The 53,897-nt window shown below is 72.1% G+C and carries 58 protein-coding genes (1 of these 58 only partly in view); 31 read left to right on the top strand and 27 right to left on the bottom strand.

Annotated elements, in window-relative coordinates; translation table 11 throughout:
* Positions 1-317: 317 nt before the first annotated feature.
* Both ACFYUV_RS47845 and ACFYUV_RS47840 read right to left on the bottom strand, forming a co-directional pair.
* Entirely contained in the window at positions 318-761 is a 444-nt protein-coding gene (locus ACFYUV_RS47845; protein WP_387682006.1) for a Zn-ribbon domain-containing OB-fold protein, read from the bottom strand.
* Between the two features lie 3 nt (positions 762-764).
* Positions 765-1,925 (bottom strand): acetyl-CoA acetyltransferase, encoded by a 1,161-nt coding sequence (locus ACFYUV_RS47840; RefSeq protein WP_358298636.1) that lies wholly within the window; start codon positions 1,923-1,925, stop codon positions 765-767.
* A gap of 283 nt (positions 1,926-2,208) precedes the next feature.
* Between ACFYUV_RS47840 and ACFYUV_RS47835 the strand changes: the two genes are divergently transcribed.
* The 6 genes from ACFYUV_RS47835 to ACFYUV_RS47810 all read left to right on the top strand — a co-directional run bounded on the left by ACFYUV_RS47835 (position 2,209) and on the right by ACFYUV_RS47810 (position 7,997).
* Positions 2,209-2,730, top strand: a complete 522-nt coding sequence (locus ACFYUV_RS47835) for a flavin reductase family protein (protein WP_387682130.1) — start codon at positions 2,209-2,211, stop codon at positions 2,728-2,730.
* On the top strand, positions 2,717-3,838 hold the full coding sequence (locus tag ACFYUV_RS47830) for an acyl-CoA dehydrogenase family protein (RefSeq protein ID WP_387682003.1): 1,122 nt from the start codon (positions 2,717-2,719) through the stop codon (positions 3,836-3,838). The genes ACFYUV_RS47835 and ACFYUV_RS47830 overlap by 14 nt, the downstream gene beginning before the upstream one ends.
* 11 nt (positions 3,839-3,849) lie before the next feature.
* Positions 3,850-4,623: an SDR family oxidoreductase gene (locus tag ACFYUV_RS47825; protein WP_352363141.1), complete on the top strand. Its 774-nt coding sequence runs from the start codon at positions 3,850-3,852 to the stop codon at positions 4,621-4,623.
* Positions 4,624-4,686: 63 nt separating this feature from the next.
* Positions 4,687-5,982 (top strand): DUF2252 domain-containing protein, encoded by a 1,296-nt coding sequence (locus ACFYUV_RS47820; RefSeq protein ID WP_387682001.1) that lies wholly within the window; start codon positions 4,687-4,689, stop codon positions 5,980-5,982.
* A gap of 28 nt (positions 5,983-6,010) precedes the next feature.
* On the top strand, positions 6,011-7,216 hold the full coding sequence (locus ACFYUV_RS47815) for a hypothetical protein (protein ID WP_387681999.1): 1,206 nt from the start codon (positions 6,011-6,013) through the stop codon (positions 7,214-7,216).
* A 34-nt stretch (positions 7,217-7,250) separates the two neighbouring features.
* Positions 7,251-7,997 (top strand): SDR family oxidoreductase, encoded by a 747-nt coding sequence (locus ACFYUV_RS47810; protein WP_387681996.1) that lies wholly within the window; start codon positions 7,251-7,253, stop codon positions 7,995-7,997.
* Here the strand turns inward: ACFYUV_RS47810 and ACFYUV_RS47805 are convergent, their stop codons facing one another.
* The 3 genes from ACFYUV_RS47805 to ACFYUV_RS47795 all read right to left on the bottom strand — a co-directional run bounded on the left by ACFYUV_RS47805 (position 7,998) and on the right by ACFYUV_RS47795 (position 9,451).
* On the bottom strand, positions 7,998-8,813 hold the full coding sequence (locus ACFYUV_RS47805; protein ID WP_358298475.1) for a hypothetical protein: 816 nt from the start codon (positions 8,811-8,813) through the stop codon (positions 7,998-8,000).
* Positions 8,814-8,903: 90 nt separating this feature from the next.
* Positions 8,904-9,161: a hypothetical protein gene (locus ACFYUV_RS47800; protein WP_352363132.1), complete on the bottom strand. Its 258-nt coding sequence runs from the start codon at positions 9,159-9,161 to the stop codon at positions 8,904-8,906.
* 32 nt (positions 9,162-9,193) lie between these two features.
* Entirely contained in the window at positions 9,194-9,451 is a 258-nt protein-coding gene (locus tag ACFYUV_RS47795; RefSeq protein WP_352319902.1) for a hypothetical protein, read from the bottom strand.
* A 215-nt stretch (positions 9,452-9,666) separates the two neighbouring features.
* Between ACFYUV_RS47795 and ACFYUV_RS47790 the strand changes: the two genes are divergently transcribed.
* The 3 genes from ACFYUV_RS47790 to ACFYUV_RS47780 are packed head-to-tail and all read left to right on the top strand — an operon-like array spanning position 9,667 to position 11,915.
* Positions 9,667-10,314 (top strand): NIPSNAP family protein, encoded by a 648-nt coding sequence (locus tag ACFYUV_RS47790; protein ID WP_387681992.1) that lies wholly within the window; start codon positions 9,667-9,669, stop codon positions 10,312-10,314.
* Between the two features lie 36 nt (positions 10,315-10,350).
* Complete coding sequence (locus tag ACFYUV_RS47785; protein ID WP_387681989.1) at positions 10,351-10,848, top strand: SigE family RNA polymerase sigma factor; 498 nt, start codon at positions 10,351-10,353, stop codon at positions 10,846-10,848.
* Complete coding sequence (locus ACFYUV_RS47780) at positions 10,845-11,915, top strand: hypothetical protein (RefSeq protein WP_387681986.1); 1,071 nt, start codon at positions 10,845-10,847, stop codon at positions 11,913-11,915. The genes ACFYUV_RS47785 and ACFYUV_RS47780 overlap by 4 nt, the downstream gene beginning before the upstream one ends.
* A 10-nt stretch (positions 11,916-11,925) precedes the next feature.
* Here ACFYUV_RS47780 and ACFYUV_RS47775 read toward each other — a convergent pair whose 3' ends face one another.
* Both ACFYUV_RS47775 and ACFYUV_RS47770 read right to left on the bottom strand, forming a co-directional pair.
* Complete coding sequence (locus ACFYUV_RS47775; RefSeq protein ID WP_387681983.1) at positions 11,926-12,855, bottom strand: SDR family oxidoreductase; 930 nt, start codon at positions 12,853-12,855, stop codon at positions 11,926-11,928.
* A 9-nt stretch (positions 12,856-12,864) separates the two neighbouring features.
* Positions 12,865-13,593: an SDR family oxidoreductase gene (locus ACFYUV_RS47770; RefSeq protein WP_387681980.1), complete on the bottom strand. Its 729-nt coding sequence runs from the start codon at positions 13,591-13,593 to the stop codon at positions 12,865-12,867.
* A 46-nt stretch (positions 13,594-13,639) separates the two neighbouring features.
* On the opposite strand from ACFYUV_RS47770, the gene ACFYUV_RS47765 reads away from it, so the two are divergent.
* The 4 genes from ACFYUV_RS47765 to ACFYUV_RS47750 are packed head-to-tail and all read left to right on the top strand — an operon-like array spanning position 13,640 to position 16,896.
* Positions 13,640-14,368: an enoyl-CoA hydratase family protein gene (locus ACFYUV_RS47765; RefSeq protein WP_387681977.1), complete on the top strand. Its 729-nt coding sequence runs from the start codon at positions 13,640-13,642 to the stop codon at positions 14,366-14,368.
* Positions 14,365-15,141 (top strand): CoA transferase subunit A, encoded by a 777-nt coding sequence (locus ACFYUV_RS47760; RefSeq protein WP_387681975.1) that lies wholly within the window; start codon positions 14,365-14,367, stop codon positions 15,139-15,141. The genes ACFYUV_RS47765 and ACFYUV_RS47760 overlap by 4 nt, the downstream gene beginning before the upstream one ends.
* Positions 15,128-15,877 (top strand): CoA-transferase subunit beta, encoded by a 750-nt coding sequence (locus ACFYUV_RS47755; protein WP_387681972.1) that lies wholly within the window; start codon positions 15,128-15,130, stop codon positions 15,875-15,877. Before ACFYUV_RS47760 ends, ACFYUV_RS47755 begins: the two co-directional genes overlap by 14 nt.
* A complete protein-coding gene (locus tag ACFYUV_RS47750) occupies positions 15,874-16,896 on the top strand; it encodes an NAD(P)H-dependent flavin oxidoreductase (RefSeq protein WP_387681970.1) in 1,023 nt (340 codons plus the stop codon). Before ACFYUV_RS47755 ends, ACFYUV_RS47750 begins: the two co-directional genes overlap by 4 nt.
* Positions 16,897-16,977: 81 nt before the next feature.
* Here the strand turns inward: ACFYUV_RS47750 and ACFYUV_RS47745 are convergent, their stop codons facing one another.
* The 3 genes from ACFYUV_RS47745 to ACFYUV_RS47735 all read right to left on the bottom strand — a co-directional run bounded on the left by ACFYUV_RS47745 (position 16,978) and on the right by ACFYUV_RS47735 (position 20,405).
* Positions 16,978-17,643, bottom strand: coding sequence for a pentapeptide repeat-containing protein (locus tag ACFYUV_RS47745; protein ID WP_387681967.1), 666 nt, complete (start codon positions 17,641-17,643; stop codon positions 16,978-16,980).
* Between the two features lie 4 nt (positions 17,644-17,647).
* Positions 17,648-19,126, bottom strand: coding sequence for a glycoside hydrolase family 3 protein (locus ACFYUV_RS47740; protein ID WP_387681964.1), 1,479 nt, complete (start codon positions 19,124-19,126; stop codon positions 17,648-17,650).
* Positions 19,127-19,250: 124 nt separating this feature from the next.
* On the bottom strand, positions 19,251-20,405 hold the full coding sequence (locus tag ACFYUV_RS47735) for an acetyl-CoA C-acetyltransferase (protein ID WP_387681961.1): 1,155 nt from the start codon (positions 20,403-20,405) through the stop codon (positions 19,251-19,253).
* A gap of 98 nt (positions 20,406-20,503) precedes the next feature.
* On the opposite strand from ACFYUV_RS47735, the gene ACFYUV_RS47730 reads away from it, so the two are divergent.
* Together ACFYUV_RS47730 and ACFYUV_RS47725 are read left to right on the top strand one after the other, a co-directional pair.
* Positions 20,504-21,175, top strand: coding sequence for a TetR family transcriptional regulator (locus ACFYUV_RS47730; protein ID WP_352363105.1), 672 nt, complete (start codon positions 20,504-20,506; stop codon positions 21,173-21,175).
* Entirely contained in the window at positions 21,172-21,852 is a 681-nt protein-coding gene (locus tag ACFYUV_RS47725) for a DNA alkylation repair protein (protein ID WP_387681957.1), read from the top strand. Before ACFYUV_RS47730 ends, ACFYUV_RS47725 begins: the two co-directional genes overlap by 4 nt.
* 6 nt (positions 21,853-21,858) lie before the next feature.
* On the opposite strand, the gene ACFYUV_RS47720 is transcribed toward ACFYUV_RS47725, so the two are convergent.
* Positions 21,859-22,698: a LysR family transcriptional regulator gene (locus ACFYUV_RS47720; protein ID WP_387682127.1), complete on the bottom strand. Its 840-nt coding sequence runs from the start codon at positions 22,696-22,698 to the stop codon at positions 21,859-21,861.
* A gap of 82 nt (positions 22,699-22,780) precedes the next feature.
* On the opposite strand from ACFYUV_RS47720, the gene metE reads away from it, so the two are divergent.
* Complete coding sequence (gene metE / locus ACFYUV_RS47715) at positions 22,781-24,940, top strand: 5-methyltetrahydropteroyltriglutamate--homocysteine S-methyltransferase (RefSeq protein WP_387681954.1); 2,160 nt, start codon at positions 22,781-22,783, stop codon at positions 24,938-24,940.
* Here metE and ACFYUV_RS47710 read toward each other — a convergent pair.
* From ACFYUV_RS47710 to ACFYUV_RS47700, 3 genes are all read right to left on the bottom strand, one after another.
* Positions 24,931-25,482, bottom strand: coding sequence for a GNAT family N-acetyltransferase (locus ACFYUV_RS47710; protein WP_387681951.1), 552 nt, complete (start codon positions 25,480-25,482; stop codon positions 24,931-24,933). The two genes, metE and ACFYUV_RS47710, sit on opposite strands and share 10 nt — an antisense overlap.
* A gap of 74 nt (positions 25,483-25,556) precedes the next feature.
* The gene (locus ACFYUV_RS47705; RefSeq protein WP_387681948.1) at positions 25,557-26,471 is read right to left on the bottom strand and encodes an ABC transporter permease; all 915 of its coding nucleotides are present in this window, start codon (positions 26,469-26,471) and stop codon (positions 25,557-25,559) included.
* A 99-nt stretch (positions 26,472-26,570) separates the two neighbouring features.
* Positions 26,571-27,413, bottom strand: coding sequence for an alpha/beta fold hydrolase (locus ACFYUV_RS47700; protein WP_387681945.1), 843 nt, complete (start codon positions 27,411-27,413; stop codon positions 26,571-26,573).
* Positions 27,414-27,480: 67 nt separating this feature from the next.
* Here ACFYUV_RS47700 and ACFYUV_RS47695 point away from each other — a divergent pair, with 67 nt between their 5' ends.
* Positions 27,481-27,960, top strand: coding sequence for a MarR family winged helix-turn-helix transcriptional regulator (locus tag ACFYUV_RS47695; RefSeq protein ID WP_387681942.1), 480 nt, complete (start codon positions 27,481-27,483; stop codon positions 27,958-27,960).
* Between the two features lie 160 nt (positions 27,961-28,120).
* On the top strand, positions 28,121-28,327 hold the full coding sequence (locus tag ACFYUV_RS47690; protein ID WP_387681940.1) for a hypothetical protein: 207 nt from the start codon (positions 28,121-28,123) through the stop codon (positions 28,325-28,327).
* Between the two features lie 222 nt (positions 28,328-28,549).
* On the opposite strand, the gene ACFYUV_RS47685 is transcribed toward ACFYUV_RS47690, so the two are convergent.
* On the bottom strand, positions 28,550-28,762 hold the full coding sequence (locus ACFYUV_RS47685; protein ID WP_387681937.1) for a hypothetical protein: 213 nt from the start codon (positions 28,760-28,762) through the stop codon (positions 28,550-28,552).
* The gene (locus ACFYUV_RS47680; protein ID WP_387681934.1) at positions 28,759-29,103 is read right to left on the bottom strand and encodes a hypothetical protein; all 345 of its coding nucleotides are present in this window, start codon (positions 29,101-29,103) and stop codon (positions 28,759-28,761) included. The genes ACFYUV_RS47685 and ACFYUV_RS47680 overlap by 4 nt, the downstream gene beginning before the upstream one ends.
* A 270-nt stretch (positions 29,104-29,373) precedes the next feature.
* Between ACFYUV_RS47680 and ACFYUV_RS47675 the strand changes: the two genes are divergently transcribed.
* The gene (locus ACFYUV_RS47675) at positions 29,374-30,105 is read left to right on the top strand and encodes a UTRA domain-containing protein (RefSeq protein WP_387681931.1); all 732 of its coding nucleotides are present in this window, start codon (positions 29,374-29,376) and stop codon (positions 30,103-30,105) included.
* Between the two features lie 257 nt (positions 30,106-30,362).
* On the opposite strand, the gene ACFYUV_RS47670 is transcribed toward ACFYUV_RS47675, so the two are convergent.
* From ACFYUV_RS47670 to ACFYUV_RS47650, 5 genes are read right to left on the bottom strand one after another with little or no spacing between them, the layout of a single operon-like run.
* Positions 30,363-31,280 (bottom strand): carbohydrate ABC transporter permease, encoded by a 918-nt coding sequence (locus ACFYUV_RS47670; protein ID WP_352363084.1) that lies wholly within the window; start codon positions 31,278-31,280, stop codon positions 30,363-30,365.
* Positions 31,281-32,192: a sugar ABC transporter permease gene (locus ACFYUV_RS47665; RefSeq protein WP_352319946.1), complete on the bottom strand. Its 912-nt coding sequence runs from the start codon at positions 32,190-32,192 to the stop codon at positions 31,281-31,283.
* Positions 32,192-33,604 carry an N-acetylglucosamine/diacetylchitobiose ABC transporter substrate-binding protein gene (gene ngcE, locus ACFYUV_RS47660; RefSeq protein WP_387681926.1) on the bottom strand — a complete coding sequence of 471 codons (1,413 nt, stop codon included), beginning with the start codon at positions 33,602-33,604 and terminating at the stop codon, positions 32,192-32,194. The genes ACFYUV_RS47665 and ngcE overlap by 1 nt, the downstream gene beginning before the upstream one ends.
* A 17-nt stretch (positions 33,605-33,621) precedes the next feature.
* Complete coding sequence (locus ACFYUV_RS47655; protein WP_352363078.1) at positions 33,622-34,356, bottom strand: SIS domain-containing protein; 735 nt, start codon at positions 34,354-34,356, stop codon at positions 33,622-33,624.
* Position 34,357: 1 nt separating this feature from the next.
* Entirely contained in the window at positions 34,358-35,227 is an 870-nt protein-coding gene (locus tag ACFYUV_RS47650) for a MurR/RpiR family transcriptional regulator (protein ID WP_387681922.1), read from the bottom strand.
* 79 nt (positions 35,228-35,306) lie between these two features.
* On the opposite strand from ACFYUV_RS47650, the gene ACFYUV_RS47645 reads away from it, so the two are divergent.
* On the top strand, positions 35,307-36,257 hold the full coding sequence (locus ACFYUV_RS47645; protein WP_387681919.1) for an N-acetylglucosamine kinase: 951 nt from the start codon (positions 35,307-35,309) through the stop codon (positions 36,255-36,257).
* Between the two features lie 17 nt (positions 36,258-36,274).
* Here the strand turns inward: ACFYUV_RS47645 and ACFYUV_RS47640 are convergent, their stop codons facing one another.
* The gene (locus tag ACFYUV_RS47640; protein ID WP_387681916.1) at positions 36,275-37,345 is read right to left on the bottom strand and encodes an acetyl-CoA acetyltransferase; all 1,071 of its coding nucleotides are present in this window, start codon (positions 37,343-37,345) and stop codon (positions 36,275-36,277) included.
* A gap of 257 nt (positions 37,346-37,602) precedes the next feature.
* Here ACFYUV_RS47640 and ACFYUV_RS47635 point away from each other — a divergent pair, with 257 nt between their 5' ends.
* Both ACFYUV_RS47635 and ACFYUV_RS47630 read left to right on the top strand, forming a co-directional pair.
* Positions 37,603-38,451 (top strand): LysR family transcriptional regulator, encoded by an 849-nt coding sequence (locus tag ACFYUV_RS47635; RefSeq protein ID WP_387681913.1) that lies wholly within the window; start codon positions 37,603-37,605, stop codon positions 38,449-38,451.
* 15 nt (positions 38,452-38,466) lie between these two features.
* Positions 38,467-39,096: a MerR family transcriptional regulator gene (locus ACFYUV_RS47630; RefSeq protein WP_387681910.1), complete on the top strand. Its 630-nt coding sequence runs from the start codon at positions 38,467-38,469 to the stop codon at positions 39,094-39,096.
* A gap of 27 nt (positions 39,097-39,123) precedes the next feature.
* Here ACFYUV_RS47630 and ACFYUV_RS47625 read toward each other — a convergent pair whose 3' ends face one another.
* The gene (locus ACFYUV_RS47625; RefSeq protein WP_387681907.1) at positions 39,124-40,011 is read right to left on the bottom strand and encodes a hypothetical protein; all 888 of its coding nucleotides are present in this window, start codon (positions 40,009-40,011) and stop codon (positions 39,124-39,126) included.
* A gap of 51 nt (positions 40,012-40,062) precedes the next feature.
* Positions 40,063-40,740: a ThuA domain-containing protein gene (locus tag ACFYUV_RS47620; RefSeq protein WP_387681904.1), complete on the bottom strand. Its 678-nt coding sequence runs from the start codon at positions 40,738-40,740 to the stop codon at positions 40,063-40,065.
* Between the two features lie 116 nt (positions 40,741-40,856).
* Between ACFYUV_RS47620 and ACFYUV_RS47615 the strand changes: the two genes are divergently transcribed.
* Both ACFYUV_RS47615 and ACFYUV_RS47610 read left to right on the top strand, forming a co-directional pair.
* Complete coding sequence (locus ACFYUV_RS47615; protein WP_387682124.1) at positions 40,857-41,711, top strand: RNA polymerase sigma-70 factor; 855 nt, start codon at positions 40,857-40,859, stop codon at positions 41,709-41,711.
* Positions 41,712-41,735: 24 nt separating this feature from the next.
* Positions 41,736-42,497 carry an SDR family oxidoreductase gene (locus ACFYUV_RS47610; RefSeq protein ID WP_387681901.1) on the top strand — a complete coding sequence of 254 codons (762 nt, stop codon included), beginning with the start codon at positions 41,736-41,738 and terminating at the stop codon, positions 42,495-42,497.
* Here ACFYUV_RS47610 and ACFYUV_RS47605 read toward each other — a convergent pair.
* A complete protein-coding gene (locus ACFYUV_RS47605; protein WP_387681898.1) occupies positions 42,487-43,059 on the bottom strand; it encodes a TetR/AcrR family transcriptional regulator in 573 nt (190 codons plus the stop codon). The two genes, ACFYUV_RS47610 and ACFYUV_RS47605, sit on opposite strands and share 11 nt — an antisense overlap.
* 84 nt (positions 43,060-43,143) lie before the next feature.
* On the opposite strand from ACFYUV_RS47605, the gene ACFYUV_RS47600 reads away from it, so the two are divergent.
* Positions 43,144-44,793: an FAD-dependent oxidoreductase gene (locus ACFYUV_RS47600; protein ID WP_352319969.1), complete on the top strand. Its 1,650-nt coding sequence runs from the start codon at positions 43,144-43,146 to the stop codon at positions 44,791-44,793.
* Complete coding sequence (locus ACFYUV_RS47595; RefSeq protein ID WP_387681895.1) at positions 44,790-46,220, top strand: ATP-binding protein; 1,431 nt, start codon at positions 44,790-44,792, stop codon at positions 46,218-46,220. Before ACFYUV_RS47600 ends, ACFYUV_RS47595 begins: the two co-directional genes overlap by 4 nt.
* A gap of 34 nt (positions 46,221-46,254) precedes the next feature.
* Here ACFYUV_RS47595 and ACFYUV_RS47590 read toward each other — a convergent pair whose 3' ends face one another.
* Positions 46,255-47,256: an ROK family protein gene (locus ACFYUV_RS47590; RefSeq protein WP_387681892.1), complete on the bottom strand. Its 1,002-nt coding sequence runs from the start codon at positions 47,254-47,256 to the stop codon at positions 46,255-46,257.
* Between the two features lie 74 nt (positions 47,257-47,330).
* Between ACFYUV_RS47590 and ACFYUV_RS47585 the strand changes: the two genes are divergently transcribed.
* The 4 genes from ACFYUV_RS47585 to ACFYUV_RS47570 all read left to right on the top strand — a co-directional run bounded on the left by ACFYUV_RS47585 (position 47,331) and on the right by ACFYUV_RS47570 (position 52,357).
* On the top strand, positions 47,331-48,494 hold the full coding sequence (locus ACFYUV_RS47585) for an MFS transporter (protein ID WP_387681890.1): 1,164 nt from the start codon (positions 47,331-47,333) through the stop codon (positions 48,492-48,494).
* Positions 48,495-48,540: 46 nt separating this feature from the next.
* Positions 48,541-49,608 carry an LLM class flavin-dependent oxidoreductase gene (locus ACFYUV_RS47580; protein WP_387681887.1) on the top strand — a complete coding sequence of 356 codons (1,068 nt, stop codon included), beginning with the start codon at positions 48,541-48,543 and terminating at the stop codon, positions 49,606-49,608.
* A 2-nt stretch (positions 49,609-49,610) separates the two neighbouring features.
* Positions 49,611-51,098, top strand: a complete 1,488-nt coding sequence (locus ACFYUV_RS47575; RefSeq protein WP_387681884.1) for an AMP-binding protein — start codon at positions 49,611-49,613, stop codon at positions 51,096-51,098.
* 125 nt (positions 51,099-51,223) lie between these two features.
* Complete coding sequence (locus ACFYUV_RS47570; protein ID WP_387681881.1) at positions 51,224-52,357, top strand: cytochrome P450; 1,134 nt, start codon at positions 51,224-51,226, stop codon at positions 52,355-52,357.
* A 10-nt stretch (positions 52,358-52,367) separates the two neighbouring features.
* On the opposite strand, the gene ACFYUV_RS47565 is transcribed toward ACFYUV_RS47570, so the two are convergent.
* Positions 52,368-53,276, bottom strand: a complete 909-nt coding sequence (locus ACFYUV_RS47565; RefSeq protein ID WP_387681878.1) for a cyclase family protein — start codon at positions 53,274-53,276, stop codon at positions 52,368-52,370.
* Positions 53,277-53,305: 29 nt separating this feature from the next.
* Here ACFYUV_RS47565 and ACFYUV_RS47560 point away from each other — a divergent pair, with 29 nt between their 5' ends.
* Positions 53,306-53,897: the start of a serine hydrolase domain-containing protein gene (locus ACFYUV_RS47560; protein ID WP_387681876.1), read on the top strand. 668 nt of this gene lie beyond the right edge of the window; 592 of the gene's 1,260 nt are visible here — the first part of the coding sequence; its start codon is at positions 53,306-53,308; its stop codon lies beyond the right edge, outside the window.

Here is a 53,897-nt window from a genome sequence, read left to right as displayed (position 1 = left end):
TGGCGGGTCCCCCACGCCCGCCAGGACGCGCCTTCCTCCGAGGGACCCTCTTGCGCCGCCGTACCGCCCCCGTGCCCGGAGGGCTGCGCGCCGTCCGAGCCAGGCCCGGGCCGGCGGCAGGAGTCAGCGGTCGTGACCTCGGTGTCACGTCTGTCGCCGAGTCGCTACCGCACACGTACGCCGCCACGTCCGGGTCGCCTCCATGGTTGACGCCTCAGCTTCATCATCAACCCTCACGGGCCAACCTGTAGGCACCTTCGCAATGGTGGGACTGGTGGGAATTTCCGGTACGAATCGAATGTCCGGTTCTGGACCGATCAGCGGGAGGATGTGCGCTCGGGCGAATGGGCATCCGCGTCCCCGTCCAGGGGCTCCCAGTCGAGCAGGGTCAGCCGGTCGTCGATGCGCGTGCGGACCCCTCGTACGCGCTGGCCGGGCAGCGGCTCGGGAGCGGCGCCGCGCCAGTTCCCGTGCACCAGGCAGCCGGGGACGGCGTCCAGCCGGACCATCACCACGACGTACGGCTCCTCCGAGCCCGGCAGGAAGGCCCGGCGGTTGACGATCCAGCTCTCGACCACGCCCTCGGCCGGCACCGGGAGCCACCGCCACGCCTCGCCCCGGCAGGACGGGCAGAAGGCCCGCGCAGGGAAGCGCGCGGTGCCGCAGCCGTCGCAGCGCTGCACCGCGAACCCCTCCCGCGCCAGGCGCTCCCACCACTCGGCGGAGTCGCGGTCGGGCTCGGGACGGGGACCGTGGGTCATGGGTCACGACCTCCTGAGGATCAGCGCGGAGGTGGCGGGCAGGATGTAGCCGGGCTGGGCCGTCGAGAGCGCCACCTCGGCGCCGGGCACCTGGCGGTCGCCGGCCTCGCCCCGGAGCTGGGCGACCGCCTCGGCGACGTGGTTGAGGCCGTGCACGTACCCCTCCGACAGGAAACCGCCGTGGGTGTTCACGGGCAGCTCGCCGTCCGGGGCCGTGGCGCCCGACTCCACGTACGGGCCGCCCTCGCCCTTGGCGCAGAAGCCGTAGTCCTCCAGCTGCACGATCACCGAGTACGTGAAGCAGTCGTAGATCTCGGCCACGTCCACGTCGCCGGGGCCGAGGCCGGCCTGCGCGTACAGGCGCGGGGCCAGGGCGGCGGCCGCGGTCACCGTGGGATCGGCCGGACCCGTGCCCGACAGGTGGGACGTGCCGCCGCCCCAGGCCGCCGCCGAGATCAGGACGGGGTGGCGGCGCAGGTCGCGGGCTCGTTCCGCGGTGGTGACGACGAGGGCGCAGGCGCCGTCGGTCTCCAGGCAGCAGTCCAGCAGGCGGAACGGCTCGGCGATCCACCTGCCGGCCAGGTAGTCCTCCAGCGTGATCGGGGTGCGCATGAGGGCCCGCGGGTTCTTGACCGCGTTGGCGCGCTGGGTGACGGCGACGCGGCCGAAGTGCTCGGGCCTGGTGCCGTACCGCAGCATGTGGGCGCGGGCGTACATGGCGTACTGCTGCGGCGGGGCGAAGTAGCCGTACGGGGCCTGGTACTGGACCTCGGGGCTGACCGGCACGCCGCGCCCGGTGCCGCCCATGCGGAACTCGGAACGGGCGTTGATCGCGCGGTAGCAGACGACGGTCTCGGCCATCCCCGTCGCCACGGCCAGGGCGGCCTGGCCGACGACGGCGTGCGAGACGCTGCCGCCGCCGAACTGGTCGAGGTGCCAGGCGAGGTCGGGCAGACCGAGGGCGGGGGCCACCAGGGAGGGCGCGGCCGAGTCGCCGACGCGGTGGGTGGCCAGGCCGTCCACGGCGTCCGGGGGCAGGCCGGCGTCGTCGAGGGCGGCCAGGACGGCGCGGCAGGCCAGGGTGAGGGTACTGACGCCCGAGTTCTTGGTGAAGGGGGTGTAGCCGATCCCCGCAATGGCGGTCACATCCCGGAAATCAAGCAAGCGCTTGGGCACAGAGAGCACGCTATGCCGTCCTTTTTCGCCATGTCAACCGGCGACGGGGCCACCGGACGGCGAGCGGCAACCGGGGCGGACTCCGGGCGGGTTGACAGGGTCTCCGGAACGAGCCTAGTGTCCAAGCAAGCGCTTGGTATGTATGATGGGCGCAGTCGGTGACGAGGAGGCGGACCCCATGAGCACACACGCTGCCCGGCTCATCGCGCCGGACGGCTGTCGCGGCCTTCCGACGCCCTACCAGCGCAGCAGGACTCGTAACGGAGCCGCCATGCCGCCCGGCCCTACACAGCACAACGGGAACGGCCACATCGACGGCCGCCGGTTCCGTCAGGTCCTCGGCAGGTTCGCGACCGGCGTGGTGGCGATCACCGCCCTCGACCCGGCGAACGACCAGCCGTGCGGCCTGGCGGCCAACTCCTTCACCTCCGTCTCGCTCGACCCGCCGCTGGTGGCCTTCTGCGTGGCCCACACCAGCACGAGCTGGCCCCGGGTGCGCGGCGCGAAGGTCGTCACCGTGAACGTGCTGGCCGAGCACCAGCAGCCGGTCTGCGCGCAGATGGCGGCCAAGGGCGGCGACAAGTTCGCCGGCCTGGCCTGGACCGGCTCCCCCGGCGGCAACCCGGTGCTCGAAGGCGCGCTGGCCTGGCTCGACTGCGTGATCGAGGCCGAGCACCCGGCCGGCGACCACATGATCGTGGTGGCCCGGGTGCTGCAGCTCGACACGCACGCCGACGGCGGCCCCCTGGTCTTCTTCCAGGGCGGCTACGGGGGATTTGTTGAGCCTTCGTGAGCAGGCCCGCGCCTGGCTGGAGGAGAGCCTGTCCGGCGAGTTCGCGCACGTCCGCGGTCTCGGCGGCCCCGGCAGGGAGCATGAGGGGCACGACCTGCGCCTGGCCTGGGAACGCCGGCTCGGCCAGGCGGGCTGGACCTGCCTGAGCTGGCCCGAGCGGTACGGCGGCCGGGCCGCCTCCCTCGACGACCAGGTCGCCTTCTACGAGGAGTACGCCAGGGCCGACGCCCCCGCCCGGGTCGGCCTGATCGGCGAGGGGCTGATCGGCCCGACCATCCTGGAGTTCGGCACCGACGAGCAGAAGGACCGGTTTCTCCCGCCGATCCAGCGCGGCGAGGAGCTGTGGTGCCAGGGCTACTCCGAGCCCGAGGCCGGGTCCGACCTGGCGAACGTCCGGACCAGGGCGCGGCTCGAAGGCGACGAGTGGGTGATCACCGGGCAGAAGGTGTGGACGTCGCTGGCCCACGTCGCCGACTGGTGTTTCGTCCTGTGCCGTACCGAGGAGGGCTCGCAGCGGCATCGCGGGCTGTCGTACCTGCTGGTGCCGATGGGCGGGCCGGGCGTCACCGTACGCCCGATCAGGCAGCTCACCGGCACCTCCGAGTTCAACGAGGTGTTCTTCGACGGCGCGCGCACGGCGGCGGGGAACCTGCTCGGGGCGCCGGGCGAGGGCTGGCGGGTGGCCATGGCCACGCTGGGCCACGAGCGCGGCGCGTCCACGCTGGGGCAGCAGATCGGGTTCCGGCGGGAGCTGGCCGAGGTGATCGCGACCGCCCGGCGGACCGGGGCGGCCGAGGACCCGGTGCTGCGCGACCGGCTCGTCCGGTCGTGGCTGGAGCTGGAGATCATGCGACTGAACGCCCTGCGGATGCTGGGCCCGGACCCGGGCCCGGAGGTGTCGATCGCCAAGCTCTACTGGTCGGAGTGGCATCGCCGGCTGGGCGAGCTGGCGCAGGAGGTGCAGGGCAAGGCCGGGCTCGTGGCGGCGGACGGCCTGAACGACCTGCAGCGCTTGTATTTGTTCAGCCGGGCGGACACGATCTATGCCGGGTCGAGTGAGATCCAGCGGAACATCATCGCCGAGCGCACTCTTGGTCTCCCCCGCTGATTGGAGCACGGATGGCACCGCCCTATCCGAAGTCGCACGGTCTGCTCGACGGCAAGGTCACGCTGGTGACCGCCGCCGCGGGCGCGGGCATCGGCTACGCCACCGCCAGGCGCTGCGCGGAGGAGGGGGCGACGATCGTCCTGTCCGACCGGCACGAGCGCCGCCTGGCCGCCGCCGCCGAGGCGCTGACCGAGCTGACCGGCGTCAAGCCGCTGGCGGTCCCCTGCGACGTGACGTCGGAGCCGCAGGTGCTGGCGCTGTTCGACGCGGTGGTGGAGGCGCACGGCCGGCTCGACGTGGTGATCAACAACGCCGGCCTCGGCGGTACGGCCCCGCTGGCCGAGATGACCGACGAGCAGTGGCACGCGGTGCTCGACGTCACCCTCAACGGCACCATGCGCTGCACGAGGGCGGCGGTCCGGCACATGATCGGCCAGGGCTCCGGCGTGATCGTGAACAACGCCTCGGTGGCCGGCTGGCGGGCGCAGCGCGGGCAGGCGCACTACGCGGCGGCCAAGGCCGGGGTGATGGCGCTGACGAGGTGCGTCGCGCTGGAGGTCGCCGAGCACGGCGTCCGGGTGAACGCGGTGGCGCCGTCACTGGCCGTGCATCCCTTCCTGGCGAAGGTGACGAGCGAGGAGCTGCTGGCGGAGCTGGCCGCCAAGGAGGCGTTCGGGCGGTCGGCCGAGCCGTGGGAGGTGGCCAACGTGATCGTCTTCCTGGCCAGCGACTACTCGTCGTACATGACGGGCGAGACCGTCTCGGTGTCCTCGCAACATCCCTGACCTGGCCCTGTCAGGGAGAATTCGGGGTAGGCGGCGGGCATCGGGCGGGCTACCGTCCGTTGCATGGGCACACGCTCCTCCTTCCTGCTCGACGTCCTGATCAGCGAGTTCGGCGAGTCGATCAAACGGGACCCGGCCGCCTTCCGGCGCAAGTTCCGCAAGATGGCGGCCTCCCCCTTCGCCTTCTACCGGGGCAGCGCCGGCCTGTTCTACGCCGACCTGACCGGCGACTTCGCCGACGGCTCCTACCTCGACGAGCCCACAAGCCGGGTGTGGATCCACGGCGACCTGCACGCCGAGAACTTCGGCACGTACATGAACGCCTCCGGGGTGCTGGTCTTCAACGTCAACGACTTCGACGAGGCCTACGTCGGCCCCTACGTCTGGGACCTCAAGCGTTTCGCCGCCAGCGTGGCGCTGATCGGCTACGCCAAGGCGCTGTCGGACGAGACGATCAGCGCGCTGGTGACCGAGTTCGCGCGGGCGTACCTGGCCGAGCTGCACGGCATCGCGACCGGCGGCGACGACGCCATCGGCTCGCTCACCCTGGAGACCACCGGCGGCGTGCTGCACCGGGTGCTGCAGACGGCGCGGCTCAGCACGCGGGTGGCGATGCTCGACGTGGAGACCGTGATCGAGGACTACGACCGGCGCTTCGCCCTCATGGACGGCCGGGAGGAGGTCGACGCGGCGACCCGGGAGCGGGTGCTGGCGGCGTTCGAGGGCTACCTGGGGACGTTGCCCACGCCGTCCAGCCCGGTCGAGCACGTCGTCAAGGACGTGGCGCTGCGCAAGGGCGTGGGCATCGGGTCGGCGGGGCTGCCGTCGTACAACCTGCTGCTGGAGGGGCGTTCGCAGGCGCTGGAGAACGACGTCATCCTCTACATGAAGCAGGCCCAGGCGCCGGCCGTGGCCCGGTACGTCGACAACGAGAAGGCGGCCTCCTACTTCCTGCACCAGGGCCACCGCACGGCCGAGTCGCAGCGGGCGCTGCAGGCCTACGCCGACCCCTGGCTCGGGTACGCCTCGCTAGACGGGGTGGGCCAGCTCGTGGCCGAGGTGTCGCCGTACTCGGCCGACCTCGACTGGGACGACGTCAACGAGCCCGACGAGCTGCGTTCCATCATGCGCGACCTGGGACGGGCGGTGGCGCGCATGCACTCGGTGGCCGACGACGAGTCCAGCCACGACCTGGTGGACTTCTCGACGGAGGAGGCGATCGTCGCGGTCATTAACGGCGATCAATCCGGATTCATCGGCATGTTGGTGGATTTCGCCCACCGATATGGGGCACAGGCTCGTGAAGACCATCAACGGTTCGTCGACCTGTTCAGGAACGGTCGCCTGCCCGGCCTGTGAGCCCTCGCGGCGGCCGCGGAGGAGCATCGTGCGTCATCTCATTGGGCTGCTGCTGGGGACCGAGGAGGACTGGCCGGCGGCGTTCGAGGCCGTGTTACGCCGGTTGGGGCCGATCAAGGGGGTGGGCGAGTTCGACGTCGAGCGCATCACGATCGAGCCGTTCGACCTGCGTGCCAAGCCACGCCACGAGCTGGTGATCGACCGGCTGGCGTACTGGTACTACCACCCCCGCGAGTGGCTGAAGAAGATCGCCATGATGGACGACGTCTATCTGCTGAACAGCCCGTTCACGTTCCAGTCGATGGAGAAGCACGCGGCCTACTGCGCGATGATGCGGCTCGGGCTCAAGGTGCCGGAGACGGTGCTGGTGCCGTACAAGAACCCGCTGGACAACTCCCGCTACGCCTACACCGCCGAGCGCTACAACCGGGCCTTCGACCTCGACGCGGTCGCCGAGCGCATCGGCTATCCGCTGTTCATGAAGCCGTACGACGGCGGCGCCTGGCGGGGCGTCTCCCGCGTCCGCGACCGCGACGAGCTGCACCGCGCCTACGACCAGAGCGGCGAGATGCTCATGCACCTCCAGCAGTCCGTCGAGGGGTACGACGCCTTCGCCAGGTCGTTGTCGATCGGCGCGGAGACCATGGTCATGCGCTTCCGCCCCGACGAGCCGATGCACGCCCGGTACGCCGTGGACCACGAGTTCCTCTCACCGTCCGTGGGCGAGGAGGTCGTCACCGTCGGGCGGCTGGTGAACGCGTTCTTCCGCTGGGAGTTCAACTCCTGCGAGACGCTGGTCAAGGGCGCCGACGTGCACCCGATCGACTACGCCAACGCCTGCCCCGACGTGGCCCTGACCAGCCTGCACTACTACTTCCCCTGGGCGATCAAGGCGCTGGTGAAGTGGAGCGTGTTCTGCGTGGCCACCCGCCGCCGCCCGCGCATCGACCTGGAGACGCACGACTACTTCGAGGTCACCGGCGACTACGGGGAACGGCTGGCCCAGTACCGCAAGCTGGCCGACCGGTACTTCGAGGTGGACCGGTACGAGGAGTTCTGCCGTACGCATCTGGGGCACATCGACGAGATCGTGCTGGACTGGGTGGCCGGGCCGGAGTTCGACCGGTTACTGGTCGACACGGTGGCGGCCACGTACCCGGCGGGCGAGCGCGAGCGGTTCACCGAGCACTTCCGGGGCCTGCTGCGACTCTGGGTGAAGGACGAGGGCAGCTAGTAACCGACCAGTCGGTATGGCATGCTTCCGGAACATGAGTCTGTTCTCGGTGGAAGGCAAGACGGTCGTCGTCACCGGCGGTTCGCGCGGCATCGGCCGCATGATCGCCGCCGGGTTCGTGGCGGCCGGCGCGACCGTCGTCATATCGGCACGCAAGGCGGCGGAGGTCGACAAGACCGCCGCCGAGCTGGGCTGCACGGCCGTCCAGGCCGACCTGTCCACGCCCGAGGGGGTGGACACGCTGGTCACGGCGGTGGGCGGCCCGCTGCACGTGCTGGTCAACAACGCCGGCGCCACCTGGGGCGCGCCTCTGGAGGAGTATCCGGAGCACGCCTTCGACAAGCTCTGGGACATCAACGTCAAGGGCGTCTTCTACCTGACCCAGAAGTTCCTGCCGAACCTGCGCCAGGCGGCCGACCCGGACGACCCGGCCCGGGTGATCAACGTGGGCTCGATCGACGGCATCCGGGTGCCCGCCCTGGAGAGCTACGCCTACTCCTCCACCAAGGCGGCCGTGCACATGCTGACCCGCCACCTTGCCAGGCAGCTGGCCAAGGAGCACATCACGGTCAACGCCATCGCCCCCGGCCCGTTCGACTCCAAGATGATGGCCTTCGCCCTGGACGACCCCTCCACCCGCGCCGCCATCGCCTCGACCGTGCCCCTGGGACGGATCGGCCGGCCCGACGACATGGCGGGCGCGGCCGTCTTCCTGTCCTCGCGGGCGGGGTCGTACCTGACGGGCACGGTCATCCCGGTGGACGGCGGGATCTCCTGCTGATCAGACCAGCTCCCCCAGAGCCCTGGCGAAGTTCGCCGGGGCGTCCGGCGCGTACCGCAGGAACAGGTACGGCTCGGTCAGCTCCAGCTCGATGACCACCGGCGTGCCGTCGGACAGCCGGACCAGGTCGATCCTGGCGTAGAGAAGGGCGTGGGGAATGGCTGCTAGCACCTTCTCGGCCAGGTCGACCTGGTCCGGGGCCGGGGTGCGGAGCTCGGCCCGCGCGTTGTAGTCGAGGGTGGTCCCCGCCGCCAGCATCGGATGGCGGCGGACGGCGTGGCTGAGGCGGCCGTTGAAGTACAGCAGGGAGGTCTCGCCCTCCGACTCCACCATGTCGAGGTAGGGCTGGACCATCGGCTGCCGCCCCGCGGCCTGGAGCGCGGCGGCCAGTTCCGCCGCCTTGTCGCGGTCGGTGGTCCTGGTCGTGTCGCGGGCTCCGGCGGAGATCGCGGGCTTGACGACGTACTCGGGCCAGTCGGGCAGGTCGTGGGCGGACCAATGGGTCGGCACGGTCGGCACGCCCAGGTCTCTCAGGTACGTCTTGTCGGTGTTGCCCTCCAGGACGACGGCCGGGTTGAGCAGCTTGGTGACGGACTCGACGCGGCGGGCCCAGGCCAGGAACTCCGCGCGCCGGTCGATGTAGTCCCAGGCCGATCGCACCACGACGGCGTCGTAGGCGCTCCAGTCGGCCGCGGGGTCGTCCCAGCGTTCGGCGCGGCCCTCGATGCCGTTGGCGTGCCAGTGGGAGAGCGCGAGGTCACGCTCGTCGTCCTGGCCGGTTGGGTCATCAAAGGTGACATATGCACAGTTCGTCATCCAGGGATGGTAGTGGGGGCGGGCCGGGCCGCCTCGACCCGGCCCGCACGGGGACGCCCTCTCCGCGCCGGAGGGCGCCCCCGGGCCTGGCTAGGAGTCGACGCTGGTGCCGGCGTGGCTGTCGTCGGTGGCGGTCGTGGCGTTGCCGTTGACGTTGTTGACGCTGGTGGCGTCGGTGCCGCTCACGTTGACGTTCACGACGTTGCCGAAGTTGTTGCCCGACTGGGAGGTGTCGTGGTTGGAGCTGGAGTTGCCCGCGGTGACGTCGGCGTGGGCCGGGGCGGACAGGAGCGTCAGGGCGGCGGCCGCGGCGACGGCGCCGGTGGTCACGCAGAGCTTCTTCATCATGTCGATGTCCCTTCCTCGGAGCTGTACGGAGGTCAGTAGAAGATGTAGGTCACCGCGATGCCGCCGTCGGTGGCGGTGGTCGCGACGCCGTTGATGTTGTTGACGTTGGTCGAGTCCCAGCCACCACGGTTGGCCGCGGAGACGTCGCCGAAGTTGTTGCCCGACTGCGACGAGTCGCTGTTGCTGCTCCAGTTGTCGGACCAGGTGTCAGCGTGGGCGGGAACCGCCGCCATGGCGACGCCGGCGGCCGCGGCCAGCACGGCACCTGCGGCGCACAGCCTTTTGATCACTTCTGCTCCTTCACCGGTGTGGACCCCTGCGAGGCGGCGGACGCCAGGGCCCTGGGCAGCCGCCGCCCTCTTTTTGACCTTCTGTGACCCATTGGGATCAAGGTCAATGCGACTATATAACTCTGCGTTGCCGTTCGGTAGCACACAGTTATCAGAACATTGTTCGCCGCCGACGCTGACATGAGGTGGCAGTGATCCAGACCTAACGTCCGGCCATGATCTACGAACTACGGCGGTACACCCTTCACCCAGGACGGCGCGACACCCTGATCACGCTGTTCGAGCGCGAGTTCGTCGAGCCGCAGGAGGCGCTCGGCATGCGCGTCGCGGGCACCTTCCGCGATCCCGACGCGCCCGACACCTTCACCTGGCTGCGCGCCTTCCCCGACATGGAGGCGCGCCGGACGGCGTTGGAGGGCTTCTACGACGGCCCCGTCTGGCGGGCGCACCGCGACGCCGCCAACGCCACGATGATCGACTCCGACGACGTGCTGCTGCTCCGTCCGTCCGGTCCGGAGCTGCCCTCCTGGGAACGGCCGCCCGCGGGCGCCGCCGAGCCGCCCGCCGCCCTGTACGTCGCGACGATCTGCCACGTCGGGGAGGGCTTCGCCGAGTTCTTCGCAGGTCAGGTCGCGCCCGCGCTGGCCGAGGCCGGGACGCCGCCGGTCGGCTGCCTGGAGAGCGAGCACGCCGAGAACACCTTCCCCCGCCTGCCGGTCCGGACCGGGGAGAACGTGTTCGTGTGGTTCACCCGGTTCGCCCGGCCCGAGGACGAGCGCCCGGCGGACCTGTCCATGCTGGACCTGACCGCGCCGCCGGTGCGGCTGCGCCTGCGTCCCACCGCCCGGTCGTCGATGCGCTGACGACTTCTTCCAACTTTCGGGCCCTCGGCGGAGTTGATGTCCTACATGGACCGCTACGAGGGGTTCCACGAGTTCGTACGCGCCCGTCAGCAGTCGCTGATGCGGACCGCGTATCTGCTCACCGGAGACCCCCATCTCGCCGAGGACCTGTTGCAGACGGTCCTCACCCGTGTCGCCTCGCATTGGGGCAAGCTCGCCGAGGACGGCAACCCCGAGGCGTACGCGCGCCGGGCCCTGGTGAACCAGACCATCTCCTGGCGCCGGCGCAGGCGGCCCGAGGTGCCCGCCGCCGAGCTGCCGGAGTCCGGCGGGCACGCGCACGACGAGGCGACCGTGCGCCGCCTGACCCTGCTCAAGGCGCTGGCCCGGCTCACCCCGAAACAGCGCGCGGTGATCGTGCTGCGCTTCTACGAGGACCGCACCGAGCACGAGACCGCCCGGCTCATGGGCGTCTCGCTCGGCACGGTCAAGAGCCAGACGCACTACGCGCTGTCCAAGCTGCGCGCCCTCACCCCCGCGGAGGTGTACCGATGAAGACGCTGCGCGAGGACCTGCACGCGCTGGCCGAGCAGGCGCCGGTCGTCGACCTGGGGGCGCGGGCCGTCCTGCGCGCCCGGCGCAGGCGCGCGACCCGCCTGGCCGTGAGCGTCGCGGCGGCGGTCTGCGTGATCGGGGGCGGCGGCGTCGTGCTCCTGCAGCAGGCGCGTCCGGCGCCGCCGATCGTGCTCACCCCGCCGGCGGCCACCGCCCTTCCGCTGCCCGCCAAGGGGGTCGCGCCGGTCGAGCAGTTCTACCGGCCGATGTGCCGCACCGGCGGCCCGGCGTGCCCGTGGCGGCTGGTGACCCGGGACGGCGCCACGTACGAGCTGACCGACGGGCCGCGGAACGGGCCGGTCGAGGCGACGGCCGACGGGCGCCGGATCGCCTACTACAGCCCCGGCAGGCACGCGATCGTCGTCCGGGACCTGGCCGGCGGCCAGATGTGGACGTCGCCGCTGCAGCAGGACGACCAGGACTTCGCCGCCGAGTACGCGCTGCGGCTCTCCCCCGGCGGCCTGCGGTTCGTGGTGTCGGCGACGGGCGCGCCCCTGCTCGTGGACGTGCTGGGCGGCACGTCGGCCTCCCTGCCGAAGGGCTCCTGGCCGGTGAGCGTGGCCGACGGGACGGGCCCGGTCGTGCTGGCCAGGGCCAAGGGGGACACCACGGCGTTGTGGGTGCTCGGCCGCGACCCGGTGACGGTCCCGGAGCACACCTACGACTTCAGCGCCCTGGCCCCGGACGGTCGCACGATCGCCCGCGTCGGCACGACCCTCGACCGGAACCGCGAGCCCATGGTGCAACGCGACGGCACGATCGTCGTCTTCGACGTCAAGGGAGGCGCGGAGCGCCGGGTCAGGCCGTCCGGGCTCGCCGAGGGGCTGCGGCCGGCCAAGCTGGGCGGCTGGACGTCCCCCCGCGAGGTGACGTTGCTGGCCTATCCGGACGACGACCCCCGCGCCGTCGCCGTGGTCTACGCGGTGGACGTGGACTCGGGGCGCGCCACCGAGCTGTTCGCGCTGCGGGGGGACGGCCAGACGTCCGTGCCCGGGCTGGTCCGCTAGCCGTCGGGGATCAGGGGGCCGCGCCGTAGACGGGCTCGGGGGCGGGCGCGGCCTCCAGGAGCGTGGCGACGGCCTCGCCCACCTCCTCCGGCGACCAGCGGGCGCCCCGGTCCGCGGCGGGGCCGTGGCGCCAGCCGGTGGCCAGCGCGATCGTGCCGCCCTCGACCTCGAAGACCCGGCCCGTCACGTGCGCGGAGGCCGCCGAGCCGAGCCAGACCACGAGCGGGGCGACGTTCGCCGGGTCCATGGGGTCGAACCCGGCCCGCGGCCTGGCCATGGTCGCCGCGAACACCTCCTCGGTCATCCGGGTGCGGGCGGCCGGCGCGATGGCGTTGACGGTGACGCCGTAGCGGGCCAGCTCGGCGGCGGCGACCTGGGTGAGCGCGGCGATCCCGGCCTTGGCCGCCGAATAGCCGGCCTGGCCGACGCTGCCCATCAGGCCCGCGCCCGAGGAGGTGTTGACCACCCTGCCGGACACCTCCTCGCCCGCCTTCGACCGCTCCCGCCAGTACGCGGCCGCGTGCCGCAGCGGCAGGAAGTGGCCTTTGAGGTGCACGCGGACGACGTCGTCCCAGTCCTGCTCGGTCATCGAGACCAGCATGCGGTCGCGCAGGAAGCCGGCGTTGTTGACCAGGACGTCCAGCCGGCCGTACGCGCTGACGGCGGTCTTCACCAGCCGGGCGGCGCCGGCCCAGTCGGACACGTCGTCGCAGTTGGCCACCGCCCGGCCGCCGAGGGCCTCGATCTCGGCGACGACCTCGTGGGCCGGGCCGGCGGACGCGCCGCCGCCGTCGCGGGCGGTGCCGAGGTCGTTCACCACGACGCGGGCGCCCTGCCGGGCGAACTCCAGGGCGTGCTGCCTGCCGATGCCGCGTCCGGCGCCTGTCACGATCACCACGCGGCCAGCGCAAATGCCCACAAGACCTCCCAAGGGGATCATGCACAGATATCAAGAAATATCGTCAGAAGCTAGGTGTTGCCAGGCGGGGATCTCGCCGCCGCCGTCCACCCGTACCTCGGCGCCGGTCACGTAGCCGGGGGCGGCCAGCCACAGGCAGGCCGCGGCCACGTCGGCGGGCGTGGCGGGGCGGCCCGCGGGGATGGCGGCGTCCGCCCGGCCCCGGCCGGTGTACCGCTCGGCCGCCGTGGTGTCGGCCAGGCCGACCACGACCGAGTTGACCCTCACCTCGGGGGCCCATTCGGCGGCCAGGCAGCGGGCCAGGTGGTGCAGGCCCGCCTTGGCGGCGCCGTACGCGGCGGTGCCGGGCGAGGGACGGGCGCCGCTGACGCTGCCGATCATCACGATCGCCCCGCGGGCGGCGGCCAGCAGCGGGTGGGCCCGCTGGGAGACCAGCAGAGGGGCGGTCAGGTTGAGCTCGATGACGCGGGCGTGCAGGCGCGGCGAGGTGCCCGACACGGGGGCGGGCGGCGAGCCGCCGGCGTTGTTGACCACCACGTCCAGCCGGTCGAACCCGGCGACCAGCCGTTCGACGTCCGCCGGGACGCGCACGTCGGCCTGGACGAAGCGCAGGCCGTCCAGGGGGCCGGGGTCCTTCCTGGCGCAGACCGTCACGTCGGCGCCGGCCGCGCGGAAGGCCCTGGCGATGCCCGCGCCGATGCCCTGGGTGCCGCCCGTCACCAGCACGGACCTGCCCGTGTAGTCGTAAGTGACCGTCACGGGTGCTACCGTACCAAGCAAGCGTTAGGTGCGACCAGGGAGCGCGATGGGGATCACACTGCGGGACGGGCCGGTCGCCGAGGTCGTGGTGGACGTGCCGCCGGTGAACGCGTTGACCGTCCAGGGCTGGGCCGACCTGGCGGCGGCGGTGCGCGCGGCCGGGCGCGACCCGGCGACCAGGGTGGTGGTGCTGCGGGCCGAGGGCCGCGGGTTCAACGCCGGCGTGGACATCAAGGAGATGCAAGCCGATCCCGGGCACACGGCGCTCGTCGGCGCCAACCGGCAGTGTTTCGAGGCGTTCGCGGCCGTCTACGAGTGCGAGGTGCCGGTGGTCGCCGCCGTGCACGGGCACTGCCTGGGCGGCGGCGTCGGCCTGGCCGGCAACGCGGACGTGGTGGTGGCCAGCGAGGACGCCTACTTCGGGCTGCCCGAGGTGGACCGCGGCGCGCTCGGGGCGGCCACGCACCTGGCCCGGCTGGTGCCCCAGCACCTGATGCGGGCCATGGTCTACACGTGCCGGAACGTCACGGCGGCCGAGCTGCACGCGTTCGGGTCGGTGCTGGAGGTGGTGCCGCGCGACAAGCTGCGCGCGGCGGCGATGGAGGTGGCCGGGCTGATCGCGGCCAAGGACCCGTACGTCATCCGCCGCGCCAAGGAGTCGCTGAACGGCATCGACCCGGTGGACGTGCGGCGCAGTTACCGCTTCGAGCAGGGCTTCACCTTCGAGCTGAACCTCATGGGCATGGGCGACGAGCACAGGGAGCGGTTCCGATGAGCAAGGTGATGTCCGTCGAGGAGGTCGCGGCCTCGGTGGAGAGCGGGATGACGGTCGGGATCGGCGGCTGGGGCTCGCGCCGCAAGCCCATGGCCCTGGTGGGCGGCCTGCTGCGGACGTCCGTCCGGGATCTGACGGTCGTCTCCTACGGCGGCCCGGACGTCGGCATGTTGTGCGCGGCGGGCAAGGTGCGCCGGGTGGTGGCGCCGTTCGTCACGCTCGACTCCATCCCCCTCGAACCGCACTTCCGGGCGGCCAGGCAGGCCGGCACGGTCGAGTTCACCGAGTACGACGAGGGCATGTTCATGTTCGGGCTGCTGGCGGCGGCGCACCGGCTGCCGTTCCTGCCGACGCGGGCGGGCCTTGGGTCCGGCGTGCTGCGGGTCAACCCGGAGCTGCGGACGGTGCGCTCGCCGTACGGGGACGGGGAGGAGCTGGTCGCGGTGCCCGCCCTGACCATGGACGTGGCGCTGGTGCACCTGAACCGGGCCGACGCCCGCGGGAACGCCCAGTATCTGGGCCCCGACCCGTACTTCGACGACCTGTACGCCAAGGCGGCCGGGCGCTGCTACGTGTCCTGCGAGCGGCTGGTGGACACCGCCGACCTGCTGAAGGAGGGGCCGGTGCAGTCGTTGCTGATCAGCCGGTCGATGGTGACCGGCGTGGTCGAGGCGCCCGGCGGGGCCGGGTTCACCTCGTGCGAGCCGGACTACGGGCGCGACGAGGAGCGGCAGCGGCGGTACGTGGAGGGCGGCGTCGATGACCAGAGCTGAGGCGAGCAGGACTGAGGTGAGCAGGGCTGACGTGTGCGTGCTGGCCTGCGCGGAGGCGTTCAGGGGAGACGGGGAGATCCTGGCGGCCGGGATCGGCGGGGCCATCACGGTGCTGGCCGCGCGGCTGGCCCGGCTGACGTTCGAGCCCGATCTGCTCACCTCCGACGGCGTCTGCCTGCTCACCGGCGACGTGCCCGCGCTGGGGGCGGCGCCCGGGGTGGTGGAGGGGTGGCTGCCGTTCCGGGAGCACCTGTGGCTGGTGCTGAACGGCCGCCGGCACGTGATGCTCGGCGCGAGCCAGATCGACCGGCACGGGAACAGCAACATCTCCTGCATCGGCGACTGGGCCCGTCCCAAGGCGCAGCTCCTCGGGGTGCGGGGGGCGCCGGGGAACACGCGGTGCGACCCGACGAGCTACTGGATCCCGCGGCACTCGCGGCGGGTGTTCGTGCCCGAGGTGGACATGGTGAGCGGGCTGGGCACCGACCGGGGGGCGTACGAGCTGCGGCGGGTGGTGACGGACCTGGCGGTGCTCGACTTCGGCACGCCCGACGGCTCGATGCGCCTGGTGTCCACGCATCCGGGGGTGAGCGTGGCCGACGTGCTGGCCGCCACCGGCTTCGACCTGGTCGTCCCGCCGGAGGTGCCCACGACGCGGGAGCCGGACGCGGCCGAGCTGGCCGTCCTGGACCGGCTGGATCCCGGCCGGGCGCGCGACCGCGAGGTGGCCCGGTGAGGACGGCGCTGACCGAGCTCACCGGCTGCCGCCATCCCGTCGTCCAGACCGGCATGGGGTACGTCGCGGGCGCCCGGCTGGCCGCGGCCGTCTCGGCGGCGGGCGGGCTGGGCGTGATCGGCGCCGCCACCATGTCGGTGCCCGAGATGACGGCGGCGGTCAGGCGGGTCAAGGAGCGGACCGACGCCCCCTTCGGGGTGAACATCCGCTCCGACGCCGACGACGCGGCCGAGCGGGTGGCGGTGATGATCAGGGAGGGCGTGCGGGTGGCGTCGTTCGCCCAGGCGCCCCGGCGCGAGCTGATCGCCCGGCTCAAGGACGCGGGGGTCGTCACGATCCCGTCGGTGGGGGCGCGCAGGCACGCCGAGAAGGTGGCCGCGTGGGGGGTGGACGCGGTGATCGTGCAGGGCGGCGAGGGCGGCGGGCACACCGGCCCGCTGGCCACCACGCTGCTGCTGCCGCAGGTCGTGGACGCGGTGGACATCCCGGTGATCGCGGCGGGCGGCTTCTTCGACGGCCGGGGCCTGGTCGCCGCGCTGGCCTACGGCGCGTGCGGGATCGCCATGGGCACCCGGTTCCTGCTCACCCGCGAGTCCCCGGTGCCCGGCGCGGTCAAGGACGTCTACCTGGCCGCCCGCGAGACCGTCGTGACGACCAGGGTGGACGGCGTGCCGCACCGCGTGCTCAGCACCCCGTTCGTGGCCTCGCTGGAACGGTCGCGGCTGCTGCGCGCGGTGCTGAACGGCGCCCGGTTCCGGCGGCTGTCCGGCCTGTCGTGGGGCGCGCTGGTCCGCGAGGGACGGCGGATGCGCCGCGGCCGGGAGCTGACCTGGGCGCAGGTGCTCCAGGCGGCCAACACGCCGATGCTGCTGCGCGCGGCGATGGTGGACGGCCGGGCCGATCTCGGGGTGATGGCCTCGGGTCAGGTGGTGGGCGTGATCGAGGATCTGCCGTCGTGCGCCGAGCTGATCGGCCGGGTGATGTCCGAGGCCGAGGAGGCACGCAAACGCCTGGCCTGACCCACGCGACGCCTGACCCGCACGACGCCTGACCCGCACGGAGCCTGACCCGCACGGAGCCTGGCTCGCGCGGAGCCTGGCTCACAGGACGGTGATGCCGCGGGCCAGCAGGATGGCGTTCGCCTGGGTCTGGTTGATGATCGCGCCGGCGAAGGCGCGCAGCTTGGCGTCGTCGGGCTGCCCGAGGTCGGCGCCGCGCAGGTCGGCCTTGGCGAACGTGGTGTTGAGCAGCCGCGTGCCGATGAGCCGGCAGTCGCTGAAGGTGGCCTCGGTGAAGTCGCAGCCCGACAGGTCGGCGTCGTCGAAGCGCACGCCCTCGATGAACTCGCCGCGCAGCGAGCAGCCGCCGAGGTTGGCCAGCGTCAGGTTGCACCGCGCGACCTTGAAGCCGGTGCCGCGCGAGGCGGTGAGCGCGGCTCCGATCATGCGGCAGCCCTGGAAGGAGGCGTCGGTGAGCAGGGCGCCGCCGAACTGGGCCGAGGACAGGTCGACGTCGGTGAACATGGCGTCGATCAGGTCGGCGTCGTTGAACCTCGGGCGCATGCCGCCGCCGCCCGCGAAGACCGCGCCGTCGAGGTCGGCCTTGCGCAGGTCGGCGCCGTCGAGCACGCAGGACTCGAAGCGGGCGCCGGCCAGCGCGGCTCCGGACAGGTCGGCCTCGGTGAGGTCGCAGCCGCGGAAGACGTGCGGGCCGTCGTCGGGGAGGGCGGGGCGGCTGTGGGAGAGGTCTTCGCCGTCGAGGATCACGGTGTCACAGCGTACCGGTGAGCACCTCCGCCGCCGCCTGGCCGCAGACCCGCGCCGACCCGTACGTGGCGATGTGCACGGCGCCGAGGTCGGAGCGGGCGGGCAGGCCCATCTCCACGACGACGGCGTCCGGCCGGGCGCTGAGCAGGTGCCGCAGCGCCTCGCCCTGCCAGGCGTAGCGGTGGGCGTCGCGGACCACGATCACCAGCGGGCGCTGCGCCGCCTCGCCGATCAGCCGCTCCAGCCTGGCCCCGGTGGTGTCCCCGGCCGCCAGCCGGGTGACGGCGGTGCCGGGCAGCAGCCGTCCGAGCGGCTCGCCGACGCCCCACGGGGTGCCCTTGTCGATGGCCAGGTTCATCTCGGGCGTCAGCTCGACCACGTGCGCCGCCCCGGTGAGCGGCAGCACGGGGGCCGTGGACCTGCGGGTGACGCGGACGGCCCGGCGGGCCGCGGAGAGCCCGAGGTAGCCGTCCTCCGGTACGGGGCTGCCCGAGGAGGTGGTCCAGGCGGCCAGCTCGCGGACCCTGCGTGCGGCGTCGGCCAGTCGCTCCTCGGGCAGCAGTCCTTCGGTCACGGCGGCGGCGATGGCGTCGCGGACCTCGACGGCGGTGGCCTCGTCGGCCCGCTCGCCGCCCACGCAGATCGCGTCGGCCCCCGCGGCTATGGCGCGGGCGGAGGCGCCCCCGATCCCGTACGCCCCCGACACCGCGGCCATCTCTATGCCGTCCGTGATGATCATTCCCTGGAAGCCCAGCTCCTCGCGCAGCAGGCCCGTGAGGACCTTGGGGCTGAGCGTGGCGGGCAGCTCGGCGTCGTAGGAGGGCACGAGCAGGTGGCCGGTCATGATCGACCTGACCCCCTCCTTGATCGCCTCCCGGAACGGGACGAGCGCCTCCTCGATGCCGGCGTCGGCCACCACGGGCACGCCGTGGTGGGAGTCGACGGTGGTGTCCCCGTGGCCGGGGAAGTGCTTGGCGCAGGCGGCCACCCCGGCCGACTGCATGCCGCGGACGAACGCCCTGGTGTGCCGGGCGACGAGCGCGGGGTCGGCCCCGAAGGAGCGCAGGCCGATGACCGGGTTGTCGGGGTTGGAGTTGACGTCGGCGGACGGGGCGAAGTCGATCGTGATGCCCGCGGCCGCCAGTTCGCCGCCCATGTCCCTGGCCAGCGCCTCGGTGAGGCCGACGTCGTCCACGACGCCGAGCGCGTACCCGCCGGGACGGCTGCTGCCGGTGCTCACCTCCAGCCGGGTGACCTCGCCGGACTCCTCGTCGGTGCCGACGAGCACCGCGGGGTTCTCCGCGCGCAGCGCGGCGGTGAGCCGGGCGACCTGCGCGGGGTCGGCGATGTTGCGGGAGAACAGCACCACGCCGGCCAGTCCCTCGCCGAGTCGGCGGCGGATCCAGTCCGGAGGCGTCTGTCCCGCGAAACCAGGGAGGAGGACGGCGTCGGCGAGGCGAAGAAGGTCACCGCTGAGGGGCATGACCCGAAATCTAATAGGAAAGTTTCCTATTTGCTAGAGGCATTTTCTGATGTCAGCCCGGTTCCTTCCGTGTCTTATTCAACCATTGCCGCAAATGCTCACTTCAGTTGCGCGGCGCAGCCTTTCAGCCGAGGCGTTCGATGACGGTGACGTTCGCCTGTCCCCCGCCTTCGCACATCGTCTGCAGGCCGTACCGGCCGCCGGTGCGTTCGAGTTCGTGCAGCAGCTTCACGGTCAGGACCGCGCCGGTCGCGCCGAGCGGATGGCCGAGCGCGATGGCGCCGCCGTTGGGGTTCACCCGGGCCGGGTCGGCGCCGGTCTCCTTGATCCAGGCCAGCACGACGGAGGCGAACGCCTCGTTGATCTCGATCGCGTCGAAGTCGTCGATGGCCAGGCCGGTCCGGCCCAGGGCGTGGGCCGTGGCGGGGATGGGCGCGGAGAGCATCATGATCGGGTCCGCGCCGCGCGCCGAGAGGTGGTGCACGCGGGCGCGCGGGGTCAGCCCGTGGTCGCGTACGGCCCGGGGCGAGGCGACCAGCAGCGCCGCCGCGCCGTCGGAGATCTGGGACGCCAGCGCCGCCGTGAGCCGCCCCCCTTCGGTCAGCGGCCGGAGCGCGGCCATCTTCTCCGGCGTGGTGTCCCGGCGGGGGGCCTCGTCGTCGGCGACGTCCTCATAAGGGACGATCTCGCGCCGGAAGCGCCCCTCGTCCACGGCCCGCAGCGCGCGGCGGTGGGACTCGTAGGCGTAGAGCTCCATGTCCTCGCGCGACAGGTCCCAGGCCACCGCCATCTGCTCGGCCCCGGCGAACTGGGAGACCTCCGCCGTGCCGTAGCGGGCGGACCAGCCCTTGGACCCGGCGTACGGGGTCTCGTGCCCGAGCGGCCGGCCCGCCAGCATGGCCGAGGAGATCGGGATCATGCTCATGTTCTGCACGCCGCCCGCCACCACCAGGTCACTGGTGCCCGACAGCACGGCCTGGGTGGCGAAGTGCAGGGCCTGCTGCGAGGAGCCGCACTGGCGGTCGACGGTGACGCCCGGGACCTCCTCGGGCAGCCCGGCGGCCAGCCAGCAGGTACGCGCGACGTCCCCGGCCTGCGGCCCGATCGTGTCCACGCAGCCGAAGATCACGTCCTCGACGGCGGCGGGGTCGGCGTCCGCGCGGTCCATCAGCTCGCGGAGCACGTGCGCGCCGAGGTCGGCGGGGTGGGCCGCGGCCAGCCCGCCGTTCCTGCGCCCGACGGGGGTACGGACGGCGGCGACGATGTAAGCCTCGTTCATCCCTGCATCCTAACAAGCGCTTGGTAAGCAAGATAATGCCCTACGAGCTGGGCCTGACGTGTGAACAAGCGATTGTCTGAGGGCTCATAATGGGAAACGTGACCACGCGAAAGAACTCCGGCACCACCACGTCACCGGCGAAGCGCCAGCGCGCCTCCTCCACTGGGGCGGCCTCAGAGCGGCGCGACCACCTCGTCAAACTCGCCGCGGAGCTCTTCGCGCGCAAGGGCTTCCAGGCCACGACCGTACGCGAGATCGCCGACGAGGCGGGCATCCTGTCCGGCAGCCTCTACCACCACTTCGACTCCAAGGAGACGATCGTCGACGAGGTGCTGTCCACCTTCCTCGACGACCTCATCGCCCGCTACCGCGCCGCCGTCGACACCAGCTCCGACGCCCGCACGGTCCTGTCGGAGATGGTCCGCATCGGCTTCGGCACGCTGGAGCCCCACCGCGCCGCGATCACCGTCATGCAGAACGACTGGAACTACCTGCGCCAGTTCGAGCGCTTCAACTACCTGGTCAAGGCCGAGGACGAGGTCGAGCAGATCTGGGTGACCCAGATCAAGGCCGGTCAGGCGGCCGGGCTGTTCAGGGCCGACGTCGACCCCAAGCTGACCTACCGGATGATCCGCGACACCATCTGGGTGGCCGTGCGCTGGTTCCGTCCCGGCGGCAGGCTCAACACCACCGCGCTGGCCGAGCACTACATCACGGTGCTGTTCGACGGGCTCGCCACCGGCGAGCGCACGACCCAGCGTCAGGGATGAGCCTCGGCAAGGCGGTGCGGCTGGCCCTTGAGGAGGTCGCCGAGCCGGACAAGGCCGAGCCGATGCGCGCGTACATGAAGTCGGAGATGCCCTTCCTCGGCGTGCAGGCCACGCCGAGGCGGGCGGCGCTGCGGCGGGTGTTCGCCCGCCACCGCATCGACTCCGCGCCCGAGTGGCGGCGCGCGGTGCTCTCGCTGTGGCGGGAGGCCGAATACCGCGAGGAGCGTTACGCCGCCGTCGAGCTGACCGGCCACCGCTACTACCGCGACTTCCAGACCCTCTACACCGTGCCGATGTACGAGGAGATGATCGTCACCGGCGCCTGGTGGGACCTGGTCGACGAGCTGGCCACCCATCGCGTCGGCGACCTGCTGGCGGCCTTTCCCGACACCATGCGCCCGCTCATGCTGGAGTGGGCGGCCGACGCCGACCTGTGGAAGCGCCGCACGGCGATCCTGTGCCAGAACCGCTTCAAGTCCCGCACCGACACGGCCCTTTTATACGCCTGCATCGAGCCCAGCCTGTCCGACACCGACTTCTTCGCCCGCAAGGCCATCGGCTGGTCCTTACGCGAGTACGCCAAGACCAACCCCGACGAAGTCATCCGGTATGTCCGCGCCAAGGGCATCTCCGGCCTGAGCCGCCGCGAGGCCCTGAAGAACCTGCCCGTGAGTTAGCCGTCCTCATCTGGTCCAGAGCGCGTCCTGCACCGCCTGCACCAGCGCCATCAGCTCCGGCGTCACCCGCTCCCGTGCCCAGGCCAGCGCGTAGGTGATGCGCAGCTCCCCCGCCTCCAGCGGCACGAACCGCACGTCGTCCCGTCTGACGGACCTGACCAGGAGCTGCGGGATCGGCAGCACCCCCGCCCCGGCGGCCACCAGGTCGAGCGCGGCGGCGAAGTCGTCGTCGGCCACCATCCGCGCACGCCCCGGCAGCCCCGCCCACGGCCGGCTCCCCGGCGTCAGCAGCACCTGACCGCCCAGGTCGTCCGGCGTGACCCTGCCGTGCCCGGCCAGCCGGTGCCCGAGCGGGACGGCCAGATGGTCCACGGACACGTGGAAGCGGGCCGCCGTGACGAACTGCGCGGGCGCCGGCGTGGCCAGGATCGCGGCCGAGACCTCCCCGCCGCCCAGCGCCCGGGCCGCGGCGCCCCGTCCGGCCACGACGAGTTCCACGCCGATCGCCGGGGCGCGGCCGGCCAGCCGTCTGGCGATGCGCGCGGCGAGCGTGCCCACCAGCGGTGGATAAGCCAGGTGAATGGTCGGCCGGGCCAGTCTGGCGGCTTCAGCGGCGAACGCCTGGGCCGAGTCGAGCACCTGCCGGGCGTACGGCAGCAGCCCCTTCCCCTCGGCGGTCAACCGCACCTCGCGGGCGTTGCGCTCGAAGAGCCTGACCCCGGCGGCGCGTTCGAGCCGGGTGATGGCCTGGCTCACGGCGGGCTGCGACATGCCCAGGTCGGCGGCGGCGGCCGAGAAGCCGAGCCGCTCGGCGACCAGGAGGAAGCAGTGGATCTCCTTGAGCATAAGCAGCACTTATCGATGATGCACCACCTCGGTCCCGCCGGACACGATTCCCGCATCTGACCGACGTGATCGAGGAGCTGAGATGTCGCCATTCCCCACGTCCACGGTGCTCGGGTATCCGAGGATCGGGCCGCGACGGGAGCTGAAGCGGGCCCTGGAGTCCTACTGGGACGGGCGGTCCGGCCGCGCGGAGCTGGAGCGGACGGGCGCGGAGATCAGGGAGCGGACCTGGCGGCGGCTGGCCGAGCTGGGCCTGGACGGACTGCCGTCCAACACCTTCTCCCTGTACGACCACGTGCTGGACACGGCGGTGCTGCTGGGCGCGGTGCCCGAGCGTTACCGCGCGGCCGAGGACCCCTACTTCGCGATGGCCAGGGGCACCGAGAGGCTGACGCCGCTGCGGATGACGAAGTGGTTCGACACCAACTACCACTACATCGTGCCGGAGATCGGCCCGGAGACCGTCTTCAAGCTGGACGCCGCCAAGCCGCTCGCCGAGGTGCGCGAGGCCCGCGCGCTCGGCTACGAGACGCGGCCCGTCGTGGTCGGGCCGGTGACGTTCCTGCTGCTGGCCGGGGCGCCCGAGCGGCTGGAGGACGTGCTCGGCTGCTACGAGGAGCTGCTCGCGGCGCTGGCCGCCGAGGGCGTCGAGTGGGTGCAGCTCGACGAGCCGGCGCTGGTCGGCGACCGCACGCCCGAGGAGCTGGCGGCCGTGCGGCTGGCCTACGACCGGCTGGGGTCGGCGGCCGTCCGGCCGGGGCTGTTCGTGGCCTCCTACTTCGGCGACCTCGGGCCCGCGCTGCCGGTGCTGGCCGGCACGCCTGTCGAGGCGATCGGCGTGGACCTGGTGCGCGGCGGCGCCGTGCCCGACCTGCCGGGCAAGACCGTGGTCGCGGGTGTGGTGTCGGGCCGCGACGTGTGGCGCACCTCGCGGGAACGCGCCCTGGCCGCCCTCGGCGGCGTGCGCGCGGACCGGGTGACGGTGAGCACGTCCTGCTCGCTGCTGCACGTGCCCTACGACGTGGACGCCGAGCCCGACCTCGATCCGGCGCTGCGGGAACGGCTGGCGTTCGCCGAGCAGAAGGTGGCCGAGGTGGTGGCGCTGGCCCGCGCCGTCGCCGAGGGGCCGGATTTCCGGGGGCCGGTCCCGGCCGCGCCCTCGGTGCCGCTGACCGCGCCGGCCGCGCCGCAGGAGCGGGCGCCGTACCCGGTGCGGGCCGCCGCCCAGGCCGCCCACCTGGGCCTGCCCGTGCTGCCGATCACCACCATCGGCTCGTTCCCGCAGACCGGCGAGCTGCGCGCGGCGCGGGCGGCCGTGGTGGCCGGGACGCTGCCGGAGGAGGACTACGAGCGGCGCGTCGAGGCCGAGATCGAGCACGTCGTCAGGCTGCAGGAACGCCTCCGCCTGGACGTGCTCGTGCACGGCGAGCCCGAGCGCAACGACATGGTGCAGTACTTCGCCGAGCACCTGGACGGGTTCGCGGTCACCAGGAACGGCTGGGTCCAGTCGTACGGGTCGCGCTGCACCCGGCCGCCGATCCTGCACGGCGACGTCGGGCGTCCCGGGCCCGTCACCGTGCGCTGGGCCTCCTACGCGCAGTCGCTCACCGCCAAGCCGGTCAAGGGCATGCTCACCGGGCCGGTGACGATCGTGGCCTGGTCGTTCGTCCGCGACGACCTGCCGCTGCGGGACGTGGTGTTCCAGGTGGCCGACGCGGTGCGCGAGGAGGTGCGCGACCTGGAGGCGGCCGGGGTGTCGATCATCCAGGTGGACGAGCCCGCCCTGCGCGAGCTGCTGCCGCTGCGGCGGGCCGCGCAGGCCGACTACCTGGAGTGGGCGGTGGCGGCGTACCGGCGGGCCACCTCGGGCGCGGCCGACCGCACCCAGATCCACACCCACCTGTGCTATTCGGACGCCGACCAGATCCTGGCCGCCATCGACGGCCTGGACGCCGACGTCACCACGATCGAGTCGGCCCGCTCGGGGGCGCGCATCCTGGGCGCGGTGCGCGCGTTCGGCCGTGGCCTCGGCCCCGGCGTGTACGACATCCACTCCCCGCGCGTGCCCGGCGCGGACGAGGTCGAGGACCTGCTGCGCAGGACGCTGGCGGCGCTGCCGGCCGAGCGGGTCTGGGTCAACCCCGACTGCGGGCTGAAGACGCGCACGTACGAGCAGGTGGAAGCCTCGCTGGCGCACGTCGTCGAGGCCACCGGGCGGCTGCGGGCCGAGCTTCAGCCGTAGCGCTCGGTGAACTCCTCGACCGTCATCCCGAACAGGATCCCGTCGTCGTAACGCCCGGCGGCGAAGCGGCTCCTGCGCCGGCGGCCCTCCTCGACGAAGCCGAGCCGCCGGTGCAGGGCCTGCGACGGTTCGTTGGAGCTGTAGACCCACGCCTCGGCCTTCTGGAAGCGGCGCTCGGCGAACATGTAGCGCAGCAGCAGGACGATCGCCTCGCTGGCGTAGCCCTTGCGATGGTGGGGCGTGCCGATGGAGATGCCGTAGCAGAACGTGCCGTGCACGCGCTCGACCTCGTGCGTGTTGAGCATGCCGACCGGGCGGCCGTCGGCCGCGTCGGCGATCACCAGGCGGAGCTCGTCCATGTCGGGCTCCTGCTCGGCCAGCTCCCTGGCCCACTTCTGGGCCTGGGCGGCCGAGCGGGGCGGAGGCAGCCGCCAGCCGTTCCTGGCCGCGTCGGTGTCCTCCTCGAAGGCGAAGAGCGCCGCCCAGTCCTCCGGTTCGATGGCCCTCAGGCGCACGCGCTCGCCGACCCACGCAGACGTCATGATGGGGAGCAAACCAGAGCACGCCCCCCGCGCGCGAACTCTTTTCCGGCCCTCACCCGCGCCCGTACGTGTCCTCACCCGCGCCCGTACGTGTCCTCGGCCCGCCAGAAGTACCAGAGCCCGAGGGTCAGTCCGGCGACCGCCCAGAACGCGCAGCTCAGCCAGACGAGCGGGCGAGGGCTGGAGGCGTGGATCAGGATGTCGCGCATGAACTCGATGGTGGAGGCGGCGGGGTTGAGATACATGACGTCGGCCACCCACTGCGGCAGCCCGACCCCGCCGACCGGCTCGCCGGTGACCGGGTCCGGATATCCCACGATCTTGTACTGGATCGAGAAGAAGACCCCGGAGGCGTACAGCCAGGTCCGCAGGACGAACGGCAGGAGCTGGTTCACGTCGCGCAGCGAGGCCCCCAGCCGCGCCAGGACCAGGCTCAGCCCGATGTTGAACATCGTCTGCAGGAGCAGGGCGACCGGGACCAGCAGCCAGAACCAGGTGGGGAACTCCCCCATGACGACCACGAGGACGAGCAGCACGCCCATGGAGACGGCCGCCTGCCGCAGTTCCTGAAGTGTGTAGGCCAGGGGCAGCGCGGCGCGGGGGAAGTGCAGGGCGCGGATGAGCGAGAGGTTCCCCGAGACGGACTTGGCCCCCGCCGAGGCCGACCGCTGGCTGTAGGTGAAGACGAACATCCCCGTGACGAGGAAGGCCGCATAGTTCTCGATGTGCTCGTGTCCGCCCAGGACGAGGCCGAACATGACCCAGTAGATGCCGGCGTTCAGCAGCGGCGTCACCACTTGCCACAGTTGACCGAGCGCGGAGGCGGAGTACTTCGAGGCGGTGCGCGAGGTCGCGTACACCAGGATGAAGTGCCGGCGTTCCCATAATCGGCGCAGGTAGACGTGCATGTCCGGGCGGGCCATGGATCGCCGCAGCCCGTGCCGGGTCGCGAGGGCGGCGAGTGATTCCTGTTCGGGCGCGGGTGGCATGGGAGTCTCCTCACGGCCTGCTGCGTCGCGGAATGCCCAGGAGTCCAGGTTCCGGGGCGGCGAGACGGGCGTCCTGGCGCGCCTTCGAGGGGCGTCGGGTCAGATGGCTCGTCCGTCGAGGAAGTCGACGACGCGGGCGTTGAGGTCGGCGGGCTCGTGCCACGGCATCGCGTGATGGGACAGGCGCGGCAGCACCGCGGTCCGCACGCCCGGCAGCAGGCGGGCGGCGGCCGACGCGACGCGGTGCGGGGAGTGCGCCTTGCCGCGGCCGGCGACGAGCACGAGGGTGGGCGTGGTGAGCGCGCGCAGCGATCCGGGCTCGGGCCGTTTCCCGGTGACGACCTTCGTGTCCGGGAACTCCGCGGCCAGGCCGTAGAGCCGCAGCCAGGCGGGGTCGGCGGGCGCGCCGCCGGTCTCCCACTCCAGGAAGGCCCGCGCGCGCGAGGCCGTCGGCCGCAGCAGGGTGGGCAGCGCGCGGGCCAGGTATCCGGCCCGGAACCCGCCGAAGCACTGCGTCGGGTCGAGCAGGACGAGCCGCTCGACCCGACGGGGGGCGTGGAGTGCGTACGTCAGGGCGATCCACCCGCCGTAGGAGTGTCCGCACACCGCCGCGCTGTCGATCCCGAGGCCGTCGAGCACGCCGTCCAGCCAGCCAAGCAGGTCGCCGGCGCCGCGCGGGGGGCGTTCGCCGCGGATGCTCCGTCCCGGCTCGCCGATGCGGTCGACGGCGTACACGCGATGACGGCGGGCGAACGCGGCGACGTTGGCGCACCACATCGCCGCCGTGGTGCCGCCGCCGTGCAGCAGGACCAGCGGCGGGCCGTCGGCGGGGCCGCACGCGTTCACCCGGGTCGTGCCGTACGCGGAGACCAGGTCGATGCCCTCGACCGGAACCGGCCAGCGTTCGAGGACCGCGTCGTAGGCGGAGAGGAAGTCGGACATGCCGCACCTAACTGAATAGCTTGCTCAGCAATAATCTCGCTGAGCGAGATAATGCCATACTGGTGGCATGACGACGCCGCCGCCGGAGCATGCCGGGAACGTGCACGACCAGGACGCCGGGATGCGGCTGGTCCATCTGCTGCGCGCCGTCACCGTGGAACTCGACCGCACGGGCGAGCGGTTCGCCGCCGCGCACGCCCTGCACCCGACCGACGTACGCGCGCTCATCTGCCTCCTCGACGCCGCCCGCACCGGCACCCCCGCCACCCCCGGAACGCTGGGCACACACCTCGGCCTCAACTCCGCGGGCACCACGGCGGTGGTGGACCGTCTGGAACGGCTCGGTCACGTCCGCCGGGAACGCGACACCCGGGACCGGCGGCGGGTGCTGCTCAAGGTCGACGAGAGCGCCGTCACGCTCGGCTGGAGCTTCTTCGGCCCGCTCATCCAGGAGATCGTCGCCCTCATGGGCCGGTACGACCCCGCGGAACGGGCCACCATCGAACGCTTCCTCAGCGACGTCCACAAGGCCGTCACCCGGGGTTAGGCCGGCGGCGCAGGCGAGGCTCGCTGTTGCCGCCTGCCCGGTCGGCCTCACCTCCAGCGAGCCCGAGCTCGACGGGACGACCTTCCCCTGCCAGGACAAGGGTGTCCCAGGCTCAGGACGCTCATGTCTCGTAGACTGGATGGCATGAGCGTGATGCGCGATGAACTTCATCACCTGGTACCGGCTGCCCGAAGAGAAGGTCGCGCCTCTGCTCCGTCTGGTCCGGGATCAGCTCGACGAGCAGCAGGCGGTGCGGGACTTGCCGTTCATCGGAATGCTCGATGCGGAGCCGGATTTCGCGCAACGCGCCGAGGAGATCCTGCGGGCGGAGGACAATCACCCTTCTGATATGCGAACTTGCCTCTGAGCGCGGTCGACGCCTCCGTCATAGCGATCGCCCAACGGCTCAACACTCCAGAGGTGGCCACGCTCGATCGCCGGCACTTCACCGTCGTGCGCCCGCACCACACCCATTCGCTGCTCCTCCTGCCAGAAAGACTCTGAGAACCGCCACCACGTCGCCGCTGAAGAACGACGTGCTTCGGAGTCGGCGGGACATGCACGGCCTGCCGGGCCGGCTTCCGTCCGCTCAGTTGCTCGTCGCGGGTGAGCGCGACTCGTGGAGCCTGCTCTCGGTCTGGAGGTTCCCGACCAGTTCCGCCAGGGTCGCCCCGCAGCGGACGTTGGAGAGCCCGCTGTCAGCGGACACGAGGGGGACGCGGAGCGCGACCCAGCCGCCGGTCACGTCGATGATCCGCCACCCGGGAAACCTGCCGAGAACTTCCTGGACCGTCAGGCTCATGCCCGTGCTCCCACGGTGAGCGCGGACCTCTCCTGCGACCTGCGCAGTGCCGCGTAGCGGAAGGCGATCCGGCGCGCGGCCCGTGCTGACTCGATGGCCGGATGGCGAGCGTACAACACCCGCGCACGCCAGCCGTCCCAGTCCGCTCGCCACCAGTACCACTCACCGTCGCACCAGATCACCAGTCCGTCCCACACCCACAGCAAGGCGAGGCCGTATCCGATGTGGATGTCCGTCTGGATGCCGTGCTCGTCTCGCAGAACCGTGCACAGGAGATCTGCGGATGGCCCGGCTGGGAGTTCCTTGCCGTTCTCGGGTACGGCGATAACCTTGTCCTGCATCGTTGACGCCCCAAAGCTCTCGATGCCCAGACCCCTGCTTACGGGTGGTGTTGCAGCACCATTTGTCCCGTAGGTGGGGGTCTACTACAGCCCCGCTTTAGGGGGGCTAAAGTCGAGGGTAGAGCCGAGGTGAGACCCCTGCAACAGGGGGTCTGAAGTGCGCCGAATGTCGGTCGCTGAGGAGGCGGCACACGGATGGACTTGAAGACGCTGAGGGAAGTCGCCCAGGTCAGTGATCCAGTGGAACGAGCTCGCGTCCTCAGTCGGCTCATGACCGAGGAACAGGGGCTGGTGACCGAGGCCGCCAAGATGCGGCGGCAGGCCATCGCCGAGGCGCGGGAGTCCGGCATGAACCTGGAGGAGATCGCCGGGCGGCTGGGCGTCTCACCGGGACGTATCTCACAGATGCGAAAGGGACCGGCGGCCCGCGCGCCAGAAGGACCCGCCTCGCCCGCCCCTCGGGTGCTGGTGCAGCGTGCGTTGCCGACCGAACCGGCGGTCCGGGGCTCGAAATCGCTCTTCCTGGCCGAGGCGGAACGGCAGGGGCTCAAGGCGGATCGCCGCATGTTGTACGTCGGGCTGGAGCCCGCCAGTGAGCATGTGGCGGCGTGCCTGCGTGTCGAACCTGAGGCCGAGATCGTGGCGCGGCGCAAGATGATGAGCGCGAACGACGTACCGGTGCGGGTCGCGACGAGCTACTTCCGGGCGGACCTGTTCGGCGACACCCGGATCGCCGAGCCGGAGTTCGTGACACCGTCGTTGCAGTCGGCGTTGACCGCCCTGGGCTACGCGTTCGGCCACGCCGAGGAGAACCTGACCGCCCGGCTCCCGACCGCCTTCGAGCGTGAGACGTTGGAGCTTGATCCAGGCGAGTGGGTGGTCCAGGTGCTGCGCGCGAGCTATTCGACCGAGGGCACGCCGATCCATGTTCTTGAGACGATCTGCGCCGCCAGTCGGCACATCTTCCCCATCGGCCAGGTCTCGGGATACGACGAATTCTGAGACGCGACCAGCGGGATCGGCACCACCGCCCGTAGATCCGACACCTGGTTTCAAGAACCACCGCCCTTGGACGCGGCCCTGGACAGGATCCCCGCCGACCAGTCCAACAACCAGGCGCCGGCGGCACCATGGCGCCGCCAGGCGCGCGGGTTGCGCCGCTAGGCGCCCCAATAAAGAGCGCCTGAGTCCCCAGGCGCGAAGCGCCCCCCGGCGAAGCCCGTTGTGCTCTGGGGCGAAGCCCCCTTAGGTGAAGCTGTTCATTTGAGAGCTCCGGAGGTCAGGCCGGACTGGATCTGGCGCTGGAACACCGTGTAGACCACCAGCATGGGCAGGATCGCCAGCGTCAGCGCGGCGAACAGCGCCGACCAGTCCTGGTCGTACCCCGCGGACGTGGAGATGTCAGCGATCCCCTGCGTGAGCACCCATTTGTCCCGGTCCTGGAGCAACACCAGCGGGAGCTGGTACTGGTTCCACTGCCCGAGCACGTTGAAGATCGTGATGCTGATGATGCCCGGCCTGGCCATCGGCAACATGATCTGGAAGAACACGCGGGTGTGCGAGGCGCCGTCCACCATGGCCGCCTCCCCCACCGCCGTGGGCAGCGTACGGAAGAACGCGGTGAGGAAGAACACCGTGAACGGCATCGAGTACGCGATGTAGACCAGCACCAGCCCCGCATGCGTGTTCAACCCGATGTACGGCCCCACCAGCGGCACCGCCCCCATGTTCTGCACGACGAAGAACAGCGGCGTCAGCTTCAGGTACACCGGGAAGGCCAGCCCGGACACGAACAGGAAGTAGATCGGCCGGTTGGCGCGGAAGGGGTACCGGGCCAGCACGTACGCGGCCATCGAGCCGAGCAGCATCGTCCCGGCCACGCTGAAGGTGACGACGATGACGCTGTTGAGCATGTACTGCCCGATGTGCGCCTGTTCCCAGGCGCGGGCGAAGTTGTCCCAGTTGAGCTTGGCCGGCAGCCCCCACGCCTCGCCGAAGATCTCGTCCTCGCTCTTCACCGAGGCCAGGAAGGTCCACAGGATCGGCACCACGACGAGCACCGTCCACACCAGGAGCGCGACATGGGAGAGCACGGCCATCGGCCCGAGCCGCCGCCGGCGCTCCTGACGGGCCAGTTTGCGGGAGTTCGCCACCGTCCACGTGGTCGTCGTTGTCATCTAGTACTCGATTCGTTCGCGGCGTGACAGGCGCAGCGAGAGGATGGCGAAGCCGACGGTGAAGAAGAACATCATGACGCCGAGGGCCGAGGCGTAGCCGAAGCGGAAGTACTGGAAGGCGTTGCGGTAGATCTCGGCGGCCATGACGGTGGTCGACCAGTCGGGGCCGCCGTGCTGGTCGGTCATCACCCACACGATCGCGAACGCGTCGAGCGCCAGGATCCCGAGGTAGACCCAGGCCACCTGGATGGTGTCCCACAGCAGCGGCAGCGTGATGCGGAAGAACAGGCTGAACCGGCCCGCGCCGTCGATCTGCGCCGCCTCGAACATGTCGCGCGGGATGGAGGCCAGCCCGGCCGAGAACAGCACGACGTAGAAGCCGACCGCCTGCCAGACCAGCACGCCGAGCACCGACCAGAAGGCCACGCCGGGGTCGGACAGGAAGCCGACCGGCTTGGCGCCGAGCGCGATCAGCGGCCCGTTCAGCATGCCGCTGCCGTCGGGCCGGAACACCTGCTGGAACAGCACGCCCACCACGGCCACGGCCAGGACCTGCGGGAAGAAGAACACCACCCGGTAGAACTTCGAGCCCGCGATGCCCGAGGAGCCCTTGCGCCCGCCCACGTTGAGCAGGAAGGCGAAGAACAGCGCGATGACGATCGTGAGCAGCGGCAGCAGCACGAGCAGCATGGCGTTGTGGCTGACGGCCTTCCAGAAGACGCCGTCCTTGAACAGCCGGACGAAGTTGTCCAGCCCGATGAAGTCCGGCGTGGCCGTCACGCCGCGCCAGTCGGTCATCGCGATGCGGAACGCCTGGATCAGCGGCGAGATGACGTAGGCGAGGTAGAGGATCACCGGGGCTGCCAGGAACGCGGTGATGAACAGCCCGCGGCGATACCTGTTGAACAACATCAGCGCTTGTACTTCTTGATCGAGGAGTCGTTCTTGATCTCGTCGGCCTTCTTCTGCATGCGCTCCAGGTACTTCTCCGGCGTCAGGCCGCCGGACATCAGCTCGCCGGTGGCGGCGATGCCCTCGTCCTTGAGCTGGCCGTACCAGGTGTACCAGCGGTAGTAGACGGTGTTGGCGCCCGCGTCGGCGACGGCCTTGGAGGCGCTGGTGACGCCGGGCGAGATCGTGCGACCCTCGGTCGCGCCCTTGACCGCGGTCACCGTCTTGACCATCTCGCTGAAGTCGCCGGCCGCCTTCTTCGACAACATGCCGCGCAGGTACTCGATGCCGCCCTGCGGGTTGGCGCTCCTGGCCGCGACCATGAAGTTCTCGCCGGGCTGGGTGTGCAGGGTGCCGTACGGCATCTTGTCGGAGCCGGTGACGTCGGGGATGGGGAACATGCCGTACTCGAAGTCGGGCGGGGTGGTGCTCTTCTGCTCGTTCTCCAGCCACGACCCGGACGGCAGCATGGCCACCTTGTACTTGTTCTGGGCCGTCTGGGTCTGCACGTGGTCGAGGCCGGTCGTGCCCTCCATGAGGTACTTGGCGCCCACCTCGGCCCAGGCCGCGGCGGCGGTCTTCATGGCCTCGGTGGTCCAGGCGCCGTCCTCCAGGTTGTCGATGTTGACCAGCACCTCGTTGCCGCCGATCTTGGCGGCCATGGTCAGCAGCGGCTCGTACAGGTACTGGGGGAACTTGCCGGCGTACGTGAAGGGCGCCATCTTGCCGGACTTCTTGATCGTCTCGCAGAGCTTGACGAACTCGTCCCAGGTCTTGGGGATCTCCCAGCCGTTGTCCCTGAACACCTTCTGTGAGTACCAGATGCCGTGGATGTAGTTCACGTAACCCAGCACGCTGAACTTGCCGTCGTAGGTGCCGATGTCGATGACCGACTGGTCGATGGTGTCCCTGACCTTGACGGCGGGGTCGTCCCAGCTCGGCGCGTCGAGCAGGGGGGTGAGGTCCTGGAGCTGGCCGTCCTGGGACAGGGCGCCGAAGTCCATGAAGTTGGCGCCGGAGTTGTCGATCACCTCCGGCGGGTTGCCGCCGGCGAACCGCGGCTGGAGGACCTTGGTGATCTCCTTCGTGGCGTTGTGCTTGATCTCGCTCTTCGGGTACTTCGTCGTGAACAGCGGCTCGTGGATCTTCTTGGCGTAGTCTTGGCCGAAGCCGCCGTCGAAGATCCACACCTCCAGCGGCTTGCCGTCCGCGACGCCGAACGGGTTGGCCGCGCTGGTCGCCACCGGCGCGGACGAGGCGGTGGCCGTGGGCTTGGCGGCCGGGGTGGCGCAGGCGGCCAGCGCCCCGGCGACGGGGACGAGAGCCGCGCCGCGCAGGAGTTCACGACGGCTGATATGGGGGGTGTCAGGCATTGATGGCTCCTAGCTGTTCATGATCCTCGTCGTATTCGCCCTGCGTACCGGCTCTCCAGGGCCTTGTTGTGCTCGTCGCCGCCGGTCACGTTGACCGACAGGTAGACGGGGGGCCGCTCGCCCAGGGCGACGAGCTCCTCCACCGCCTCGGTGACCACCATCTGCGCGAGCAGCGCCGAGGTGATCGTGGAGACCGCGCCGTACGTGCCGCCGTCCGGCAGGTCGAGGACGGCGTCCCCGTACGGGGAGCCGTTGTCGAGCACGACGTCGGCCAGGTCCATGAGCTTGCCGCCCGAGGGATGGCGCGAGGTCATGCGCGTGCTGTGCGCGACCGAGGTGATCGCGACGAGCGGGTGGCCGCGCTCCTTGACCAGCGTGGCCAGCTCCACGACCGTGCCGTTCACGCCGGAGCTGGAGACCAGGACGAACACGTCCTGCGGCGCGACGGGGGCCAGGTCGTAGATCTCGTGGGCGACGGCCGGGTCGCGTTCCAGCTCCGGGGTGAGCACGCTCGGCGGCCGGCCGCCGTACAGGACGAGGTCGCGCGGGGAGAGGCGGTTGCTGGGCACCAGGCCGCCGGCCCGTCCGGCGATCTCCATGGCGATGGCCTCGGAGTGCCCCGACCCGAACGCGTTGACCACCCCGCCGGCGCGCAGCGCGGCGACGATCAGGGCGGCGGCCCGGCGCACCGGCTCCGCCTGGCTCTCGGCGACCTGTCCGGCGAGGGCGAGGGCCTTGGACGCGTACCGCATGTCAGCCTCTCTCCACGCGGTGGCTCTCCACCGCGCTGATCGTCAGCTCGAACGCCTCGTTGGTGCGCTCGTACGTGCGCTGCGCGACCGCCACGTAGACGGCGTCGAGCACGAAGATCTGCGAGTGCACGGCCGCCAGCCCGCCCAGCCGGAACGTGGTCTCCCTGCTGGCCGTCGTCAGCACCAGGCCGGCCAGCTCGGCCAGCGGCGAGCGGGCGAAGGAGGTGACGGCGACCGTGGTCGCGCCGTGGCTGCCCGCCTCGGCCAGCGCCTCCATGACCTCGCGGGTACGGCCCCGGTGGCTGATGCCGATGGCGACGTCGCCCGCGCCGAGCAGCGCCGCCTCCGACAGCGCCACGTGCGCGTCGCCGGCGCTCCAGCACGGGATGCCGATGCGGCGCAGCCTGCCTTCGAGCATGGTGGCGACGTTCCCGCTGGTGGAGACGCCGATCAGGAGCACCCTGCGGGCCCTGACGACGGCGTCGGCGACCTGGGCGACCATCGCGAGGTCGAGCTGGGCGGCGGTGTCCTGGATGAGCCTGGCGTCGGCGGCGGCCATGACCTCGATGGCCGAGTCGAGCGGGTCGTCGGGGCCGATCTCGTGCCCGACCCCCGCGCCCCAGCCGGCCTGCGCGGCCCTGCCGGTCTCCGTGGCGAGGGCGACCCGCAGCTCGGCGTAGCCGGAGAAGCCGAACGCCCGGCAGAACCTCGTCACGGTGGCGGGCGAGCTGCCCGCCCGTTCGGCCAGCGCGATGATGGTCGACCGCGCGGCCTCGGCGGGGTCGCCGAGTATCACCTCGCCGACCCGGCGCAACGCCTCCGGCAGACCGGGCAGTTCTGTTTCGACGCGCCCGAGGGCTCCTGAAGTCACGAATATTCCTTCCGAATACTCGGTCTTCTGGCGAAAATTATTCTTGCTTCCCGGTCACGTCAACCCCCAGAATTCGACCGTGACCAAATCGCTGGTGGTCGGTGTCGACGCGGGAGCCACCTCGACGCGCGTCTCCGTCCACACCCTCGACGGCACCCGGGTCGGCTACGCCCGGGCGGGCGCCGGCAACCCCTCGGCACACGGTCTGGACAAGGCGGTGGCGGCCATCGGCACCGCGCTCGGGCAGGCGCTGGGGTCGCACGACGGCGGCCGGGTCGTGGCCTCGCTGGCCGGGGTCGCCGGCCAGGTCGACACGCTGGTCCCCGAGCTGGCCCGGGTGTGGGCCGGCCACGGCATCGAGGCGGGCCCGCTGATCGAGCGCGACGTGGCGGTGGCCTACGCCGCCGGCACCGCCGAGCCCGACGGCTCGCTGCTGCTGTCGGGCACGGGCGCGGTCGCGGCCAGGGTCGCCGGCCACCGCATCGACACGATCGCCGACGGGCTCGGCTGGCTGCTGGGCGACGAGGGCTCGGGCTTCTGGATCGGCCGCGCCGCCGCCAAGGCCGTGGTCTCCGCCCTCGACCGGGGCGCGACGGGCGAGCCCGGCAGCCTGGTCGCGCTCGTCGTCGAGCAGGTCCTGGGCGAGGAGCGTCCGGGGTCGCCGCGGGCGGTCGCCGACCGGTTCGTGCGGCTCGCGCAGGCCGACCACATGCGCCTGGCCGCGCTGTCCGCCCTGGTCAGCCGGGCGGCCGAGGCCGGTGACGCGATGGCGCTCAAGGTCGCCGAGGAGGCCGCCGACCGTCTGGTGGCCACCCTGCGCAGAGTGCACGTCTCGGGCGACGTCGTGCTCGCGGGCAGCGTGCTGACCAGCGAGGGGCCGGTGCGCCGGGCCGTGCTGGCGCGGCTGTCCGGCGAGCGGGTGCGCACGGCGCGCGACGCGGCGGGCGCGGCGGCCTGGCTGGCGGCCCGCGGCGTGCTGCCCGGCGACGACGGCCGGAGCTCGCACGCCGCGTTCACGCTCACTCCCTGACGTTCACTCCCTGACGTTCACCGGGTGAGGAGGGCAGCGCTGCCGTAGCTGCCGCCGAACCCGGTCACCAGGGCGGTCTCGTGCCCGGCGCGCAGTTCCCGCACCGCCTGGGCCACGTTGTTGAGCCCGTGCACGTACCCCTCCGACAGCAGGCCGCCGTGCGGGTTCACCCACGCGTGCCGCCGCTCCAGCAGGTACGCCCCCAGGTCCTCCCGCGCCACCAGCCCGAAGTCCTCCAGTTGCCGGGGCACCAGCCAGGAGTAGGCGTCGTAGAGCAGCGCCGCCCGGACGTCAGCGGGCCGCATCCCGGAGGCCGCCCACAACAGCGGCGCGACGTGCGCGGAGAAGACGGCGGTCACGTCCGGCGAGCGGTCCATGGAGGAGCAGCCGGGCCCGCCGCCGCGGACGACCGCCCGGATGCGCGGGCCGTCCAGGACGCCGCTCACCAGCAGCGCGCACGCGCCGTCGGTCTCCAGGCAGCAGTCGGCGGTGCGCAGCGGCGTGCAGACATACGGTTTGGCCAGGTAGGCGGCCAGGTCGAGGGGCTCGCGGCGCAGGGCGCGGGGGTTGGCGGCGGCGTTGCGCCTGGACTGGGCGACCACGGCGTGCAGGTGCTCGGCGGTGAGCCCGGTGTCGTGCAGGTAGCGGGTCGCGGCCATGGCGAACAGCGGGATCGGCCCCGCCAGGCCGTAGGTGTGGCGTTCCAGGGGGCCGGTGGAGGCGGTGTTCATCCGCGTGCCGGACCGCCCGTTGAGCGCCCGGAAGACCAGGACGTTCCTGGCCACGCCGGCGTGGATCAGCATGGCCGCGTCCCCCAGCACCGACGCCGCCTGCGTCCCGCCGCCGGCGATGTCGTTGTGCCAGCGCAGCCGCTCGATCCCCAGCGCGCGGGCCACCTGGACGACCGGCGCTGAGTCGTTCATGTGGTAGCTGAGCAGCCCGTCGACCTCGCCGGGGACGATCCCGGCGTCCGCGCAGGCGGCCCGGCACGCCTCGGCGGCCAGCTCCAGCTCGGTGCGCCCGGACTGCCTGGTCAGCGCGGTCATCCCGATCCCGGCCACGGCCGCGCACCCGGCGAAGGACTGCATCCCGCACGATAACACGTCAAGACAAGCGCTTGCTCGGCACGCGGACGGCCGAGGCGCCAGAGGCGCCGTACGCGGAGTTTCCGGGCGGCCACAACGGCGGCGTCCTGCGTCCGAAGGCCGTCGCCGCCAGGTTGGGCGAGGTTCTGAGCAGCGGGAAGGCACAAGCCGTGACTGGATGTCTTCACGCGGGCTGCCCCGTCTTGTAATACGGAGATGTGATCAGCCGATAGCCCATCATCATCACCCCGAGGTGAGAGATGGATCTGCGCTACGTCAGATACGCGATGGCGATCGCGCGCGCCGGCAGCCTCCGCCGCGCCGCGACCGCGCTGCACATCGCGCAGCCCACGCTGTCGGAGCAGCTCAGGGCGCTGGAGAAGGAGATAGGCGTCGAGCTGTTCAGCCGTTCGTCCAGCGGCGTGCGGCTCACCGAGGCGGGCGAGGCGTTCCTGGCCCAGGCCACGGTGGCGCTCGACGCCTACGAACGGGCCGTGGCCGCCGCGCGCGGCACGGGCCGCACCGCCCGGCTGGGCGTGGCCGACGGGCTGGCCGACGTGGCCGCCCGGCTGCTCGCGCAGCTCCAGAACGTGCCGATGCGGATCGCGCCGATGAGCACGGCCGAGCAGTTGGTCTCCATCGCCGACGGCACGTTGCAGGCCGGCCTCGGCTACGCCCCCGGCTCGCTGCCGAGGGGCGTGGCCCGGATGCTCGTCCACCGCTTCCCGGTCCGCGCGCTGCTCCCCCGCGACCACCCCCTGGCCGGGCAGGAGGCGCTGTCGCTGGCGGACCTGGCCGGCGAGCCGCTGATCATGCCCGAGTCGGACGCGGTCGCCGGGGCCCGGCGGTTCCTGGAGGGGTTCGTCCGGCATCGGCTGCATCCCCGGCTGGGCCCGGCCGCCGCCACCCATGACCTGGTGATCGACATGGTGGGCGCGGGGGCCGGCTACAGCCTGTGCGTCCACGAGGGCAGCGCGGTGCCCGACGCGCTCACCTTCGTGCCCATCAAGGAGGAGGTGCCGCCGCTGGAGGCGGTCTTCCTGTGGAACCGGCAGGCCGACGTCCACGAGGTGGTGAGCGCGGCCCGCCACGTCGCCCGCTCTGGATAGCGCTATTATCTATCGATGCGCATCTCAGAACTGAGCGCCCGATCCGGTGTCGCCATCCCCACGATCAAGTACTACCTGCGTGAGGGCATGCTGCACCAGGGCGAGCAGACCGCCGCGACCCGCGCGGAGTACGACGACTCCCACCTGCGCAGGCTGCGCCTGATCCGGGCCCTGCTGGAGGTGGGCAGGCTCCCCGTGGCCGCCATCAAGCAGGTCATCGCCGCCGTCGACGACGAGACGCTGCCCATCCACCACATGCTGGGGATCGCGCACTACGCGCTCGGCCCGGTCGTCGAGCCCGAGCAGGACGAGGAGTGGCGAACCGCCAGGGCCGAGGTCAACCGGCTGATCGACGAGCTCGGCTGGAACGTCGTCGAGGACGCCCCCACCCGCGACGAGCTGGCGCAGACGTTGGTCCGCATGCGCCAGCTCGGCCTGCGCGTCGACCTGGCGCCGTACGTCGAGGCCGCCAGGAAGCTGGTGACCGAGGTCGAGATGGACACCATCCCCTTCGACGGGCCGCGCGACGCCGCCGTGGAGGCCCTGGTGCTGGGCACCGTCCTGTACGGCAAGGCGTTCGACACGCTGCGCCGCATGGCCCAGGAGTCGGAGTCGGCCCGCCGGGTGGGGCAGCGCCAGCGGTAGGGGCCGGCGGGAGCCGGTCAGGACCGGTCAGAGCACGCCGTTGCGCCGCAGGATCTCGACGGCCCGCACGGTGGCCGCGCCCCGCCATTCGAGCGCGCCGGCGGGCGAGATCCGCGCGTAGTCCACGACCCAGCCGCCGTCCTCCTGCTGCGTCCCGGCCAGCCGGTCGAGGTCGGCGGCGATCACCTCCGGCGCGAACAGCTCGCGCGCCGGCCGTCCGGGGTAGGGGGCGAAGTCGAGGGGGTGCAGCCGCTCCTCCGCGGTGCCGCCCTCCACGGGCACCCGCCCGTCCTCCGGGATGTGCGCGGCCAGCCGCTTGAGCAGTCCGGCCGCCTCGGGCCGCGTCCCGTGGACGGCGTCCAGGAAGCGCACGGCGAAGGAGAGCACGTAGGCGTGCGGCCGTTCGTCCAGCGCCTGGATCGCGTCGAGGCAGTAGCGGGTGGCCCGCTCCAGCCACGGGTGCGCGGCCACGGCCGGGTCGTGGGCGGCCACGCCGTGGGCCGCCGCCGCGGACACGGCCGTGATCTGCAACGACGAGGTGCTCGTGTCCGCGCCCGCCCACCAGGGCGCGGTGCCCTCGGTCAGGGTGAGCGGCAGCGCGAACGGCAGCCCGCCGTCGGGCATCGTCACCGACTCCAGCCAGTCGCACAGCGCGACGGCCTGCGGCGCGGTGTCGGGGCCGATCTCCTCGAACACCTCGAAGGCGTGCAGCGCCGCGCCCGGCTGGCTCTCCGGCGAGCGCAGGTCGGGCTCCAGGCCCCAGCCGTAGCCGCCGTCGGGGTTGCGGTAGGCGTCGAGGGCGCCGAGCACGGAGGCCGGGCCGGTCTCCTCCATGAGCAAGTGGAAGCGGCGCCGGTCCAGGACCCGCGCGTGCGTGGCCAGGAACCCGGCGACCGCCGAGAGATTGACGTTCATACGGCCATCGTGCCCGCCGCGCGAGCTCGGGTCTTGTCCGAACCGGACGTGTCAGCCGGTGTCGTCCACCGGCCGTTTCAGCAGCCACGACGCGGCCCGCTGGAGCAGGGTCCGGTGGATCTCGTTGTCGTAGGACCTGGTGTCGTGCCCCAGCGCGTCGTAGACCACCCGGCCGCGGCGCACCGGTCGCGCCCACACCAGCGGCTGGCCGTGCGCGGAGGCCAGGGGACGCACGTCCGGCAGCACGTCGAGGTCGCTGTAGACCTCGTCGACCAGGTCGAAGTCGCGCAGGCCCGCCACGATGGGGTGGGCGGCGCCGTGCACCCGCACGCCGGTCCAGCCCAGGGGCGGGTGGTGGGACTTGGGCCAGTTCCAGCTGCCGCCGAGCACCCGCGGCCAGCCCTGCCAGTCGTCGAAGCAGACCGCGGCCGTGTGCATGCACAGCAGGCCGCCGCCCCGGTCGAGGTGGTCGAGGAGCGTGGTGCGGGCCTGGGCGGGCAGCGCGAAGCGCCATTCGCCGCGCAGGTCGGCGAAGCGGTCCTGGCCCATCTGCCAGCGCAGCGCGTTGACCGTGATGAGCTGCACCTCCGGCGGCTCGCTCAGCGCGCCCGCGATGTCCTCGGTGATCTCGGACTCGACGCCCACCTCGCCCAGCACGTCGGCGAGCGCGGCCGACGTGGCGGCGAAGTCGTGGAAGAGCCCTCCTGACAGGATCAGATTTCTCGCCACGCCCCCAGCCCATCACGCCCGGCCCGCCTTGGCCACCCACAGAGCCGCCCCACCGAGCCGCCCCACAGTGCCGCCACCGGCCCCCACCGAGCCGCCCGGCCGGGCGACAGGGCATGATGCCGGACGTGGACTTCGAGGAATACCGCCCCATGTTGCTGGGCCTGGCCTACCGCCTGCTCGGCAGCATGTGGGACGCCGAGGACGTCGTGCAGGAGGCCTGGCTGCGGTGGGAGGGCGCCGACCGGAGCCAGATCAGGGAGCCCCGCGCGTTCCTGCTGACCGTGGTCTCGCGGCTGGCCCTCGACCAGCTGCGCTCGGCCCGGGTGCGGCGGGAGGCGTACACCGGGCCGTGGCTGCCCGAGCCGGTCGCGACGGGCGAGGCCGGGCCGCTGGACACGGCCGAGCTGCGTGACACCGTCTCCTTCGCGACCCTGCACCTGATGGAGAAGCTGTCGCCGCCGGAGCGGGCGGTGTTCGTGCTGCGGGAGGCGTTCGAGCTGCCGTACGACGAGATCGCCGAGATCGTCGGCTCGTCGGTGGCCAACGCCCGGCAGATGCACCACCGCGCCTCGGTCCGGGTGTCGCAGGGCCGCGACCGGTTCACGCCGACGAACGAGGACCACGCCAGGCTGCTGACGAAGTTCATGGAGGCGGCCGGCGGCGGCGACCTCGACGCGCTGACCGAGCTGCTGCACGAGGACGTCGTCATGTGGAACGACGGCGGCGGCAAGGTCCGGGCCGCCCTGCGCCCGATCCTGGGCCGGCGCAAGGTCAGCGGCTTCATCGGCGGCCTGCTGGCCCGCTACGACTTCAGCCAGGCGCGCCTCGTCGAGGCCAACGGCCGCCCCGCCCTGTGGACGCACGTGGCAGGAAGCGACCAGCTCATCGCCCTCGACGTGCGCGACGGCCGTATCCAGGGGCTTTACGGCGTGCTCAACCCGGACAAGCTGACCCGGGTGCGGCCGGACTGATCGGCCCGTCACTATAGTCGGCTTATGGATCTCGGCATCTCGGGCAAGGTCGCCCTGGTCACCGGCGGCAGCGCGGGCATCGGCCTGGCCGCCGCCAAGAGCCTCGCGCGCGAGGGCTGCGACGTGTGCGTCAGCTCGCGCAACCCCGAACGGCTCGCGGACGCGGTGGTGGAGCTGCAGCAGTTCGGCCACGTGGTGCACGCCGTGCTGGCCGACGTGGAGGACCCGGCGGCGGCTCAGCGGGTGGCCGACGAGACGCGCGACGTGCTCGGCCCGGTCGACATCCTGGTGGCCAACGCGGGCGGCCCGCCCACCGGCCGCTCCGACGAGGTCGGGCTCAAGGACTGGGACGTCGCGGTGCAGCGCAACCTGCTCGGCACCGTCCGGCTGATCCAGGCGGTGCTGCCGGAGATGCGGTCGCGGGGGTGGGGCCGGATCGTCACCGTCACCAGCTCGTCCGTCCGCGAGGCGATCGACGGGCTGGCGCTGTCCAACGCCATGCGGCCGGCCGTCGCCGGGCTCGTGCGCACGCTGGCCCGCGAGGTGGGCGGCGACGGCGTGCTGGTCAACAACGTGCTGCCGGGGGCGATCGACACCGAACGGCTGCGCGGCATGTCGGGCGGCGACGACGTGATCGAGGAGCGCGGCCGGGCCGTGCCGGTCGGGCGGGTCGGTCAGGCCGAGGAGGTGGGGGACGTGATCGCGTTCCTGGCCAGCGAGCGGGCCTCGTACGTGAACGGCGTCTCGATGCTGGTCGACGGCGGCGCCAGCCGGGTCATCGCCTGAGCAACGCGGCGACGACGCCGGCCGCCCACTCCTCGTCCTTGTCGGCCGGGTCGACGAAGTAGGACAGGTTGGCCCGGTGGAAGCAGGCGCCCATCAGCAGGGCGGCCGCCGCGGCGGGGTCGAGGCCGGGGTCGGCGCGGCCCGCGGCCCGCTCGGCGTCGAGGATCTCGGCCAGCGCCCTGATCGGCAGGTGGGGGCCGGTGTTGGTGGTGGCCAGCATGTGCTTGAACCGGGCCAGCAGCGAGGGGTCGGCCAGCATGCCGGAGGCGATGGTGGCGGCCTCGGTGTAGAACTCCAGCGCCGCCAGGGTGAAGCGGGTGAGGTTGTCGGCCAGGTCGCCCTCGCCCGTGCTCAGCCGCAGCCGGGCCAGCGCGGGGGCGAGCGCGGGCAGCCGTTCGAGCAGGACCGCGAGGAAGATCTGCTCCTTGCCGGCGAAGTGCTTGTAGAGCAGCGCCTCGGAGCAGCCGGCCGCCTGGGCGATGCGCCGCGTGGTCGCGCCCGAGATGCCGAACTCCCGAATGGCCTGCTCGGCGGCGTCGAGGATGCGCTCACGGGTGCTCATCCGCCCATGATATGAGCGAGTGCTCACCAACCCACGCGTGCATGACATCCTTCCCTTAGGGACCATTGGGGAGAAGGTAGGGGAATGGACAAGCCGGTCATCGTGACGGTCGACGACGACCCGGGGGTGTCGCGGGCGGTGGCTCGTGACCTCAGGCGCCGGTACGGCCATGAGTACAGGATTGTCCGCGCCGAGGCGGCCCACGACGGCATCGAGGCGGTCAAGGAGATGCGGCTGCGCGGCGACGAGGTGGCGGCGATCCTGGCCGACTACCGGATGCCGCAGATGAACGGCGTGCAGTTCCTGGAAGCCGCCATGGACATGTACCCGTACGCGCGCCGGGTGTTGCTGACCGCCTATGCCGACACCGACGCCGCGATCCAGGCGATCAACGTGGTCGACCTCGACCATTACCTGCTCAAGCCGTGGGACCCGCCGGAGGAGAAGTTCTACCCGGTGATCGACGGCCAGCTCGACGCCTGGATGCGGACCGACCGGACGGCGCGTCCCGAGCTGCGCGTGGTGGGCGACCGCTGGTCGGCGCGCTCGTACCAGGTGCGGGACTTCCTGGCCCGCAACCACGTGCCCTACCAGTGGATGCTGGCCGAGGACCCCGAGGGCGCGCAGCTCGTCAAGGCGGCGGGCGAGGGTTGTCACCTGCCGCTGGTGGTCACCGAGGACGGCACCACGCTGGAGTCCCCCGACCAGGCCACGCTGGCCACCGCGGTCGGGCTGTCCACCACGCCGGCCACCGACTTCTACGACCTGATCGTGGTCGGCGGCGGGCCCGCGGGCCTCGGCGCGGCGGTCTACGGCGCCTCGGAGGGCCTGAACACGGTGCTGGTCGAGGCGCACGCCTCGGGCGGCCAGGCGGGCCAGAGCTCCAGGATCGAGAACTACCTGGGCTTCCCCGACGGCGTGTCCGGGCAGCAGCTCGCCGACCGGGCGCGTCGGCAGGCGCTGAAGTTCGGGGCCGAGCTGCTGAGCGCGCGCAAGGTCACCCATCTGGAGCCGCGCGGGCAGGCCCGGGTGATCGGGTTCAAGGACGGCGGGGAGATCGCCGCCCACGCGGTCATCCTGGCCACCGGCGTCACCTATCGGCGGCTGGAGGCGCCCGGCCTGGACGAGTTCGTCGGCCGGGGCGTCTTCTACGGCGCCGCGCTGACCGAGGCGCCGGCGTGCAAGGACAACGAGGTCTACATCGTCGGCGCGGCCAACTCGGCCGGGCAGGCGGCCGTCTACCTGGCGGGATTCGCGCGCAAGGTCCATTTGTTGGTGAGGAGTGATGGTTTGGAGAAGTCCATGTCCCACTACCTCATCGAGCAGATCAACGCGATCGACAACATCGAGGTCAGCCTCCTGACCGAGGTCGTCGCCGGCGCCGGTGACGACCACCTCGAACGGCTCACGCTGTCGACCAAGGGCGAGGAGCGCACGGTCGACGCCCAGTACCTGTTCGTGTTCATCGGGGCCGAGCCGTACACGTCTTGGCTGGGCGAGACGATCGAGCGGGACGCCAAGGGGTTCGTGCTGACCGGGCCCGACCTGGTGCAGGGCGGCAGGCGGCCGCGCAACTGGGCGCTGCGCCGCGAGCCCTACTACCTGGAGACCAACGTGCCGGGCGTGTTCGCCGCAGGGGACGTGCGGGCCGAGTCGATCAAGAGGGTGGCCTCCGCCGTCGGTGAGGGCGCGATGGCCGTCGCGCTGGTGCATCGTTATCTGGAGAAGCAATGACCGACACCGTCGACATCGACGAACTGCGCAAGCTCTTCCTGTTCGAGCGGCTGACCGACGAGCAGCTCGGCAAGCTGGCCGCCAGCGGCCGGGTGCGCTCATTCGCCCAGGACGAGGACATCGTCCGGCAGGGCGAGCCGGCCGAGTGCTTCGCCGTGCTGCTGGAGGGCGAGGTGCAGATGATCAACGAGACGGTCAGCGCCGGCACCGTCGCCATGCCGCGCGCCTCCCAGCCCGGCGTGTACGGCGGCGCGACCTCGGCGTACCTGGGCGACCGGGCTCCGGAGACCTACCAGCACACGCTGCGCGCGACCGCGCCCTCGCGGATCTTCCTGCTGCCCGCCAAGAAGTTCGCCTACATCGTGGCCGAGTGGTTCCCGATGGCGATGCACCTGCTCGACGGCATGATGTCGGGCGGGCGCATGCAGCGGGAGATCATCGACCGGCGGCAGCGGCTGACCGCGCTCGGCACGATCACGGCCGGGCTCACGCACGAGCTGAACAACCCGGCGGCGGCGGCCGTGCGCGCGGTGAGCGAGCTGCGTTCGCTGATCAAGGCGTCCCGCATCCAGCTCGCCCAGCTCGCCGAGGCCGGCATCCCGCCGGAGAAGCTGCGCACGCTGATCGAGGCCCAGGAGGCGTGCACGAGCAACCTGGGCAACCAGCCGCAGCGCTCCCCGCTGGAGATCTCCGACGCCGAGGACGAGCTGGGTGAGGCGCTGGAGGACGTCGGCGTCGAGGACGCGTGGGAGCTGGCTCCCGCGCTGGTCAACGCCGGTTTCACCGCCGAGTACCTGCAGAAGATCCGCGGCAAGGTGGGCGAGGAGCACACCCCGGCCGCCCTCCACTGGCTGGCCGAGGCCGTCGAGATCTCCCAGATGCTGAACGAGGTCACCGAGGCCACCGAGCGCATCACCTCGCTGATCCGCTCGGCCAAGCAGTACTCGCAGATGGACCGGGCGCCGTTCCAGATGATCGACGTGCACGACCTGCTCGACAGCACGATCGCCATCTTCCGCGGCAAGACCCCGCCGGGCGTCAGCGTGGTCACCGACTACGACCGCACGCTGCCGCTCATCCCCTGCTACGCGGGCGAGCTCAACCAGGTGTGGACGAACCTGATCCACAACGCGCTCGACGCCATGGGCGAGGAGGGCACGCTGACCGTCCGCACGGCCCACGACGAGGACGAGGCGATCGTCGAGATCGGCGACACCGGCCCCGGCGTGCCCGATGCGATCAAGGACCGGATCTTCGAGCCGTTCTTCACCACCAAGAGCGTGGGCGAGGGCACCGGGCTCGGCCTGGACATCTCCTACCGCATCGTGGCCGGGCGGCACGGCGGCGAGATCAAGGTGCGTTCGGTGCCGGGCGAGACCTGGTTCGAGGTGCGCCTGCCGCTGCGCGAGCCCGCCGCCGTCCAGTGAGCCGGACCGTCTGAGGCGGGCCTTCCGGCGCGGGTCACCAGACGTTGTCCCGCGCCGTGTCGAGGGCGGTCAGCACGGCGCCCTCCAGCACCGCGTTGCCCCCGACCCGGGTGGCCCTGACCTCGGTGGGTGCGGGCGACAGCTCGCCCAGCCGGGCGGCGACCTGCCCGGCCAGCTCGTCGCCGCCCTCCTGGCCGGTGGCCCCGCCGAGCACCACCAGGCCGGGGTCGAGCAGGGTGACGAAGGCGAAGGCGCCCTTGGCCACCCGGCGCGCCAGCTCCTCGGGCCGGGTCGTGTTCTGGAGCAGGATGCACAACGGCGTGCCCTCCACGTCGAGGAAGCCGACCTCCCCCGCGCCCCCTGACGCGCCGCGCCGCACCCGCCCGCCGAGCACGACCGCGGCGCCGATGCCGTCGTCCAGCCAGAGCAGCACGAAGTCGTCGCTGCCCTGGGCGGCGCCGGTGCGCAGCTCGGCGACCGCGGCGAGGTTCACCTCGTTCTCCAGGACGACGGGCACGCCCAGCCGCTCGCGCACGGCGCCCACCAGGCCGGGCCGCCACCCGGGCACGTCGTTGGCCACCGCCAGCTCGCCGTCCATGGGTTTGACCAGGCCGGGGGCGCCGATGACCACGTTGTCGAGCGCGCGGCCCCCGGCGGCCTCGGCGACCGTGGCAGCGACGAGGGCGACCAGGTCGCCGGAGATCTCGCGGACGGCCGAGCCGACCACGTGGCCGGTGAGGTCGGCGACCGTGACCTTGATCGCCGTGCGGCGCAGGTCGACCCCGGCGACGTGGGCCCGGCCGGCGACCAGCGCGTAGAGGCGGGCGTTGGGGCCGCGACGGTCCTCGCCGCGCTCGCCGGCCTCCTCGATGAGGCCGCCGCCCTTGAGCCGTTCGATCAGGTCGGAGACGGTGGGCCGGGACAGGCCGGTCAGCTCACGAAGCTGCGGAGCGGTCAGCGGACCGTGCTCCAGCAGCAGGTCGAGGGCGAGCCGGTCGTTGATCGCACGGGCCATGGACGGGGTCGCGGTCTTCACGCCGCCCATAATAGTCAGGAAGCCTCCCTGATAGCTCTTTTCATCAGGAAGGTTACCTGATAGTTTTTCTGGCCATGAGCCCTCATCGCGCCATCGCGGCCGTCTTCGCCGCACACGGAGCCGTCGCAGGCAGTTTCGCCACCCGCATCCCGTGGCTCCAGGAGCACGTCCACCTGAGCGCGGCGATGCTCGGGTTCGCGCTGCTCTGCCCCTCGATCGGGGCCTTCGCGGCGATGCCGCTGGCCAGTCGCCTGGCCCACCGGTTCGGCAGCCGCGCCACCACGCGCGCGCTGCTCGCGCTGTGGTGCGGCGGCCTGGCCCTGCCCGCCTTCGCCCCCGCCCCCGTCTGGCTGTTCGTCATCTTCCTGCTGTACGGCGCGTCGGCGGGCATGTGCGACGTCGTCATGAACGCCCACGGCGTCACGCTCGAACGGCATCTGAAGAAGCCGGTCATCTCCGGCCTGCACGGCATGTGGGCCGTCGGCAGCCTGGCCGCGGGCGGCCTCGGCACCCTGGCCGCGCACGCCGGCATCGACGCCCGCCTGCACCTGGGGGTCGTCGCCGCCGTCCTGGTGGTCGCGGGCGGGATCGCCGGGCGCGGGCTGCTGCCCGACGGGCCGCGGGCCGCCGCCGGGCCCGCGCCGCGCCGCTTCGCCCTGCCCTCGCGGGCCATCGCGGCCATCGGCGTGGTCGGCTTCTGCGGGACGTTCGCCGAGGGCGCCAGCTCCAACTGGGCCGCGGTCTACCTCACCAACGTCGCCGACGCCGGGCCCGGCGTGGCCGCCGCGGGTTACACGATCTTCATGCTCTGCATGGCCGGCGCCCGGCTGCTGGGCGACCGCGTGGTGCGCCTGACCGGCCCGGTGCGGGCGGTCCGGACGGGCGGGATCGTCGCGGTCGCAGGCGGCGTGCTGGTGGTCCTGGCCCGCACGCCCGCGCTGGGCATCGTCGGGTTCGCGCTGGTCGGGCTGGGGGTCGCGGTCATCGTGCCGCTGGTGTTCGCGGCGGCGGGGAACGCGGGGCCCACGCCGGGCGAGGGGGTCGCCGGAGTCGCGACGATCACGTACCTGTCGGGGCTGACCGCGCCGGCGGTGACGGGATGGGTGGCCGACGGCGTGTCGTACCCGGCGGCGTTCGCGCTGATCACGGGGATCCTGGTGGCGCTCACGCTGCTCGCGCCGGTGCTGCGGCCACGCGAGGCGGCCCGGGAGGTGGTCCTGGAGCGGCAGCCGGCGTGATACGCTCCCAAGCGAGCGCTTGGTTTACATACGGAGAGGCCGCCGCATGAAGTTCTCGACCTTCCACCTCTTCCACCGCTTCGACGGCCAGAGCTTCAAGGACGTCTACGACTACCATCTGGAGCTCATCGAGCTGGCCGAGGAGCTGGGCTTCGACGGGGTGCGGCTGGCCGAGCACCACTTCCGCGACTACGGCGTGGCCCCCAACCTGTTCACCATGCTGGCCCACGCCGCCGCCCGCACCTCCCGGCTCCGGCTCGGCACCGGCATCGTGGTGCTGCCGCTGCACAACCCCGTCCACGTGGCCGAGGAGGCCGCACAGGTGGACGTGCTCTCCGGCGGGCGGCTCGACCTGGGGATCGGGCGGGGGTACCAGAGCTTCGAGTTCGAGGGCTTCGGGATCGACCTGGCCGAGGCGCGCGACCGGTTCAACGAGGCGCTGGAGGTGATCCTCGGGCTGTGGACGCGGGAGTCGTACCGGCACGAGGGGAAGTTCTACCGGACCGGCGCCGAGGTCTCGCTCGTACCGCGTCCGCTGCAGTCGCCGCACCCGCCGCTGCACGTGGCCGCGGTCTCCCCCGAGACCGTCACCATGTACGCCGAGCGCGGCCTGCCCGTCCTGGCCGACCCCGCGGCGACGTTCCGCAAGGTCGTCAAGGCGGCCGAGACCTGGCGGGAGACGGCCGCGCGGGCCGGCCACCCGGCGGGCGCCGACCTGGTGGTGGCCCGCAGCGTCTATGTCGCCCCCACGCTGGAGCAGGCCCGCGAGGACCAGGCCAGGTTCGAGGCGTCCTTCGACCGCTCGCGCATCTTCAACGAGCGCAGCGCGCCCATCGACCCGAGGACCGGCAAGGCCGCCGAGGGCTTCGAGTACTACCAGGACCGCTACCTCAAGGGCGGCTCGGTCTCGCCGGACTTCCGCTGGGAGCAGCTTGAGGTCATCGGCGACCCCGCCCGGGTGATCGAGCAGATCTCGCTGCTCAGGGACGCCGGCTTCAGCAACCTCCTGTGCGACTTCGGCAGCACCAGGCCCATGCCGCTGGAGGACATGAAGCGGGTCATGCGCTTCTTCGCCGCCGAGGTCATGCCGGCCTTCGCCCCCGCAGGAGGATGACGATGATCCACAGCCTCACCCTGTCCGACGTCCTGGCCGACCACGCCCGCAGCCGCCCCCGGGTCACCGCCGTGGTGGACGGGGACGTGCGGCTCACCTACCCCGAGCTGGACGCCCGCGTGACGCGGCTGGCCGATGCCCTGGCCGGGCGCGGCGTGGCCGCCGGCGACCGGGTGATGTGGCTCGGCCAGAACTCGCACGCCGTGCTGGAGCTGCTGCTGGCCTGCTCCCGCCTGGGCGCGGTGCTCTGCCCGGCCAACTGGCGGCAGTCCGGGGACGAGCTGCGGTTCGTCCTGGCCGACCTGGCGCCGCGGGTCGTCGTCTGGGAGCACTCCGACACCGCCGCCGAGCTGGCGGACGAGGCGACGTGGATGCGCGCGGGCGAGGCGTACGAGGAGCTGGTCGCCGGGGGCTCGCCGCGCGAGTTCCCGCAGGTGGACGACGCCGAGCCGGTGCTCGCCCTGTACACCGCCGCCTTCGGGGGCCGGCCGGCCGCCGCCCTGCTCAGCAGCGCCGCCCTGGTGGCCCACAGCGCCACGCTGCTCGTCGTACGGCAGATGGAGCCGGGGTTCACCTTCCTCAACGACGGGCCGCTGTTCCACGTCGGGACGATGATGTTCTGCCTGGCCACCCTCCAGATCGGCGGCACGAACGTGTTCACGCCCGCCTTCGACGCCGAGGAGGTCTGCCGGCTGGTCGACGCCGAGCGGGTGACGCAGGCGTTCCTGTTCGGGCCGATGATCGACGCGGTCGCGGCGGCGAACGCGGGCGGCAAGTGCGACCTGTCCTCGCTGCGCTTCGTCGCCCACTCCGCCGAGTGGGACGACATGATCACCGTGGACGACTCGCCCTGGTGCCGCTCGAAGATGGGCGGGTACGGGCAGACGGAGGTGGGCGGCATGCTCACCTTCCTCGGGCTGGCCGAGGGCGGCGCGGGGTTCGCGGGACGGCCGTCGCCGCTGGTCCAGGTGCGCATCCTGGATCCGGAGGGCGTGGAGGTGCCGGCGGGCGAGGTGGGCGAGATCTGCGCGAGGGGCAAGACCCTCTTTTCCGGATATTTCGCCCGGCCCGACTTAAATGCAGAGAAGTCGCGGTACGGCTGGCATCACACCGGCGACCTCGGCCGCCGCGAACCCGACGGCACCATCACCTTCATCGGCCCCCGGCTCCGCATGATCAAGTCGGGCGCCGAGAACATCTACCCGGCCGAGGTCGAGCGCGCGCTCAGGACCCACCCGGCCGTCGCCGACGCCGCCGTGATCGGCGTGCCCGACCCGCGCTGGCACCAGGCGGTCAAGGCCGTGGTCGTGCTGAAGCCGGACGCCGGCGCCTCGCAGGAGGACCTGGTCGCGCACGTCAGGGGTGAGCTGGCGGCGTACAAGAGGCCGCGGGAGGTGGTGTTCGCCGACGCCATCCCCAAGCAGGGTTTCACCCCCGACTACGACGCCCTCGACGCCGCGTACGGCGGCGGCAACTACCCGGGCGCCTGACCCCGAGCCCTGCCGCCCACAGCTCGGGGACGGTGAGCCTCCGGGCCGGTGTCCCGCGCGTCCACTCGTCGGAGACTGGCCGAATTTGCTATCCAACTCGCAATTGAGAGTCTACTCTCATAATTATGCGACTTCCCATCGAACGTCCTGCGGAATGCCCCTTCGATCCCCCGGCCGGGCTGGCGGGCCTTCCGGCGATGAGCCGCCTGGAGTTCGCCGACGGCCATCTCGGCTGGCTGGCGACCACCGCCGAGGCCGCCCGCGCGGTGCTGGGCGATCCCCGGTTCAGCGCCCGGCAGGAGCTCAAGCACCGGGCCTGGCCCGGGGGCCCCGCCGGGCTCGGCGCCCCCGCGCCGCCGGGCTTCTTCGCGGCCATGGACCCGCCGGAGCACACCCGCTACCGCCGGCTGCTCACCGGCCGGTTCACGCTGCGCAGGATGCGCCTGCTCGAACCGCGGATCGAGCGCATCGCCGGCGACCACCTCGACGCCATGGCCGCCGCCGGGCCGCCGGCCGACCTCGTGACGGCGTACGCGCTGCCGATCCCGTCGCTGGTCATCTGCGAGCTGCTCGGCGTCCCGTACGCCGATCATGACTGGTTCCAGGAGCTCAGCGCCCGGCTCGTCACCTTCGGCGCGGACGGCGCGGGGGCGCTCGCCGAGCTGACCGGCTACCTGCGCGACCTGGCCCGCCGCAGGCGCGTGGCGCCGGACGACGGCCTGATCGGCGACCTGACCGGCGAGCTCGACGACGACGAGCTCGCCGGGCTCGCGGTGATCCTGCTGGTGGCGGGCCACGAGACCACGGCGAACATGCTGGCGCTGGGCGTGTTCGCGCTGCTGGAGCACGGGCGCCCGGACGAGGCCGGCGCGGTCGAGGAGCTGCTGCGCTGGTTGTCGATCCTGCATCTCGGCGCGCCGTCCAGGGCCGCGCTGGAGGACGTGGAGGTGGCCGGCGTGACGGTCAGGGCGGGTGAGACCGTGGCCCTGTCCCTGCCCGTGATCAACCGCGACCCCGCCGTGTACGCCGACCCCGACCGGCTGCTTCCGGACCGTCCGGAGGCGCGCCGCCACCTGGCCTTCGGGCACGGCGTGCACCAGTGCCTCGGCCAGCAGCTCGCCAGGATCGAGCTGCGGATCGGCTACCGGGCGCTGTTCGAGCGCTTCCCGGGCCTGCGGCTGGCCGTGCCGGCGGCCGAGGTGCCGGTCAAGCACGACGCCTCGGTGTACGGCGTCCGGAGCCTGCCCGTCACCTGGTGACCCGGCGCGCTCACAGGACGGCGAGCGGGGTGATCGGGCTGCCGGTGCCTCCCTCGATGCGCAGCGGCGCGGCCACGAAGACGAACTCCGTCCGTCCGGCCGCGCCCAGCTCCTCCAGCCACAACATCTCGACCAGGTGCACGCCGTGCCGGTGGAGCAGGATGAGGTGCAGGTCGTCGGCGGCGCACTCGTCGGCGAGCTGGTGTTCGTTCAGGCCGCCCACGGCGGCGTTGTCGCAGGCCACCGCCGACACGTCCCGGGCGGCCAGCCAGGCGCCGGCCTCGGCCGACAGCCCCGGCTGCCCCGCCCAGTACTCCTCGCGCGACCGCTGCCACACCAGCGGCCATCCCGTACGGACCACCGCGACATCGCCGGGGCGCGGTGTGGCGATCTCCTGGAGCAGCCCGGCCGGGATCCGGAAGTCCGCCGGCAGGTGGTCCAGCCCGAGCCGCCGGGGCACGTCGAACAGCACCCCCCTGGCCACCACGCCGCCGACGTGCTCGATCCCGCACCTGGTGGCGCCGTAGGAGCGGACGCGGGCGGCCGGATGGCCGTTGTAGAGCCGGTCGCCGGTCCACATGTGGCACAGCGCGTCCATGTGGGTGGTGGTGCCGTGGTGGCTGACCAGCAGGGCGTCGTCGGCCACCCGCAGGCCGTCGCCGACCGGCCGGACGCCCGCGGCGTAGTCGCCGCCGTCCACGGACATGAAGTGCTGCGGCAGCGGGCGGCCCCGCAGGTGGGGGACGGTCGTGGGGGCCGCCGAGGAGGTGGCTCCCCTGATCGGCATGGCCAGGCTCAGCACCTCGCCCGTGACGGCGCTGCGCAGGGCCTCCAGGACGACGGCGGGGGTCAGCAGGTTGAGGGTGCCCCGCTGATCGTCTGGGCCGAATCGTCCCCAGTTGTTAGGCTCGTGCACCAAGTAAGCGCTTCCTTTCCTGCGGAGGTCTGATGTACTGCGATCCCCGGTTCTCCCGCGTGCGCGAGGCGTTCGAGCGGAACTTCGCCGAAGGCGAGGAGCTGGGCGCGGCGGTGGCCGTCCACCTCGACGGCGAGCTGGTCGTGGACCTGTGGGACGGCGTCGCCGACCGGCACACGGGACGCGCCTGGGAGGCGGACACCCCGGCCTTCGCGTACTCGTGCACGAAGGCGGTGGCGGCCACCGTGCTGCTGCGGCTCGCCGAGCGGGGGCTGGTGGACGTGCGGGCGCCGGTCGCCGACGTGTGGCCGGAGTTCGCCGCCGGGGGCAAGGAGGCGGTCACGGTCGAGCACGTGCTGACGCACTCCTGCGGGCTGCCGGTGATCGAGACGCCCGTGCCGGTGGCGGAGTTCGAGGACCTGCCGGCCATCGCGGCCCGGCTCGCCGGTCAGACGCCCCTGTGGGAGCCGGGGACGGCGCACGGGTACCACGCGCTGACGTACGGCTTCCTGGTCGGGGAGGTGGTGCGGCGGGTCACCGGGAGGTCGGTGGGCGAGCTGGTGGCGGCGGAGATCGCCGGGCCGCTGGGGCTGGACCTGTGGGTCGGCGCGCCCGACGACGTGA

This window comes from Nonomuraea sp. NPDC003560 (assembly GCF_042878785.1).
In the GTDB taxonomy this organism is placed as follows: domain Bacteria; phylum Actinomycetota; class Actinomycetes; order Streptosporangiales; family Streptosporangiaceae; genus Nonomuraea.
The sequence above is the reverse complement of the archived record's forward strand: the minus strand, read 5'-3'. Positions and strand labels throughout refer to the sequence as shown.

Excerpts from the sequence above, each read along its gene's own strand:
- ACFYUV_RS47765 (WP_387681977.1), top strand. The coding sequence starts at position 13,640 with ATGGGGATCACACTGCGGGACGGGCCGGTCGCCGAGGTCGTGGTGGAC.
- ACFYUV_RS47820 (WP_387682001.1), top strand. The coding sequence starts at position 4,687 with ATGGGCACACGCTCCTCCTTCCTGCTCGACGTCCTGATCAGCGAGTTC.
- ACFYUV_RS47805 (WP_358298475.1), bottom strand. The coding sequence starts at position 8,813 with ATGACGAACTGTGCATATGTCACCTTTGATGACCCAACCGGCCAGGAC.
- metE (WP_387681954.1), top strand. The coding sequence starts at position 22,781 with ATGTCGCCATTCCCCACGTCCACGGTGCTCGGGTATCCGAGGATCGGG.
- ACFYUV_RS47700 (WP_387681945.1), bottom strand. The coding sequence starts at position 27,413 with ATGTCCGACTTCCTCTCCGCCTACGACGCGGTCCTCGAACGCTGGCCG.
- ACFYUV_RS47755 (WP_387681972.1), top strand. The coding sequence starts at position 15,128 with ATGACCAGAGCTGAGGCGAGCAGGACTGAGGTGAGCAGGGCTGACGTG.
- ACFYUV_RS47790 (WP_387681992.1), top strand. The coding sequence starts at position 9,667 with ATGATCTACGAACTACGGCGGTACACCCTTCACCCAGGACGGCGCGAC.
- ACFYUV_RS47615 (WP_387682124.1), top strand. The coding sequence starts at position 40,857 with ATGCCGGACGTGGACTTCGAGGAATACCGCCCCATGTTGCTGGGCCTG.
- ACFYUV_RS47720 (WP_387682127.1), bottom strand. The coding sequence starts at position 22,698 with ATGCTCAAGGAGATCCACTGCTTCCTCCTGGTCGCCGAGCGGCTCGGC.
- ACFYUV_RS47845 (WP_387682006.1), bottom strand. The coding sequence starts at position 761 with ATGACCCACGGTCCCCGTCCCGAGCCCGACCGCGACTCCGCCGAGTGG.
- ACFYUV_RS47680 (WP_387681934.1), bottom strand. The coding sequence starts at position 29,103 with ATGCAGGACAAGGTTATCGCCGTACCCGAGAACGGCAAGGAACTCCCA.
- ACFYUV_RS47800 (WP_352363132.1), bottom strand. The coding sequence starts at position 9,161 with ATGATGAAGAAGCTCTGCGTGACCACCGGCGCCGTCGCCGCGGCCGCC.
- ACFYUV_RS47635 (WP_387681913.1), top strand. The coding sequence starts at position 37,603 with ATGGATCTGCGCTACGTCAGATACGCGATGGCGATCGCGCGCGCCGGC.
- ngcE (WP_387681926.1), bottom strand. The coding sequence starts at position 33,604 with ATGCCTGACACCCCCCATATCAGCCGTCGTGAACTCCTGCGCGGCGCG.
- ACFYUV_RS47665 (WP_352319946.1), bottom strand. The coding sequence starts at position 32,192 with ATGTTGTTCAACAGGTATCGCCGCGGGCTGTTCATCACCGCGTTCCTG.
- ACFYUV_RS47835 (WP_387682130.1), top strand. The coding sequence starts at position 2,209 with ATGCCGCCCGGCCCTACACAGCACAACGGGAACGGCCACATCGACGGC.
- ACFYUV_RS47605 (WP_387681898.1), bottom strand. The coding sequence starts at position 43,059 with ATGAGCACCCGTGAGCGCATCCTCGACGCCGCCGAGCAGGCCATTCGG.
- ACFYUV_RS47610 (WP_387681901.1), top strand. The coding sequence starts at position 41,736 with ATGGATCTCGGCATCTCGGGCAAGGTCGCCCTGGTCACCGGCGGCAGC.
- ACFYUV_RS47625 (WP_387681907.1), bottom strand. The coding sequence starts at position 40,011 with ATGAACGTCAATCTCTCGGCGGTCGCCGGGTTCCTGGCCACGCACGCG.
- ACFYUV_RS47735 (WP_387681961.1), bottom strand. The coding sequence starts at position 20,405 with ATGAACGAGGCTTACATCGTCGCCGCCGTCCGTACCCCCGTCGGGCGC.
- ACFYUV_RS47600 (WP_352319969.1), top strand. The coding sequence starts at position 43,144 with ATGGACAAGCCGGTCATCGTGACGGTCGACGACGACCCGGGGGTGTCG.
- ACFYUV_RS47575 (WP_387681884.1), top strand. The coding sequence starts at position 49,611 with ATGATCCACAGCCTCACCCTGTCCGACGTCCTGGCCGACCACGCCCGC.
- ACFYUV_RS47740 (WP_387681964.1), bottom strand. The coding sequence starts at position 19,126 with ATGCCCCTCAGCGGTGACCTTCTTCGCCTCGCCGACGCCGTCCTCCTC.
- ACFYUV_RS47780 (WP_387681986.1), top strand. The coding sequence starts at position 10,845 with ATGAAGACGCTGCGCGAGGACCTGCACGCGCTGGCCGAGCAGGCGCCG.
- ACFYUV_RS47760 (WP_387681975.1), top strand. The coding sequence starts at position 14,365 with ATGAGCAAGGTGATGTCCGTCGAGGAGGTCGCGGCCTCGGTGGAGAGC.
- ACFYUV_RS47785 (WP_387681989.1), top strand. The coding sequence starts at position 10,351 with ATGTCCTACATGGACCGCTACGAGGGGTTCCACGAGTTCGTACGCGCC.
- ACFYUV_RS47705 (WP_387681948.1), bottom strand. The coding sequence starts at position 26,471 with ATGCCACCCGCGCCCGAACAGGAATCACTCGCCGCCCTCGCGACCCGG.
- ACFYUV_RS47825 (WP_352363141.1), top strand. The coding sequence starts at position 3,850 with ATGGCACCGCCCTATCCGAAGTCGCACGGTCTGCTCGACGGCAAGGTC.
- ACFYUV_RS47580 (WP_387681887.1), top strand. The coding sequence starts at position 48,541 with ATGAAGTTCTCGACCTTCCACCTCTTCCACCGCTTCGACGGCCAGAGC.
- ACFYUV_RS47710 (WP_387681951.1), bottom strand. The coding sequence starts at position 25,482 with ATGACGTCTGCGTGGGTCGGCGAGCGCGTGCGCCTGAGGGCCATCGAA.
- ACFYUV_RS47690 (WP_387681940.1), top strand. The coding sequence starts at position 28,121 with ATGAACTTCATCACCTGGTACCGGCTGCCCGAAGAGAAGGTCGCGCCT.
- ACFYUV_RS47570 (WP_387681881.1), top strand. The coding sequence starts at position 51,224 with ATGCGACTTCCCATCGAACGTCCTGCGGAATGCCCCTTCGATCCCCCG.
- ACFYUV_RS47775 (WP_387681983.1), bottom strand. The coding sequence starts at position 12,855 with ATGATCCCCTTGGGAGGTCTTGTGGGCATTTGCGCTGGCCGCGTGGTG.
- ACFYUV_RS47675 (WP_387681931.1), top strand. The coding sequence starts at position 29,374 with ATGACCGAGGAACAGGGGCTGGTGACCGAGGCCGCCAAGATGCGGCGG.
- ACFYUV_RS47810 (WP_387681996.1), top strand. The coding sequence starts at position 7,251 with ATGAGTCTGTTCTCGGTGGAAGGCAAGACGGTCGTCGTCACCGGCGGT.
- ACFYUV_RS47725 (WP_387681957.1), top strand. The coding sequence starts at position 21,172 with ATGAGCCTCGGCAAGGCGGTGCGGCTGGCCCTTGAGGAGGTCGCCGAG.
- ACFYUV_RS47695 (WP_387681942.1), top strand. The coding sequence starts at position 27,481 with ATGACGACGCCGCCGCCGGAGCATGCCGGGAACGTGCACGACCAGGAC.
- ACFYUV_RS47630 (WP_387681910.1), top strand. The coding sequence starts at position 38,467 with ATGCGCATCTCAGAACTGAGCGCCCGATCCGGTGTCGCCATCCCCACG.
- ACFYUV_RS47640 (WP_387681916.1), bottom strand. The coding sequence starts at position 37,345 with ATGCAGTCCTTCGCCGGGTGCGCGGCCGTGGCCGGGATCGGGATGACC.
- ACFYUV_RS47670 (WP_352363084.1), bottom strand. The coding sequence starts at position 31,280 with ATGACAACGACGACCACGTGGACGGTGGCGAACTCCCGCAAACTGGCC.
- ACFYUV_RS47685 (WP_387681937.1), bottom strand. The coding sequence starts at position 28,762 with ATGAGCCTGACGGTCCAGGAAGTTCTCGGCAGGTTTCCCGGGTGGCGG.
- ACFYUV_RS47655 (WP_352363078.1), bottom strand. The coding sequence starts at position 34,356 with ATGCGGTACGCGTCCAAGGCCCTCGCCCTCGCCGGACAGGTCGCCGAG.
- ACFYUV_RS47595 (WP_387681895.1), top strand. The coding sequence starts at position 44,790 with ATGACCGACACCGTCGACATCGACGAACTGCGCAAGCTCTTCCTGTTC.
- ACFYUV_RS47585 (WP_387681890.1), top strand. The coding sequence starts at position 47,331 with ATGAGCCCTCATCGCGCCATCGCGGCCGTCTTCGCCGCACACGGAGCC.